At 46.7% G+C, this 57,671-nt stretch carries 38 protein-coding genes, 1 tRNA gene and 3 pseudogenes (1 of these 42 only partly in view); 6 read left to right on the top strand and 36 right to left on the bottom strand.

Features of this window, described 5'->3' with window-relative positions; all coding sequences use genetic code 11:
- On the top strand, nt 1-1,177 hold the end of the coding sequence (locus BQ5453_RS04795; RefSeq protein ID WP_083361125.1) for a glycosyl hydrolase family 95 catalytic domain-containing protein. Its footprint begins 4,505 nt before the window's first position; only the last 1,177 of its 5,682 coding nucleotides appear in the window; the start codon falls outside the window, past its left edge; it ends in the stop codon at nt 1,175-1,177.
- A 2,329-nt stretch (nt 1,178-3,506) separates the two neighbouring features.
- Here BQ5453_RS04795 and BQ5453_RS14530 read toward each other — a convergent pair.
- From BQ5453_RS14530 to BQ5453_RS04735, 13 genes and pseudogenes are all read right to left on the bottom strand, one after another.
- Nucleotides 3,507-3,734: a helix-turn-helix domain-containing protein gene (locus BQ5453_RS14530; RefSeq protein WP_262503122.1), complete on the bottom strand. Its 228-nt coding sequence runs from the start codon at nt 3,732-3,734 to the stop codon at nt 3,507-3,509.
- A gap of 68 nt (nt 3,735-3,802) precedes the next feature.
- Complete coding sequence (locus tag BQ5453_RS13920) at nt 3,803-4,633, bottom strand: hypothetical protein (protein WP_235860033.1); 831 nt, start codon at nt 4,631-4,633, stop codon at nt 3,803-3,805.
- 7 nt (nt 4,634-4,640) lie between these two features.
- The gene (locus tag BQ5453_RS04780; RefSeq protein ID WP_235860032.1) at nt 4,641-4,904 is read right to left on the bottom strand and encodes a hypothetical protein; all 264 of its coding nucleotides are present in this window, start codon (nt 4,902-4,904) and stop codon (nt 4,641-4,643) included.
- Nucleotides 4,901-5,116, bottom strand: coding sequence for a helix-turn-helix transcriptional regulator (locus BQ5453_RS04775; protein ID WP_022251786.1), 216 nt, complete (start codon nt 5,114-5,116; stop codon nt 4,901-4,903). Before BQ5453_RS04775 ends, BQ5453_RS04780 begins: the two co-directional genes overlap by 4 nt.
- A gap of 224 nt (nt 5,117-5,340) precedes the next feature.
- Nucleotides 5,341-6,351 (bottom strand): annotated as a pseudogene (locus BQ5453_RS04770) (DNA methylase); the annotation flags it as partial.
- Between the two features lie 103 nt (nt 6,352-6,454).
- Entirely contained in the window at nt 6,455-8,140 is a 1,686-nt protein-coding gene (ltrA, locus tag BQ5453_RS04765) for a group II intron reverse transcriptase/maturase (protein ID WP_049702337.1), read from the bottom strand.
- Between the two features lie 677 nt (nt 8,141-8,817).
- Nucleotides 8,818-12,603 (bottom strand): annotated as a pseudogene (locus tag BQ5453_RS13710) (DNA methylase); the annotation flags it as partial.
- 65 nt (nt 12,604-12,668) lie between these two features.
- Nucleotides 12,669-13,569: pseudogene (locus tag BQ5453_RS14750) on the bottom strand (N-6 DNA methylase); the annotation flags it as partial.
- The gene (locus BQ5453_RS04755; protein ID WP_071122345.1) at nt 13,556-14,005 is read right to left on the bottom strand and encodes a DUF1896 family protein; all 450 of its coding nucleotides are present in this window, start codon (nt 14,003-14,005) and stop codon (nt 13,556-13,558) included. The gene BQ5453_RS04755 and the pseudogene BQ5453_RS14750, both read right to left, overlap by 14 nt.
- Before the next feature lie 179 nt (nt 14,006-14,184).
- A complete protein-coding gene (locus BQ5453_RS04750) occupies nt 14,185-16,341 on the bottom strand; it encodes a type IA DNA topoisomerase (RefSeq protein ID WP_071122419.1) in 2,157 nt (718 codons plus the stop codon).
- A 98-nt stretch (nt 16,342-16,439) separates the two neighbouring features.
- A complete protein-coding gene (locus tag BQ5453_RS04745) occupies nt 16,440-18,098 on the bottom strand; it encodes a DUF3945 domain-containing protein (RefSeq protein WP_071122344.1) in 1,659 nt (552 codons plus the stop codon).
- A gap of 31 nt (nt 18,099-18,129) precedes the next feature.
- Nucleotides 18,130-18,408 (bottom strand): helix-turn-helix domain-containing protein, encoded by a 279-nt coding sequence (locus BQ5453_RS04740; RefSeq protein ID WP_081978971.1) that lies wholly within the window; start codon nt 18,406-18,408, stop codon nt 18,130-18,132.
- A gap of 77 nt (nt 18,409-18,485) precedes the next feature.
- Nucleotides 18,486-18,785 (bottom strand): helix-turn-helix domain-containing protein, encoded by a 300-nt coding sequence (locus BQ5453_RS04735; RefSeq protein WP_071122343.1) that lies wholly within the window; start codon nt 18,783-18,785, stop codon nt 18,486-18,488.
- Between the two features lie 241 nt (nt 18,786-19,026).
- On the opposite strand from BQ5453_RS04735, the gene BQ5453_RS04730 reads away from it, so the two are divergent.
- Nucleotides 19,027-19,314, top strand: coding sequence for a helix-turn-helix domain-containing protein (locus tag BQ5453_RS04730; protein ID WP_071122342.1), 288 nt, complete (start codon nt 19,027-19,029; stop codon nt 19,312-19,314).
- 93 nt (nt 19,315-19,407) lie between these two features.
- A complete protein-coding gene (locus tag BQ5453_RS04725) occupies nt 19,408-19,743 on the top strand; it encodes a helix-turn-helix domain-containing protein (protein ID WP_071122341.1) in 336 nt (111 codons plus the stop codon).
- A 103-nt stretch (nt 19,744-19,846) separates the two neighbouring features.
- On the opposite strand, the gene BQ5453_RS04720 is transcribed toward BQ5453_RS04725, so the two are convergent.
- Together BQ5453_RS04720 and BQ5453_RS04715 are read right to left on the bottom strand one after the other, a co-directional pair.
- A complete protein-coding gene (locus BQ5453_RS04720) occupies nt 19,847-20,230 on the bottom strand; it encodes a virulence RhuM family protein (protein ID WP_235860030.1) in 384 nt (127 codons plus the stop codon).
- A gap of 8 nt (nt 20,231-20,238) precedes the next feature.
- A complete protein-coding gene (locus BQ5453_RS04715) occupies nt 20,239-21,510 on the bottom strand; it encodes a site-specific integrase (RefSeq protein WP_071122339.1) in 1,272 nt (423 codons plus the stop codon).
- A gap of 558 nt (nt 21,511-22,068) precedes the next feature.
- On the opposite strand from BQ5453_RS04715, the gene BQ5453_RS04710 reads away from it, so the two are divergent.
- Nucleotides 22,069-23,811 carry a DUF262 domain-containing protein gene (locus tag BQ5453_RS04710; protein ID WP_071122338.1) on the top strand — a complete coding sequence of 581 codons (1,743 nt, stop codon included), beginning with the start codon at nt 22,069-22,071 and terminating at the stop codon, nt 23,809-23,811.
- Complete coding sequence (locus tag BQ5453_RS04705) at nt 23,808-26,078, top strand: DUF262 domain-containing protein (protein WP_071122337.1); 2,271 nt, start codon at nt 23,808-23,810, stop codon at nt 26,076-26,078. Before BQ5453_RS04710 ends, BQ5453_RS04705 begins: the two co-directional genes overlap by 4 nt.
- Nucleotides 26,079-26,163: 85 nt before the next feature.
- Here BQ5453_RS04705 and BQ5453_RS04700 read toward each other — a convergent pair whose 3' ends face one another.
- From BQ5453_RS04700 to leuS, 21 genes are all read right to left on the bottom strand, one after another.
- Nucleotides 26,164-26,550, bottom strand: a complete 387-nt coding sequence (locus BQ5453_RS04700; protein WP_071122336.1) for a hypothetical protein — start codon at nt 26,548-26,550, stop codon at nt 26,164-26,166.
- A 556-nt stretch (nt 26,551-27,106) separates the two neighbouring features.
- On the bottom strand, nt 27,107-27,862 hold the full coding sequence (locus BQ5453_RS14525; RefSeq protein WP_235860029.1) for an ATP-binding protein: 756 nt from the start codon (nt 27,860-27,862) through the stop codon (nt 27,107-27,109).
- Between the two features lie 65 nt (nt 27,863-27,927).
- On the bottom strand, nt 27,928-28,593 hold the full coding sequence (locus BQ5453_RS14520) for an AlbA family DNA-binding domain-containing protein (protein ID WP_235860028.1): 666 nt from the start codon (nt 28,591-28,593) through the stop codon (nt 27,928-27,930).
- Nucleotides 28,574-29,146: a Cap15 family cyclic dinucleotide receptor domain-containing protein gene (locus tag BQ5453_RS04690; RefSeq protein WP_071122335.1), complete on the bottom strand. Its 573-nt coding sequence runs from the start codon at nt 29,144-29,146 to the stop codon at nt 28,574-28,576. Before BQ5453_RS04690 ends, BQ5453_RS14520 begins: the two co-directional genes overlap by 20 nt.
- A 1-nt stretch (nt 29,147) precedes the next feature.
- Nucleotides 29,148-30,053 carry a nucleotidyltransferase domain-containing protein gene (locus BQ5453_RS04685; protein ID WP_071122334.1) on the bottom strand — a complete coding sequence of 302 codons (906 nt, stop codon included), beginning with the start codon at nt 30,051-30,053 and terminating at the stop codon, nt 29,148-29,150.
- Nucleotides 30,054-30,064: 11 nt separating this feature from the next.
- Nucleotides 30,065-32,221, bottom strand: a complete 2,157-nt coding sequence (locus BQ5453_RS04680; RefSeq protein ID WP_071122333.1) for an LlaJI family restriction endonuclease — start codon at nt 32,219-32,221, stop codon at nt 30,065-30,067.
- Entirely contained in the window at nt 32,221-34,245 is a 2,025-nt protein-coding gene (locus BQ5453_RS04675) for an AAA family ATPase (protein ID WP_071122332.1), read from the bottom strand. The genes BQ5453_RS04680 and BQ5453_RS04675 overlap by 1 nt, the downstream gene beginning before the upstream one ends.
- A 2-nt stretch (nt 34,246-34,247) precedes the next feature.
- Nucleotides 34,248-35,309, bottom strand: a complete 1,062-nt coding sequence (locus tag BQ5453_RS04670) for a protein NO VEIN domain-containing protein (protein ID WP_071122331.1) — start codon at nt 35,307-35,309, stop codon at nt 34,248-34,250.
- A gap of 2 nt (nt 35,310-35,311) precedes the next feature.
- Nucleotides 35,312-36,391, bottom strand: coding sequence for a DNA cytosine methyltransferase (locus BQ5453_RS04665; protein ID WP_071122330.1), 1,080 nt, complete (start codon nt 36,389-36,391; stop codon nt 35,312-35,314).
- Nucleotides 36,388-37,515 carry a DNA cytosine methyltransferase gene (locus BQ5453_RS04660; RefSeq protein WP_071122329.1) on the bottom strand — a complete coding sequence of 376 codons (1,128 nt, stop codon included), beginning with the start codon at nt 37,513-37,515 and terminating at the stop codon, nt 36,388-36,390. Before BQ5453_RS04660 ends, BQ5453_RS04665 begins: the two co-directional genes overlap by 4 nt.
- A 164-nt stretch (nt 37,516-37,679) precedes the next feature.
- Nucleotides 37,680-37,913, bottom strand: coding sequence for a helix-turn-helix transcriptional regulator (locus BQ5453_RS04655; RefSeq protein WP_071122328.1), 234 nt, complete (start codon nt 37,911-37,913; stop codon nt 37,680-37,682).
- A 348-nt stretch (nt 37,914-38,261) separates the two neighbouring features.
- Nucleotides 38,262-38,346: transfer RNA gene (locus BQ5453_RS04650), tRNA-Leu, on the bottom strand.
- A 342-nt stretch (nt 38,347-38,688) separates the two neighbouring features.
- The gene (locus BQ5453_RS04645) at nt 38,689-42,807 is read right to left on the bottom strand and encodes a glycosyl hydrolase family 95 catalytic domain-containing protein (RefSeq protein ID WP_071122327.1); all 4,119 of its coding nucleotides are present in this window, start codon (nt 42,805-42,807) and stop codon (nt 38,689-38,691) included.
- A gap of 1,113 nt (nt 42,808-43,920) precedes the next feature.
- Nucleotides 43,921-45,144 carry a peptidase T gene (pepT, locus tag BQ5453_RS04640; RefSeq protein WP_071122326.1) on the bottom strand — a complete coding sequence of 408 codons (1,224 nt, stop codon included), beginning with the start codon at nt 45,142-45,144 and terminating at the stop codon, nt 43,921-43,923.
- A gap of 9 nt (nt 45,145-45,153) precedes the next feature.
- Nucleotides 45,154-46,497 carry a Trk system potassium transporter TrkA gene (trkA, locus tag BQ5453_RS04635; RefSeq protein WP_071122325.1) on the bottom strand — a complete coding sequence of 448 codons (1,344 nt, stop codon included), beginning with the start codon at nt 46,495-46,497 and terminating at the stop codon, nt 45,154-45,156.
- Between the two features lie 118 nt (nt 46,498-46,615).
- Nucleotides 46,616-48,892, bottom strand: a complete 2,277-nt coding sequence (locus BQ5453_RS04630; protein WP_071122324.1) for a cation:proton antiporter — start codon at nt 48,890-48,892, stop codon at nt 46,616-46,618.
- Nucleotides 48,893-49,085: 193 nt separating this feature from the next.
- Nucleotides 49,086-51,527, bottom strand: coding sequence for a type IX secretion system anionic LPS delivery protein PorZ (porZ, locus tag BQ5453_RS04625; RefSeq protein ID WP_071122323.1), 2,442 nt, complete (start codon nt 51,525-51,527; stop codon nt 49,086-49,088).
- A gap of 129 nt (nt 51,528-51,656) precedes the next feature.
- Complete coding sequence (locus BQ5453_RS04620) at nt 51,657-52,247, bottom strand: non-canonical purine NTP diphosphatase (protein WP_071122418.1); 591 nt, start codon at nt 52,245-52,247, stop codon at nt 51,657-51,659.
- A gap of 203 nt (nt 52,248-52,450) precedes the next feature.
- Nucleotides 52,451-52,702: a hypothetical protein gene (locus BQ5453_RS04615; protein ID WP_071122322.1), complete on the bottom strand. Its 252-nt coding sequence runs from the start codon at nt 52,700-52,702 to the stop codon at nt 52,451-52,453.
- Between the two features lie 6 nt (nt 52,703-52,708).
- A complete protein-coding gene (locus BQ5453_RS04610) occupies nt 52,709-53,665 on the bottom strand; it encodes a YitT family protein (RefSeq protein WP_071122321.1) in 957 nt (318 codons plus the stop codon).
- Between the two features lie 244 nt (nt 53,666-53,909).
- Nucleotides 53,910-56,750, bottom strand: coding sequence for a leucine--tRNA ligase (leuS, locus tag BQ5453_RS04605; protein WP_071122320.1), 2,841 nt, complete (start codon nt 56,748-56,750; stop codon nt 53,910-53,912).
- Nucleotides 56,751-57,277: 527 nt separating this feature from the next.
- On the opposite strand from leuS, the gene BQ5453_RS04600 reads away from it, so the two are divergent.
- Nucleotides 57,278-57,655, top strand: a complete 378-nt coding sequence (locus tag BQ5453_RS04600; RefSeq protein ID WP_143033257.1) for an ISAon1 family transposase N-terminal region protein — start codon at nt 57,278-57,280, stop codon at nt 57,653-57,655.
- The last annotated feature ends 16 nt before the right edge of the window (nt 57,656-57,671 follow it).

The following is a 57,671-nucleotide window of genomic DNA, read 5'->3' as shown; positions in this document are numbered from 1 at the left end:
AGCTGCCATAGCCGATGCCCCCACGGCCACTTCGCATTATATGACGGTGGTGGCAGAGCAAAAGGTGGTTGATTTGTACAACACCCTGCCCAATGTGCCCGAACTCTGTGCCAGCGAATTGGCACAATGGGAGGCATCGCGCTTCGACCTCACACTGTCTGACGGCGCTTATAAAGCGTATGTTGACAAAGCCAGGCAGTATGCCGACAACACCTATTTTACACTGACCAACTGCAACACGGGCAACGCGCTCAGAGTGCTCGCTGCCGGCAGTGCCGCAACTGCCAATGTGGCAGTCAACGCCAAGCTCTCTACCGCCTCAGCTCTTTGGAAGTTTGTGGCCGACGCCACAGCCTTCAAACTCTATAATGTCAACACCAAGTTGTATCTCGGTGCATTAAAGTCGCAGGCCGACAATGCCACTACCGACATGGCCGACCAGGCTCAAGGTGCCTTGTACACCATAAGCAAGCTTACCGATGGCAGTGTCAAAGGTTATGTGCTCTGTGACGAGAGCGGTGCTCAGATTAATTTGGAGGACGATGGCCGCGTGGTTGCTTCAACCGCCCAAACGCGCAATGCCGATGCTGCAACGTGGGCTGTAGAACCAGCCACCTCATTCGAGCTGAAGCTCAACGTGGTTAATGACAAATCATACGCTACGGCCTACCTCCCCTTTGGCGTAAGTGCCGTAAGTGGTGCCAAGGCATACACAGCGGGCATTCCCGAAAATGGTCAAACCCTCATGAGCGAGGTTCAGAACTTTGCTGCTGAAACCGGTGTGCTCTTTGTAAGCAACGATGCCTTGGCAAAGGCGCTGCTGACCATTGGTCAGGGCGAAACTCAGACAAGTGCCTTGACGGGTACGCTGATGCCCAAAGACATTGCAGGCAAGCAGACCAACTATTTGGTGTTTGGCCGAAACAATGCTGACTTGAGCGAAGTAGGTTTCTTCGAACCCACAGTTGCCACTATCCCTGCAAACCGTGCTTTCTTTGACGAAGCCTATGGCTCAGCCATCGCCCTTAACTTTGGCCAGGTAACAGCGGTCGATAAGGTAACAGGCAGTCATGCTGTTGTCAACACGCCTGTTTACGACCTCGCAGGTCGTCGCGTGATGAACCCCGTAAAGGGTGGTCTTTACATTCATAATGGTAAGAAGTTAGTAATTAAATAACTCATCTGCAAGTTAATTGCACGTACAACAAATGAAACGACAATATACAACACCCAAGAGCATCTCGGTTTGCTACCTTGAACCCTTGTAACCCCTTTGCGAATCACCCAGATTCAATACTGGGCATTCTAACAAGACCGAAGATGTATTTAGTAACGACAAAGTGTGGAGCGACAGCAATTGGAGTTCCGACGAAGATTAAAACGACCTCTGTACACGTTTTCGCCTCCTTTGCTTTATAAAGGAGCACTTGTGCAAATGTAATAGACAGGCTGACGCCGTAGCGCTGCAAATAGTGGCGCTATGGCGTCAGCTTTTATGTTAATAAGCAGACGTCTGCACAATAATCTCAACCTCTAATGGGGGCGACGCGTCTCGCGTCGGAAAAATGCAATGTCCATATACTAAACAACACTAATTACACGCCAGTCAGTGAGCCTTTGCCTTAATGCCCGACGCGGGACGCGTCGCCCCCATTAGAGTTAGCGTTTCGTGCTTGCGTTCATTCGCTTGGCTACATCTCAAAAACAGATATTAGCACTCGCGCAACCCACCCGAAAGGTTATATTGCAAATTGCCTGCATCTTGCACTTTTTGCCTGCACTGCACTGATTATCAATTTATTACGGAGTGTAGGTAACCTCATTTTTTGCCTACACACTGCCTGCACTACCTGCACTTTTTGCTTGCACTACCTGCACTTTTTGCCTGCACTACCTACACTTTTTGCCTGCACTACCTACACTTTTTGCCTGCACTACCTGCACTTGCCTGCACACCGTCTGCACTTATCTACATTTGCTTGCACTCTCTTCATTATACACGTCTGCACCTGTTTGCATGATGGGGCATACCATTCACACTTTTCGGCATAAGGGGAGCGATTTTTGGATTAGAGCAACCGAAACGACTACCTCCCGTAATTGTTTAACCGTCCGCGTGCGGACGTTGCGTCATGCTGCGTGATAGCAGAACGGCGGAAGCGTTGGTGTGCAGATAAGTGCAGAGAAAAGTGCAGGCAGCGTGTAGGTAAAAAATTATGCTACCTACACACCGTAACAGACTGAAAATCAGTGCATTGCAGGCAAAAAGTGCAAGGTGCAAGCAAATAGTGCAATTAAAGAAATATGGGTAAGACGTGGCGCAGAATATGGTTGTGTATACATTGGTTGTACGGTAAAACTATTATGATATTACAGCACACGGATCGCACGGATCGCACTGATTTTTTGCTGCGTGCTTTAGCCACACGGAGATGACGGAGTTTACGGATACAGTGAGCATTGCATGCTCACCTCGCTACTTGCTCGTTGTTAGCCTATTGTTTGTTAGTGGGCCTTATTGCATAATCTGTGCTCACGTATTTCACTACGAGCACGTTGCGGGCAAATAGCGAGGTGAGCATGCAATGCTCACGGTATCCGTAAACTCCGTCATCTCCGTGTGGCTAAATCACGCAGCAAAAAAATCCGTGTTATCGGTGTGATCCGTGAGCCATAATAATATCAGAATAGTTTTGCCGTACAGCACATATTATGTAAACAAATATCACCTCTGCTCACTTGCTTGTCAGGCGTTAGCACCCGGCAGTTGGCACACGCGCTACGGCATCAGCTCATTTGCGTATCTGTGCTGTTTCGGTCCAACTTTCCTTCCTGCAAGGAAAGATTTCGCCAAACTTTCCGTCCCAGAAGGAAAGTTTGTCCGATATTTTCCTTCTGAGACGGAAAGTTGCTATATTTGCACAAACATAAATACCTGTTGGTGGAATTCTTGGTTAACAGGTTAACTTGTCAATTTGTTTACTAATTCCACCAACGTGAAAGCCTTACAATAACAAGGGCGTGCAGTAGAGTGATTGCACGCCCTTGCTATGTAATTAAGTGCGCCATTACTACAAAAAGCGGTAATCGTAAGCGCATTAACATACTTTTACCCCCCCCCCAAAAATGGGTATTCCGCAAAACGTGTGTATATTTGCGTTATAAATAGTGTATGTATCTGCGCATCAGTGCATTTCGAAATGCACACAAATATTAGATAGGACAGATAGGACAATACAGTATGACGCAGAATGGTTGTATATTTGTCCAAGAGTTTAAGAACCTTATGCAAGTTAACACTTAGCTCGACTATCGGATTCAGCTTGGGCTTTCTCCGTCCTTTCATGGCACAAAAATAGTGTTTTTCATGTAAAAAAGGAGGCGCATTCCCCTGTCAATGTGTCTACTTCCTATGTTTTAGGTGTCTACTTCGTAGGAAGTAGACACCCATTTTAACGATTTATTCCCTTTTATTATGCGTTTTTCTGGTATTTATTGAAAAATGGTTAATCCTGTTTTTCATCATCTGGGGCTGCATTTGCAACTTGTTCTTCTCGCCATTCGGTAGGCGTACAACCTTCCTTTGACTTGAATATCCTGTACAGATAGGTACGGGCAGAGAAGCCACATTCGGCAGAAATAATGTCATTACTATAGTCTGGAAATTCAAACATCATCTTCTTTGCCGCATTGAAACGTATATCACCAAGCCATATTCTGAATGTAGTTTTCAGTTACTGGTCGAAGAATACAGATAACTCATCCTTGGAGATACAAAGTGTGCGAGAAAGCGTCAACATGTTTACATTACAATCCTTATAGCCCAAATCCATACACCATTGGTCAAGACTGTTTTGGATAAAGTTTCTGCGCTCCTCAGACAATTGATGTAAAGTTTTTTCTCTCTGCTTCGTTGATTTTCCTCTTCTTTATCCAATAGCTCTTCTGTTGGAATATAACTGCTGCCGAGAGCGATAAACGTAAGGTTGAAGAACAGCAAGGCAAGCAATACGGCTGGACCTACTATATATAATAAGGTAGTAGAAAAGATGGCAACTGGCATAGCGAGAACTGCGAGCCATAGAATGATTACACTTGCACGCGAATATTTCACGTAAGGCAACAAATCAGTTGCCGCCATTGTCTCCAACATATTTTTACGCCTAATCATCTCCTGAATAATCATGTATATGCAATAGAAAACACTTACGCAAAACAGAGTCAGCATCAGATAAAGCCCTCCTCTGATATACAGGCTATGATGGAGATTGATACCCACGCAAAAGACCACAATGATGGCAGCATAAATACCACTGCACATCAGTATCATCTTTCTGAGGTTAGCACGGGTGGTTTCTATGTTGTAGATTCCTATGGAGATAAGCGAGAAGCAGGGGGTATAGAGGAGGATGTTGATGACCGCCCCCAGATTATCGTGCATAGCACGGAACCCGAAAGTCATCTGCAGCACATATTGTATCGCCAGTCCTATCAGGGCAGCAACGATCATCCATCGAGAACGCTCATACCGCTTGTTCTCCCATCTTACATGCAGATGAGAGAGTGCTACGATGAAGGCATTGATGAGCATGAATATGAAGCATGCAAACTGAAATAGAAATAATGAATCCATACGCTTCTTATCTTTTGTTTACTTTCTTGTATTTTTGATTACTTGCTGTAGGATTATCTGGATTAGTCATCTGCAAATATCCTGCTGCAACAAGGGAGGTGATGTATTTGGCTATATTGTCATTATTCATAAACGTGACATTAACATCTTCATCAAGTGCACGAGTGATACCGCTACCCACACCGGTGTAATATTTGTCGAGAATGCGTTCCTTGAACTGCACCCCCGACACCTCGCCAGCCTTTATCTGTTTCAATATATCGTCCATCATTCTTTGATACATTCTTTGTTCAACAAATCGTTTACATCCACTTTCAGCAAATCAGAAATCCGTATTAAGGTTTCCAAGTCTGGTTGGCAAGTATTGGTGCACCATTTAGAAATGGTTGCTTGGTCTTTACCCAACATTTCTGCCAACCACTTGTTTGAGCGCTTGGTTACTGCCAACATTATCTTCAATCTGTTTACATCTTTCTTTGCCATACATTATTATAAAATAAGTGAATACGCTTGCAAAAGTACGAAAATTATTCTAAATATCGCTGTGATATTTCCAAAAAGTTTGTTTCAAAGGCTATTTATTGAAGATTTCGCCATTTTTAGATAAAAACAGGGGTATCTTATTATGATAAAAACATCAAGATACCCCTATATATAATAAGGTGTCATAACCGACAGAAGGAGCGTGCTTGTTTTCCAACTATGCTTTGTTCTGTTTCTATATTCTTTGTTTCGTGTTTTTCAGCAGTATCTTGCTCCTGTGGTGGTGCCAATTCTAACTGTATTTTCCTGTCCAACGCCGCCAGTTCCGCTTTCAGATCTTTCAGTTCTTCCTCTTTCTTCCAAGTTTTGCCAGCTATCTCTTCCAGTTGCGGTATCTCTTTCTCCAAAGCCTTGCATCTTGAATCATACTGCTCAATGTAGCTTGGTATCTTCTGTAAGGCATTCAGAAAGTTGTTTGCCGCTGCTATCGGGTCCGACTTGGCGACATGTCCGTTGTTGTACTGATACTTGTAATGGCCCTCAACAACAAAGCGGTTATCAACGAAGGGAAGACCGCTCTCAAAGCTTGTCTCGCTCACAACCTTGATAGGGATACCATAAATTGCACCTATTTCCTTGTATTCCCCATCTGTCCTTTCCGTTTTTGCCATCCTTTGAAGCTGTTTGCCTATCACTTCCAGATTATTGGACTCGAGACCGTTAAGGGTGATGAGATTGAGTATATTCCCGTCCTTGTCCTTCTTTGCCAGACTCATAAACTTGTCATAGTCCGCTGTCATGCCTTTGAGTATAGTCCGATTGCCGTCCAGCTCTTCTGACTTTGATTTCAGTTTCAGTTCCGAGTCACGCCTGCCCCTGTTAAACGATTTGCGCTCACCCTCCAAGGATGCAATCTTCTTCTCCAGCTTCGCCTTGTCAAGCAAGTCGGTATTTCCGGAGAGAATAGCCATATACTCGGAAAAATTCATGCCCGATTTCTCGTCCATCGCTCCCTCGTCAATGGTTCTCGCTCCCAACGCACCGCTTTTCAACTGTGAAATGAATGTCTGCTTACAGTGCAGGAGGTTGAACTTGTAAGAGTCAAGTGATTTTTCCACCGCATAGATGATAATGTCCACCTTATTGTCAGCGTATAACTTAGCTATCTCGTTGCCAGCACGAACTCCACGACCATTGCGTTGTTCAAGATCTGATGGACGATCGGGTAGGTCAAGGGCATTGCTGCCCTCTTCCCCCCTAAGAACCGTACATGAGAGTTTCCCCTCATACGGCTCAAGCTTTTCTAAGCCTCTGTTTGTATGCAGAGACCGGCTCAAACTACTTCTTGTTTCCATTTGATTTGCGGGATAATTTAAAACATTCATCATGAACCAACAGATTGCATTTCTTTCCGTTTTGAACGGTTGGCATGACATTCCATGCCTTGTGCGTATCAATAGGCTCACCGCATATAGGACATTTGCGTCCTTGCTTTTCCCATAGGTACAGCAGTGACTTGCGTCCTTTTAGCGTAACAAGCATTTTCGACTTCTTTCTTTTATAGAAGTACAGACGACAGTCTGCATCAAACGGGTTCATGTCTCCTTTAATCTGCGTGTATTGCAGGAATGGAAACGATGAAGTCAGAGACAATAATGTCAATTGGTCTTCCTTTCCGTTTGGTTTCTTGAATTTTGAAGCGAAAGTCCATTTGTTCCCTCGAATGTCATGCCAATATCGGTCTTTTATCCACCGTTTCCCTTTCTTGGAATGACGGCGTTTTGCCCATTGCCATAGTGAGAGGAATATCTGATGGTCGATTCTGTGAAATGAATCACGTGTCGCTCCATGCTGATAATAACCTCCCCATCCTCGGATTTTAGAGTTCAACATTCTGATTAACGACTCCTGTCTGCAACCCTTGTTCTCCTTAATTACCTTACGGATATTCTCCATAAAGCGTTTCTCGGATTTCTTTGTCGGCTTGGTCAATATGTCCTTGCCGTATTTGCGGATATTAAAGCCAAGAAAATCAAAACCGTCATGCACGTTGGTTATCACCGTCTTTTCCTCTGATAAGGTCAGACCTCTTTCAGACATAAATTCAGCAACCAATGGCTTGATTTCATTTTCAAGAGTTTCCTTGTTCTCGCAAGTGATGATAAAATCATCCGCATAACGTACAAGGTTCACCATTGGTGAATACAACTTACCATTAACATGATGGCGCTTATATCTATCTGCAAGAGCTTTCTGCAATCCGTCCAAAGTCATATTGGCAAGTGTCGGAGAAATTATACCACCTTGCGGTGTTCCTTCCTCGGTCGGGAACATTTGCTTGTTGAAAACATAGCCACATTTCAACCATTTTCGGAGTATTGCCTTATCCATTGGGATATTGGCAAGTAACCACTCATGGCTGATATGGTCAAAACACCCTTTTATGTCACCCTCCAAAATCCATTCGGGAGAATATCCCTTTCGGAGAATGTTATGACATTGCTGTATTGCATCCATACAGCAGCGTTCCTTGCGGAAACCGTATGAACGAGTATCAGCTGTAGTTTCTGATACAGGCTCCAATGCCATAAGATAGAGTGCTTGCATGGCTCTGTCTTTCATTGTCGGTATTCCCAACGGTCGCAGTTTGCCGTTGCTCTTCTTGATATGAACTCTTCTCAGCGGCATTGGCTGGTAGCCTCTGCGTTTGAGTTGGGTTATTGCTTGCATTTTAGCTTTAGGGGTATCCCATATTTCTTTGTCAACCCCAGGAGTACAACCACCCCCGTTAGAAGTAACCCTCTTTACGGCTAAGGCTTTTGCGTAAAAAGAGTGGGTAAGCGTCCATTGCAAGGCTTTCACCTTGTTATGTCTGCCTTCCTTCTGAGCCTTTACAATACGAGCTTGAAGCTTCTTAACAGCTTGCTCCGCCTTAGTCCAGTCTATTCTGTCCCAATTTGATTGCAGGTTGTCAGTCGGCGCACACGATTGGTCGAGGAGATTTTCTTTGATTTTATCGTTCATTTGCATTCCTACTTTAAAAAGTTCTAAAAGTTTATTGTAAAGAATTACCATTTGGCTAATGTTGGGTATTTGCCTCCCAAACATTACCACAGAAGTCTGCCCACTTTCGTGGTAGGTTGATGTTGTCCCTTGTCAACTCGTGATAAGTGGCTCAAACCCTATCCGTCCCATTACAGAACGGCATTCGCTTTCTCTGTTATCTTATACCTGCACATCATTCAGCATCCATTACTTTCAGCTTACCTGTCTTTTGTCTGACAGGAGATGTACAGGCTTACCATGTTCCACATAGATAACTAACGGATAGGTTAGGTCCTGTCTCATCCTCCGACGGTCTTTACATCCGTGTAATCCTACCATGGAGAGGATTATCTGACCGCATCCCATTTTGGGTAGAGTGTATCAGTATCTTGCACTCTTTTACGACATTACGAAGTTTACTAACAGTTCGCTTACGCTAACCATACTATCCAGCCTCGCCACTCTACGGTATGATACTAACCATACTTGACTTCCCCTCACGGTTCTGTCTTGTCTTGTGAAAGCGTACTTTGTCCCGACCGCTTAATACAACATTAAGGTGCATCGGTCGGTAGGCTACCGCTGACGGAACAGCGGGTTAAAACTGATACTTAAAGTATCATTCCAACAATTATCTATGCGACTTCATGTCGCACCCACGGTGTGTCCAAATGATGAATAGCAACACACCTTTTTTGTGCATTTACGCCTGTACCTAACATAGATGTGGAGCCGAACAATACTCGTACCGAACCCTCGTTCATGGCTGCTATCACCGCCTTTCTTGCCCTCTCGTTCTTGCACTCCTGAATGAAGCGGATTTCAGACGACGGTATGCCGTAATCCTCTATCAGCTTACGCTTGATTTCAGAATACACGTTCCATTCGCCCGGTCGATATGTTCCCAAGTCTGAGAACACGAACTGCGTGCCCTTATGACCGTCGTAACGGTGATAGTAGTCGGCTATCATCTTGGCACAATGGCTCGCCTTGTTGTCGGGATGGTCCTCACAAGTCGGGTCTATCATGCGCATGTCGAGAGCCATCTTTCGGGCATAGTCCGTGGCTATGAGCATCTTTGCCTTCTCTTCCGTTTCTGACAGTGGCAGTCTGCCGAGGATGGTGGCATCACCCGTCTTGGCAAACTCCATCAGCTTTTGGATGAAGTCCTCCTGCTCGGGTGTCGGTGGTATGTTATGAAGAATCTCGTTCTTCTGTGGTCTGTCCACACCAACTGCCTCCGCCGTGCGATAGTCGGTTATCTCGTTGTAGAAAGCAGCAAGCTCCGGTACCTTGATGAAGTATCGGAAACGTTCCTTCTGTACGATGTTGTTGGTGACGTTAAACTCGAAGTCGGTAGTTTTCTTGGCGAAGATTGCCGCCCACGCATCGAAACAGCGGATGTCCTGAAGCTCCAGTTCCTTGGGGCGCAGGTACTTGAAGAGCAGATACAACTCAGTCAGTGAGTTACTGATGGTTGTTCCCGACAGGAATGTCGCTCCAAGATCTCTGCCTGTCCGCTCCTGTATGGTACGGATAGCAAAGAGCATGTTGAGTGCCTTCTGGCTTCCCTCGCTGTTGCCAAGTCCTGCCACACGGTCGTGACGGGTGTTGAACATGAGGTTCTTGAACTGGTGGCTCTCGTCCACAAACAAGTGGTCGATGCCCATCATGCGGAAATCCACTACATCATCGGTGCGCTGCTCGATGCTGTAGGCTATCTTCTGCAACTTCACCTCCAGATTCTGCTTCCGCTTTTCCAAGCCTTTGAGCATTCCCCTCGACACGTCTTTGCCCTGCGTACGTATCACCTCCAAGTTTTCCTCCACGGTATCAAGCTCCGCCTGCAGTATCTGCCGTTGGAGTTCTGGCGATTGCGGTATCTTCCCGAACTGGTCATGCGACATGATTACACAGTCATAGTCGTTGTTCTTGATGTTGTTGAAGAAACTGACACGGTTCTTGGTGGAAAAGTCCTTCTCCGAGGCATAGAGTATCCTCGCATGGGGATAAGCTGTCTGATAGGTGGCGGCTATCTCCGCCACATTGGCTTTTAGTCCGATAATCATCGGCTTGTGAGCCATACCGAGGCGTTTCATCTCATGCGCAGCCATGCACATGATGAGGGTTTTGCCAGTACCGACCTCGTGATCACATATCCCGCCGCCGTTCTGCAAAAGCATCCATACACAGTCCTTCTGACTTGGGTACACACTCTTGACACCATACTTTCCGCCAAGGGCTTTCAAGTCCAAGCCGGGGAAGGTCTGGTGAGAACCGTCATACTTCGGACGCACGAAGCAGTTAAACTTCCGGTTGTACATTGTGGTCAAGCGTTCCTTAAAAGAGTCAGACTGCTCCTCCAGCCATTCAGTGAACCCGTTGCGGATTTCGTCAATCTTGGCATTGGCGAGCTGTATGCCCTCGCTGTCACGCACCTTGATGTCGTTGCCGTGTTCATCCTCACCGATGCTCTTCATCATGTCGGGACAGGTGTTGTGCAGGGCATGTTTCAGAAGACTCATGCCGTCATAGTGGCGGTAATATCCCTTCACCATATACTCATCCGTGATGGCCATGGTCTTCATACTGCATTTTGCCGAATATTCGTCCATGCTGTCGGAATAGACGATGCTGACCTGTGTATTGAATAGGTGGCTCATGTAAGCGGAATACACACCTGTAGGTATCCAACGCTCACCGAAGTTGAAGTCCAGGTCCTCAAAGGCTATCGGTTCGGGAATGCTTGCCTTCAAGGCTTCCAACGACTCCCTCACGATTGCATGGTCTGGATTTTCCTTCAGCCATTCTTCTATACGCTCCGCTTTCTCTATGACATTGCCAGCAATGAAGCGGTCGGCTATCTCGTAGCCGTCTATGAGCGGATTGTAATAGATGCGCCCTTTAAGCGCTTCCGTCAGTTCCGGTTCCGGCATATCCGATAATTCTGTCATATACGGCAAGTCGATACGGCCGAACTTGTTGAGTGAGGCGGTGAGCGCTTCCTCTGGAGAATCCACATGACTGACCTCGTCAAGCGAAAAAGAGACCGGGTGGTCGAAGATGTCTGACTTTGTGAACTGTCCGTTTTCTACCCGTTCCAACGACAGCATGTCGCGCCCTGAGGCATCCATGAGGATGAACTTCACGTTCTGCTTGGCATTGAGGTTGCCGAAGCGGATGAAGAAAGCGTCATAATAGACATTCAGACTCTCACGCATCTGCTTGTTTTCCGTCTGTTCTTCCGCTTCATAGGTGTAAAGTTTCTGATAGGCATCACGGAGGGCGATATACAAGACTGCCTTTTCTTTCTGCTCCATATTCAGATCCAACGGCATGAAGGTAGCACCATACTTGGTAAGGTCTTTCAATACACCGACGTTTCTGGCAGAGTCGAGCACCATAGAACCCTCACGATGAAAACAATCCAGTTTCTCATCAAATGGACGGGGCTTCATAGCATCCTCTTTCTTCTTTGCCAGCTCTTCTCGCTTTCTTTCTTGCTCTTTTTGTTGTTCCCGCTCATGATCTGTTTCTTTCAATGTGTTCTGAGTCTTGGAATCTTCTTTTGCCTCATTCCCTTTCGACTGCTCATGCCCGATTTGAACTTTAAGAACTTCTATCGGCTCCATCGGCGGCTTGAACTTCGGATCAAGCGTATCTTCAACGCCCAAAGCCTTGAGTTGTTCCTGACGGTGCAGTTCCGCCTTTTGGCGCAGCAGCACCCTGTCTTCGGGAGCCATGGTCATCATCATCTCGTAAAAGCCGTTGATTGGCGGATTCTCTTCCCAAGAGATGCTTGCGTATGGCTCATCCCCAGACAGGATTGGTTTTGTCTCCTGTGCTGTTTCCTGCTCTTTTGCATCTGTCAACGAAGGCTTTTCTTCTTTTTCCACAGGCTTTGTCACAACTTCAAAAGTCGGATTTACGCTTTTTACCAACGGACTTGCTCTCTTCCTTGACACTTTCTTGGCGGCAGCACCCACTGTTACCTCTGCTTTCTTCTTCGTAGAATGGACAATCAGACGTTTTTCTTCTTCCATTCCCCAAAGGTCAAACAGAGTCATTTGGACTGGCGGTTGCTGATGATTGAACTTTTGGGATAGCTCTGCATCATCAGTAGGCTTTTCCTGCTTTTGCAAGGATACTACCGTAGCGTTCTGCTTTTCCTCAATGGAAGGCTTTATCTTCTCTGTTTTTTCTATCTTTTCTGTTTCTTTAACCTCCTTAACTTCCTCTGCCTTTGTTTCCTCTATCCCCAAGTATCGGTTCAAATTGAGGTTCTTCTTAAAGTCTTCATGGAGCATCTTTCGCAAATCCTCTGCAATGCCTTCCACACCATCCTCATGCGTGTATATCATTGCAGGCTTGCCGAACGGGTCAGTATCCAACTTTGCTGTTGTATGGATAATGCGTTCCGGATGCTCCAGAAAGTAGTTGTTTGTCGGAATGCGGTTCTCGTCATTATAGACAGTATCAAGCAGGTTGTCGTCTCCTCGCAGCGACTCCTTTTGGGTATTTTTCTGCAGAATGATGAGGTCACTGCCCACTTCCGTATTGGCATTTTCCGTGAACAGGTTGTTGGGAAGACGAATCGCTGACACGAGATCAGCATGATAGAGCATCATAAAACGCGCGGCACTGTTATTTTTGGCATTCAATACGCCTTGTGAGGTGATGAAGGCAACCAACCCACCATCCCTTACCGTATCAAGAGCCTTGACAAAGAAGTAGTTGTGTATGCGTCTGGTGACAAGTGCCCTCATGCCTTTCATGGCTGTATAAGACGGATCAAATACGGCAACATCGCCAAAGGGAATATTTGAGATGGCGAGGTCGAAGTAGTCATTGAAAGGCTTTTCTATCTTCTCGAATCCCTCTATGCGCACTTTCTGCTCCGGGTGCAGATGGCGGAGTATCTTTCCCGTAAGCAGGTCTTTTTCAAATGCCATAATGTCTGCCTTGGAATTGTTATCCAAGACGGAATCGACAAAGGCACCGATGCCTGCCGAGGGTTCAAGCACCTTTTCGGGGATAATCTGATGCTCTTTCAACACATCCGCCAGAGCCTCCGTAACGGCTGACGGCGTGTAGAATGCCGTGAGGACAGACTGTTTCAGACTGTCCATCAACTGTTTGTACTCGCTTTCATTCTTGCTGTTTTCACGGATAAGTCTATGCAGCTCCACTGTTGGAGCAAACAATTCAAGGTCTGACTTTGCCCAATGGACGGCATCCGCCAGTTCCCTGGCAGGGTTCAGGATGCACTTCAATCCACCGAATCCGCAGTAACGCTCCAGAAGGAGACGCTCACGGGCAGTCGGCGTGCGCTGTTCCCTGTCAAGGATGAATGCTGTCTCTATCGCCTTGATGTTGTCGTTCAGCCGTTGTTTTCTATTGTACGCCATTTGACTCTATGAAAAGGGCTACGGCTCCAGTCAACTCTGTATAGAGCTGGTCGTAGTCCGGTGACTGGGCAAAATCGTCATCGGTGAGGTCGTAAATGGAATACACGTTGTCAACCAGAGACAGGAGGTTCTTGACAAACGCTTCCTGGTCTTCTACTGCTACCTCCAGGGGAAACTCACGGTCAACTACATCGTACAGGATGCTGTACTTGGAAAAGCGGAGACCTTTCAGCAATGCTGACATGGCAAGCTCTTGTGCCGCATCGGCAAAGAGGGCATCACGCCGTGCCTGCTCATATACTTCTGCGGCATGGTCAGCACGTTCGCGGATAAAGTCCGCATCGTTGGCTTGTGGAAAACGGTTCTCTCTGAGGTGGTTCAAGAGGTACAGTCCGTAATAGGACAGTTCTGTCTGTGCCTGTTTCTTTCTGTTCATTTGTCTGTTGAATGGATTAAGTGGTGAATAATAAACCGTGGATGGCGGTTGATGTTTGTTGAAAGCAAGAAAAAGGCACTCGGTATCCCTCCGAGTGCCGCCACTTAATCCACAGTAAATAAAAGCATCCTGAATCAAGACACCATTTATGAACCATGTTTCGGTGGCAAAGATACAAACTATTTCTTGTATCTCTTCACATTTCCTCGCTTTTCTGCTGTTTTGCGCTCTGCAAAGACGAATTTCGTGTTGAAATTCTCGTCAAAGGCTATGGCTGCGGAGAAAGGTTTGCCTTGCTTACTGATAAAACCATTGAGCGTTCTGGTCTTGCCCTTGGTAAGCAAGTCGGTGATGTCGGCATCAGTGAGCAACTTTCCTGCTACCTGCTTGAACACTGGCATACCGCACTCCTTGTTGCTGCATCTTACTACCTTTCCGAAGAACTGCATGGTACCTTGCTTGCATTTAGGACACTGGCAGCCGGAATCCTTGTGGCTGAAAAGTCTGTCACAACCTAACAGCTCCGCAGTGATTTCACGGGTATAACCTTCGATACTATGGGTGAACCCGTCTGCACTTGCTTCACCTCGTTCAATCTTGGCAAGTTCCGCCTCCCATTTGCCCGTCATCTCCACATTGGCAATCGCCATGTTCTTCACCACGGAATGCAGGGCGAGTCCTTTTTCCGTCGGCACAAGTTTCTTCTGCTGGCGCACCATATACTCTCGTTTGAGCAAGGTCTCGATGATGGCGGCACGTGTGGCAGGTGTGCCAATACCGCTGTCCTTCATTGCCTGGCGCATCGTATCATCTTCTATCTCTTTGCCTGCGGTCTCCATTGCTGCAAGCAATGTGGATTCCGTATGCAATGGCTTCGGTTTGGTCTTGCCCTCCGTGATGGTGCAGCCAGAAAGAGTGATATGCTGTCCTTCTTGCCAGTTGGGAATGAATTGCTCCTTGACCTCATTGTCTGTTGCGTCTGCATCCTTGTCCTGCCTTTTGTTCTTTTCCTTGAGCGACAACGCTCGCCAGCCAGTCTGTCGGATGATGGAGCCACTGATGCCAAATTCGACTTCATGATCCACTTGCGCCGATACGGATGTGATGTCCTTGATGCAGTCTGCCGAGAACGCTTCAATCATCCGGCACAATATCATGTCATAAACGATCTTCTCGTCCTTGAAAAGACCAATGGCTGCATTTTCTGTGATGAGCAGGGCATGGTGATCGGTCACCTTGGCGGCATTCACGCTGTTCTTGCAGTAGTCCTCACTGCCAGGCAAGAGTTTCACTTTTTCTCCATATTCCGAATGATTCTCCAGATTCTTGAAGAGTTTGGGAAGGGTGGCAAATACATCATCCGAAATATAGCGGCTTGATGTTCTTGGATAGGTGATGAACTTTGCCTCGTAGAGTTTCTGGGCGATGGAGAGTGTATGCTCTGCCGTGAAGCCATGCTGGGAATTGGCTTCTTTCTGCAAGGTGGTGAGGTCGTAAAGGAGCGGTGCCTTCTCCACCTTTCGCCTGGTTGCGATCTTTGTGATGATGACAGAACCTGTTTCTTTCACCTTATTATATATATCGGTTGCGGTAGCTTTGTCTGTCCAGCGGTTGACTGATGTGAACTTCAGTATATTGCCACTGTCTGCATCAACCACACCGAAGTGTACCTGCCAGAACGGTTTCGACTCGAAACGCTTGTGTTCCCAATAGCGTTCGCACACCATGCCAAGGGTCGGGGTCTGCACACGACCTACGGAATAGGTGCCACGTCCTGCAGCTATCGTCAGGGCTTGTGTGCCGTTGATGCCGACGAGCCAGTCTGCCTCACTTCGTGCCTTGGCTGCATGATAGAGATTGTCATACTCCTTGCCGTCCGTGAGGTTCTGAAGTCCCTCACGGATGGCGGTGTCCGTAAGCGAACTGATCCAGAGACGGTCGAAAGGCTTCCTGCAACCGAGATACGCATAGAGGTATCGGAAAATCAACTCTCCCTCACGTCCGGCATCGGTTGCTACGATAATGCGCTCACTGCTGTCAAACAGCTTGCCGATAATTTTAATCTGGGCAAGCACACCTGCATCTGGTTTGTAGCCGTTCTCAGTCTTGACTTGTCGGGGAACAAGAACGAACGGGTCGGGAATCACAGGCAGATTCTCTGCATGGAATCCCTTCATGCCGTAGGTTTCCGGCATGGCAGGCTGCACTAAATGTCCGAATGCCCATGTCACATAATAGCCATTGCCCTGCATATAGCCTTCCTCACGCTTGTCAGCTCCTACAATGTGGGCGATTTCCTTGGCTACACTTGGTTTCTCTGCGATGATTGTCTTCATTGTCTGTTGTTTTTGTGACATCCGCAACCATGGGATAGACGGTCGCAGATGTCGGTTGTTATGATGGATGATTAACTCTGTGGATCAAGTGGCGGCAACTACATCTTCACGCTTCTTGCCTTTCTCTTTGGCTTCTGTTCCTCGGCGTTCTGTTCCTTCTGCTGCTTTTCGTTCTTTGGCGCAGACTGTCCCGGACTCAGCGGCTCCTTGGTGTGCTTGGTCGCCTCATGGGTCTTGCCCTGCTCGTTGACGGCGACTTGTACCTTGTTCTCATTGGTCGGAATCTGTTCCTTTGCCTGCTTTAGGTCGGGGTTGTTGCGGTAGGAACGTGGCTGCATCTTGTTGAAGTCGAACTTCACATAAGCGGTATAGGTACCGCTGCCGTTCTTGTTGGGCACTTCCTTGATCTCGATGGTCTTGCCTGCCACATAGTCGTCCTTCTGCTGCTCGGTCAGTTCCTTCTTGAAATAGGTGTTGAGTCGGCGGATGGTCCCGTCCTCATTGAGCCAGTGGTTGGGATCTTGCTGCTTCTTCTGACCGCCCGCATCACCTTCTGCCTTCTGCTCCTGCTTGTCAGCGGTCTGCTTCTTGTCTCCATTCTGTTTCTGACCTTGCGCCTGTCTTGTGCTGCCAGGCACGAACTCCACGCCACGCTGTTCCACATTCACCTGCAGCAGCGGTGTGAACTTGCGCCCGTTGGCAAGTTCAATCTCCTTGCGAAGCGGAATACCTGAGTAGAGCACTCTCTTGTCGTCCTTGGTAATAGGTGTCTTGCCGATGGTATCGGGTATGCGCACCTTGTTGGTAGGGATGTCAACAATCTCATTGGTGAGACGGTCGATACTGATGAAATGAGGACGCAGCTCACCTGTATTCTTGTCGGGGAAATCCACAACCTTTCCGAGGTTGCCGTTCTGCAACAGATTCTTCTTGTCCTCTGGAGTGAAGGTATAGCCTTTGTAAGCTACATCGAGTTTAGGCTCGTTGCGCACGAAATGCGGCACGAGTTGCAACTGGTCGTTATCGTCCTTGCGGAATGACAGACGGGCCTGTATCTCTATCTGTTCACCGCCGAAGGTCGGCTTCACAATCACAAGCCCCGTCTTGCCGTAGTTGAGCAGGGCTTTCATATCCTTCTCATTCATACTGTTGAAGTCTATGCCATATTTGGCACCAAGTTCCTGCAGGTTCACATCGTTACCACTAATGAGGTTCTGCTTTACACCCGGAGCGGTCTGTGCCTGCTGTTCGGTTGCGGTCTGTTCTGGTTTCTGTTCCATGTCGTTCTCTTTTTCGTTGGTTTGTTCAGATGATACATTCTCCTTTTCTGTGTTAGCCTGCGTTTTGGACGCATCGTCCGATGATGCGGTTTCTTTCGCCTGACCTTCCGATTGCTTTGCCTCTTTCTCATAATTGGAGGTGTCAACCTTGTGGGCGGAAAGAATCTCCTTGTTAGCCTCCGGATCTTTCAGCAACTCCTTCATCACGCCAAGCAGGTTTTCCACCTGGTCTGCCGCTATGCGGTAGAATCCGAATCGGCTTGGCTCCTTGCACTGGCGGAAGAAGTTTCTAAAGAAACTGTCCATCAAGTCACTGTTGCGGTCAAAACGCAGGAAGTCGGACGTGTTCTCCGCCTTGGCTGGTGCTCGCTTCGGTGTGCCGTCTCTGCTGAGTCCGGCGACGACGCTGATCTCGCCCGTCTTCTCGTCACGGACTACCAGCACGTCCTGTTCATCACTCTTTTTCTTTTGTACCATAATTGTAAATTTTTAATGGTGAATACTGTTGTTATTTGAATTTCTGATGAATGCGAGTCAAGTAATGCTCCACATTCTCTTTCTTGAATTCTTTGACATTATTCTCTACAAACTGCATCACATCCTCTTCCGTGTAGTATGTTTTCTGCCCCAAACGCTTGTAGGGAAGCACTCCCAGACTGCGATAGCGTTGAAGGGAACGAGGGGAGATTTGAAATAAGAGGCAGAGGTCTTGGTTGTCGAGCAATTTTTCATTGATGGCAGAACTTCCTTTTTGCTCCGTCTCTCGTTCGTGTCTCAACATCAGCATGTCGTAGATGCCGTCTATCTTTTTGTGTAGGTCATGGAGATATAACTCCAGTTTTCTCAATGTTCCATCTTCCATGCTCATGTTTCCTTTGTTATTGTTCGTTCCTCAACCATTCTTTCTATGGCTTCAACTTGGTATCGGCATTGATTGCCAATTTTAATAAAATCAATGCGGTTCTCCGAGCGCATTCGCTGCAAGGTGCGCTTGCTCACACCAAGCATCTTAGCTGCATCGTCATTGGTCAACATCGGCTTCAATCCCTTACCAGTCAAGTTCTCTTGAAATGCCATTTTTGCCAATCGCGCGTACTGGACTATTTCTGTCAACTGTTCTGTCAGCTTTTTGAAGGCTGCACTTTCCATTGTTATTACTTCCATTCTAATTCCGTTTGAAATGTTCTATAATTCGTTGTTTTGATTTCTCGGCGGCAAAATTAACCATTTGCGAAATACCCGTTTAACAACTCATTAATGACCCACGTATAATTTTCTTGATTTTTCTTGCCAAGCGGTCGGCAAACCCCAGAAAAGCACTGCCACAGTTATTCATTTTCATTGTTTTTCAACATGCACACATTAACTTTGCACCCGAATTTGTTGAACCAATAAAACAGAGAATATGGAAGTAGTAACAATGGAAAAGAAGGCATTCGACTTGATGATGGCAAGATACGATGCCTTGGTAAAGAAAGTTGAGTTGCTGAAGCATAAGGCTAACGGCAAGCGTCTGAACAAATGGCTTACAGGTCATGAGGTCTGCCAGCAACTTCGCATCAGCCAGCGCACCTTACAAAAACTTCGTGACCGCCGTTTCTTGGGTCATACCCAGATAGGTCGCCAATTCTATTACTGCCCCGAAGAGGTCAAAGCCATTGTTCCGCTTATTGCCAGAATCAAATCGGTATAGCGTAAAGCCAAACTCGCCCAAGGCAAAGCCGAAAACTTCACCCTGGGCGAGCCAACACATTTTATATTCACCACTTAATCCAAATTGTAAACAATGAACATGAACCAACTTCTTACGCATGAGAGCAAGTCGATAGACACCGCCATGCAATCCTTGAAGAAAGCCACCAACTGGCTATCTTCATTCATCGAGTCCTACAGCCCACCTTTGGACGGGGAGCGATACCTCACCGACAAGGAACTCTCCGAGCTCCTGAAGCTTAGTCGCCGTACCTTGCAGGAATATCGCAAACAAGGCATCTTGCCCTACATTATATTATGTGGCAAAACCCTCTATCCGGAATCCGAGATACAAGCACTCCTCACTGGTAATTACCGCAAGCCGATAATCGACGGCACTGTTTCACAAGGGGAGGATACTGCTTCATAATAGCGAAACAAAAATAGCGTACAGGGTACAACGACAAAAATCGTTCCCCCTGTACGCTATTATATTATAAAGGTGTAGGAATCTTATTAAAAGATGAGAGATTCTAACTTGCACCTCTTGGTGTCGTTCCGTTCATCACAATAATCATCGGATGCTCGTGTTTTACTTGCTCTGCTTGGCAATCCTTGCGGTTCACAACCTTACTGATAAACCATTGTCTGAACAACAAGGCTTGGTATGTGTCCATTTGAAGTGCTATGGCGATAATCACTTCCATATCATAGACATGCGCAGAATATCCATTTTCAAGTTTGATGTATTGAGAATGCTGGAAATCTTTCAGCACACTTTGTTTCCAAATGCGCTTGATGGTATTCTTCACTGCTGTCCCTGTTACATTCAACAGTTCGGCAATCTCCCAAACTGTCATCCACACCTCACCATGATGTGGGGCGTAGATGACCATATCTTCTTGTATTGTTATCACTTGTCGTTTCATACTCTGCCATTTATAGTGTTAGTATTATCGTTGCAAACATTTCCAAACGTGAATTCCTCAATGTTATTAATTTGCTGAGACAACTTTTCCACGTCTTTGCTCAATTTTTCTTTGGTAATCTTGGCATACACCTGGGTTGTCTTTATGTTCTTGTGACCAAGCATTGAACTCACGGTTTCTATTGGAACTCCGTTGGAGAGGCAAACCGAGGTTGCGAACGAATGACGGGCCACGTGCCAGGACAGCGGCTTGGTGATACCACATTTTTTGCCCAGTCTTTTGAGCGAATCCATACAACTTTGGTAGTTGGGTACTGGAAACACCCTGCCGTCTTCACACAATCCACGGTATTTTTCCATAATTTGCTTGGGATAGTCAAGCAACTTGATGTTGGCTTCCGTTCCTGTCTTCTGTCGATGGATAACGATCCATTCACCTTCATCGAAAAATTCCTTGATGTTCTCTTCCTTCAAGTTGTACAGATCAATGAAAGCGAGACCTGTAAAACAACAGAACAGGAACAAGTCACGCACCATGCTCATCTTCTTTCTTGTGATAGGTGTCTCCATCAACAGATGAATCTCTTCTTTGCTCAGAAACTCTCTTGTGGTCTCTTCTTCCTTGTACTCATATCGTCTGAATGGGTCTTTTACGAGCCATTCATTATCTATGGCACGGAATACCATTGCACGGAGATTGCGGACAAACACCATCGCAGAGTTTATCTTCAAGTGCTTGTCGGTTCTGAGAAAAGTCTCGTAGTCTGTGATAAAAGGCAGCGATAACTCTTTTAGAGCAATATCCTTCACATGGTAATGCGTCTGCAAGAACTCGCCCACATAGGCACACCCGATTCTATACTTCGTGTATGTACTCAAAGCCTTCATGCCAGCCTTATATTGCTTTTCCATTTCATCACGGCTTTGAGAATAGACTTTCATCAGTGTATGGCAACGATACTCCAAGCCAAGAAAGGCGTTCTTCACCTTGTCGGCAGTGACGAAGTTGTCCCTGTCCATAATCTCCTGATAATGCTTACTGATACTCACACGCATCTTGTCCAATTTGCGGTTCACTTCCAAGGCCTGCATACTCTTACCTATCATGCGTCCGCCCTTGGTGTCCCACAAATCTGGATTGGCAGTTGTCTTGCAACTGAACTGCGCCTGTGTTCCGTCCACTGTGATACGTCCCATAACTGGAACTGTACCATCTTTCTTTACTACCTGTCTTTTGAGGTAGAAGATAATTGAAAATGTACTCTTCATAACGTCATTCTTTTTTGCGTTCAAAATTAATACATGAAGAGTCTTTTCTTGCTACGCATTTCACGGCAGAACACGGCAAAATTGGTTCGTAACCAAAAAACTTACGTTACTCATCAGTAACTCACTATAAATCAGAGTATTCAAAATCAATTCGTAACCTTCCTTATTCTTCCGAACCTCAACATTCCCCATTTGGGGTATAGGTTACGGATAGGTAACGTTCCTCTGTCTCAACTTGTCGTATTCCCGTCTTCGTCTGTCCTCGCCACTTTTAACACAAATGAGGAAAGTAACTGATAACCAGTAAACTTTCCTCATTCTTCTCTCAAACACTTTTTATATGTACTTTCAAGATCCGAAACTTTGAGCACTTAAATTTTTTACTTGTTTTTTTATAATTCTGAGCACAAAGTACTATTATATATGCGTTGGCGAAATTAGTAAACAAGTTGACAAGTTTACAGGTAAGTTTGCATAGCCTTTTCAGACATTCCGCCATTCTGCTTATTATGTTAAAGTGCCTGCCTGAATACAATAACTACAAATAAATAACATGACATGGAAAACTACGTAATATTAGAAGCCAAGCCTATCAAAGACATACGCGGCACATTCCACATTCCTGCCTATCAGCGCGGATACAGATGGGAACGGACGCAAGTTAAAACGCTCCTCAACGACCTCTATCAGTGCATGGAGGCAAACGGACAGGAAAAAGATTATTGTTTGCAGCCCGTTGTGGTGCAGAAAAAAGGCGAGTTGCAGTACGACCTGATTGATGGGCAGCAACGACTCACTACCATTTACATTCTGCTGCGTTATGTCGAGCAGAACTTCTTCAAATTCGTTAAACCCGAATTTAGTTTTGAGTATGAAACAAGGAAGAAGACGCAAGCCTTTCTTGATAATATGGACCCGCAGCTGGCCCAAACTAATATAGATTTTTTCCACATCTATCAGGCATATACTACCATTAAGGACTGGCTGGAGGAGACTTTTCCTGATGACACGTACAGCCAGAGTTCTGCTCTGTACAAACTCTGTAACTACGTCAACGAAAGTGTAAAGGTGATATGGTACGAAGTGGGTGCTGAGGCCGACCCCATAGCGCTCTTTACGCGATTGAATATAGGCAAAATACAGCTGACCAATGCCGAACTGATACGTGCGCTCTTCCTTTCGGATACGCCCAATGGCATGGAGAACCGCAGAAAGTACGAAATTGCTATTCAATGGGACGACATCGAGAAACAATTACGTGATGACGATGGTGCCTTTTGGGCTTTTATCACGCGTAAGCGTGCAGAGGATTATCCTACCAGAATAGACATCTTGTTCGACCTCATGTGTCACAAGCAAGATGCAGAGAAGGACCCCCTCTTCACATTCTTCAAAATGGAGAAGCGCTTGAAACATTCAGACAGGGACAGCGTGTGGCAAGAGGTAATCAACGGGTTCTTGCAGCTGAAAGAGTGGTACAAGGACAATGTGTACTACCACAAGATTGGCTATCTGATAGCTTCGGGCAGTAATACAATGGCCGATTTGTTTGACGAGGCACGTGGCAAACGCAAGAGCGAGTTTAAGGATCGGTTAGACGAGTTGATTGCAGAATCCATTACATGGCGCACAAACGACAAAGACAGTTATTGGGATTTAGACTACCACAAGGATTATAACCGGATATGCCGCATACTCCTGCTATTTAATGTACAATCTATTATATCGTATTGCGTGCGACAGCGTTTCCCCTTTAATGAATATAATAACGAGGAATGGAGCATAGAGCACATTCATGCACAGAACTCTGAGGGACTGAAAACTGTAGATCTTCAGCTGGAGTGGCTGGAGTGGCATTTGCCATCATTGAAAGCTATTCATCGTGACGAGCCCGACAACGAGCTTGTTAGAGACGTGGAAAAAGTCATTGATGGTATAAGACAAAGTGGCCGCTTTATACGATCTGACTTCGATGACATCTTCCGCCGCGTGGTAAACGATCTGTCTGATACTACCGATACGGATTATATCAATACACTCCCCAACCTGGCCCTGCTCTCTTGTGGCCATAACACCTGTTTGAGCAACTCCACATTCGATGTAAAGCGCAATTTGATTATCAAAATGGACAAAAGGGGCGAGTTCATACCTTACTGCACCAAGATGACTTTCTTGAAATATTATGAAAACTCGTCTGATGTACAAGTGCATTTTTGGGGGCAGAAGGACAGAGAGGCTTATTTGCAAGCCATACAGCACGTGATAGCACCCTATTATGATCTTATAAAATTTAACGCATGATGAACACTATAGATTCTAAGAAATATACATTTATCGACCTGTTTCGTGGCACAGAGGGTGGGGGCGAGGCTTTGAATGGTATAGAAATTCCACTCATTCAACGCGATTATGCCCAGGGACGTGATATGTCTAAGGTAAATTACATTCGCACACGTTTTGTTGGCGCGCTGAAAAAGGCACTCATAAATAATGAACCTATCACGCTCGATTTCGTTTATGGCGAAATTGACAATAACCGCACGCTCATTCCGCTCGACGGACAGCAGCGGTTGACAACCCTCTTCCTGCTACACTGGTACATTGCCCGTCGTGAGGGTGTGAGCGAGGACAAGCTGGCCTTCCTTACCAAATTCTCTTACGCCACACGCTACAGTGCACGCGAATTTTGCAAGCGCCTGGTGTCGCCCGACTACCAGCCCGATTTCAACCGCGACAGACTTTCAGACGAAATCACAGACCAAAGCTGGATGCCGCTTGACTGGGAAAACGATCCCACCATCAGCGCCATGCTGAGAATGATTGACTACATACATGTTATGTTCAATAACTCTTGTAACAATCTTTGGTCCTGTCTTGAGAATGGGTGCATCTCCTTCTATTTCCTTCCTATCAAGCAACTCGGTGCCACCGACGATCTTTACATCAAAATGAACTCAAGAGGCAAACCCCTTACCGAGTTTGAGAATGTTAAGGCTGAGTGGGAAGCAAGTATCAGGGCCATCAGTCCAAGCATTATGCCGCAGCAAGATGCTGAGCAGTTACAACACCGGATAGAGCAGAAGATGGACCTTGACTGGACAGATTTGCTGTGGCCCTACCGTAATGGGCAAACCGGCTCTTCGGCCGACGATGTGGTGGACGACAAATTCATACGCTACTTACGTTTCCTTACAGACATCATTTATTATAAAGACGAAGAGTTGAAAAAGAACTCTTCAGATATACTGTCTATTGTCGAGGACCTATTCAGGGACTCTGAAAAGGCTCCCGAACATTTAGAGTTCATTGAGCGGGGTTTCGACTGCTGGTTGCATGTCGACATAGAGCATCTGTTCAATACCTACCTCACCACCACCCCGACGGCATCAGACCCGCAAAAATGTGTAGTGGCAGCCCCCGTCAACGTGTTTGCCCAGGCTTGTTACACGTATGGCGACATGAATGGCCGCACCCGTCTGTTCCCTATTGGGCGCAGTGTCATGCTTTATGCCTTCCTTTATTATTTGCAACACAAGGAGACGATAAGCGACACACAGTTTGCACGCCGCATTCGCATCATCACCAATTTGATAAAGCAGTCGGAATACGAATTGCGCGAAGACAATATGCCCAACCTGCTCTGCCAGACGGAATATATCCTCACCCATGGCGATGTTGAAGAAGGTTATCTGAGCTTCAATGCCAACCAGCTTGCCGAGGAGCACGAAAAGGCTGCATGGCTGCAAACGCACGCCGACAAGGCCGACACGTTATGCCGATTGGAGAACCACCCATTGCTGCAAGGCGCCATTCGCGTGATAGGGCTCGACCACATCGATTTCACTGATCGCTTTTACTCGTTGTTTGCCTGCGACCATTCGCTTGTCAACCGCGCCCTCCTCAGCATAGGCGATTACGCTTTGCTCGTTAATAACCGTTTTCAGATAGGCTCGGGCTCGGCCGATTTCGACTCGTCGTGGAGAGCCATCTTTAGCACCAGCCAGCAAGGCATCGCGCCTAAGAGGGACATTCTCCTGGCATTGCTCTCTCAGAGCCAGCATTTCACCAACGATATGCTACAGTCTGTCATTGACCGCTATTTACGCGAGACGCGTGAGTACGATTGGCGTCACTATCTTGTAAAGTACGACGCCATGCGTCCCGAGCGCTACGGCATGTACTTCTGGGAGGAGGATTCACAACACGAGAAACGGGGCTACTCCATACTTATGATGTGGACCGAAAAGAGCATTAGCGGCCGCAACTACAACATCTTCTTAAAGGCTCTCAACGACCGGCTCCTGTGCGATTTCCCCGATCTTGGTATCAGTCTTGGCGAGTATGCTTATTCAGGTGATGGCAGCGTGTTGAAGTTGACTTTTGCTGATAAATATCTTTACTTCACAGACGACAAACTATATATTTGTCATCAAACTCCGGACGAGCAAGGCCACACATCTGAAACCATCGACATGGAGAAGCCTATTCCTCAAACCGAACAGGGCATCGACCTGGAGGACAGAGTGGAACTGGCTTACGAGGTTGTAAAGTCGTTGATGAATAAATAGTCTCTGCTTCTATTATACGAAAAGGCCGAGTCTGAACATTGTGATGTTCAAACTCGGCCTTGATGTTTCTCAGACGGGTGTCGTGTTAGAAGTAGAACGTCAAAGAGATATTGGCGCCAATATTCTTTGTGCCGAACTCAAATGCGCTCGACGAGGGCTCTTTCACATCAACATACTCCTCAACCTGCTGTGTGTGTACATTGTAACCCTCATACTTTGTGCTGTGGTCACCTTTGTAGGCGTAAAGAGCAGAAAGATTCATTTCAGCTCCGAGAGAGATAGAACGTGACACAAAATACTCTATGCCGATAGCTCCCCACACACCAAAGTTATGATACATGGTTTTGTCGGCATTATCCGAAGTTTTGCGGGCATACGGAATGGCTGAAGATACGTACTGAGAAGTACCCTGGAAGCCTGTTGTAGGAACTTGGTTGAGTTCGGTAATTTGGTTACCGTATTTATAGGTCATACTTTCCGTTTCAAAGGCCCAAACCAGTATATTTCACAAATCACCAAGGAATCGGGCTAATTTTGTTTCAAAACTTTGTATTTATCGCATTTCTTATAACGGACACATGTATTGGGGCAAAACTAAAGAATATTTAGAATGTCTTTGCAACACATAGTGTTCAAGTGCCGTATTCAAATACTGCGACACGTTGTCGCAGTATTTGAACACGGCATAATTGCTCCTTCCTATTGAAAGTGTATTATCCTTGTTATTTGTTGTAATTTTGTCAGTCTATATTCTCTTTCTGGAGAAGGCCTCTTTCAATCTTTACTTTTTGCCTTTTCAAGCACCGCCCACACACCAGCGTTGTCTTTTCCTTTGTGCCTTACAGCCTGCTTTTTACATCATTGTAAATATTCTTCCTTAGTTTTGTACGAATAATCAAATTGATACTTGCTCAAACAAAGGTAATAGATAGAATTCTGAACCGAAATCCAGATCTTTTTTGCCAATGCTTACCAAAGGATACTCAACAACATTTGAGTCGTAGTATAATGTTTGCTCCTACAACCCATTATTTTGAAATAACAATCCAATGCCCTGTTTTAAGACTGCCGACACGCTCCAAATAACCAGTCTTTTTAAGAAATGCTATTTCACGCTTGGCAGTGGCATCTGACAATCCTGTTTTCTCGCAAAGCCTTTCTCTGCTTAGTTTCTTTTCTTCTGAGAACATCCGCAAAATCATTTTCTGTCTCTCGGTCAAGTTTATTGGGTCATTTATTGGGCCATTCGATGAACTATATGAAACATCGTTTTGAATATGTAATGTCAATTTTACTTGCATAAGTTCTGGCTGTTCCAATAACTCTGGCTTTATCCAATGCTTTTCATTCCGTGCGTTTAGAATGAGTGGAAAACCCGAGCCAAGGTTCTCGCCATAGCCTATCATGCGGAACATATTCTGCATACGCTGATTACGTGCCTTTGACTCGCTACCTTTGTAAATCTGCTCAATAGGCAGTTTCAGAAGTCCTGGATTGGTCAGAACAAAACAATCGTCATACTTTTCAACTTTCAGCACTCCATTCACCATAAAATCGGAATGAATAACCATATTTGTAACGGCTTCACGCACAGCTTTGGCTTGAAGCGTATCGTCTTTGCGCACTACACCGTCCATACTGAAAGGGTGAGGCAAATCACGTGTCAGTTTCGGAATGACCATGCGAATAAAGTTGAACAGGTTGTTTTCCCAAGTCCCATCGTATGTCAATCGGTCGCTATAGCGTTGGTCGCCTATCAAATTGGATTTATCAATGTAGTCCATTCGCAGATTGTCGAAACGCTCACGGACGGACAATCCTTTGCCAAACATTAAAAGTCCAGCCCTAGTCAGTCCTTCTTTTCCTGTCCTGTCCTTCGGTCTCGTGTATAACCTCCAAAGTTCGTTAGAAACTCCTTATGTTCTGCCGAGTTCCATTGATGCTCTGGATGCAAGTTCTGAAACATCTGACGGAAGCGTTCCAATGTTGGAATATCGATGTCGTCCATTGTGTAGTATTCCAGCAACAATCCGTCATTGCCAGCTTCATTGGCATCACGGAGCATCATCTTCAACTCTTGCTCCGTACAATGATAGTCGCCTTCATGGTTGCGTTTGAAAGTTCCTCTTGACAGATTGTTGTTGATATAGACAGGACGGACTGTATAATCGGCACGAGGCACGTTGATGGCAATAATCTTCTTGCCGTCAATATCTATCGTCTGAATGTCATCGTCGTACAGAAGATTGATATTCACTTTCTCACGACTATTTACAGTATTCCACAAGTCCTTGCGGATTTTGTCTGCATCCTCAACACCAACGATTTCAAACCGCTTGGTATTGTCTTGCTCGTCCATATGCTCTACCACACCCAACAGAATGGTTCCGCCGTATGTGTTGGCAAAAGCGGAATAAGTGTCCCAAAGTGAATTTGGCACACCTTTCGTGGCTTTCTTACATTCGAGCGTTACGCGCTCACCTTCAGATAAAAGTTTATGTATATCTTGCACCATGTTTATTTATCTTTGTTAATTCTATTGTACCTGTAGTTTTTCTGTCCGTCCAATAATTACCTTCCATAAAATTTCCTTTTTCATTGAAATTCAAAACGGCAGCTCCATAATGGATTGAACTATGATGGCGTTCGGTAGCTTTGGGATTATTTTGATATGTATATATAATTTGTCGTATCCCTTTGTCCTCGTCAATATTGAATGAAAAACTATTACTAATACTATGACTTTCATCTGTATACATCTTGAGATATGGATGAAACAGACTATGTTTTATTTCAACACGCAGTTTTATAGTCATATCGTCCTCGTATGTACTTTTTAATTCACCTTGCCAAATACCACCAAGATATGGAAAAGGAAGAAGTTTAATAAATGGACTTTTCTTCCATAACCATTTTGAATAAACAAAGAAAACAAAGACGAAGATAGAAACCGTCTTGGAAATATCACCAAATAATGAGCTATGAAACAGCTTGCTTATGATTAAATAAGAGGCTATTATAATAATTACAGAAGCCCATATGAATCCTTTTGTATTTATTCTTATCATTTTAATACTCTAAAAAAATCCACAACTTTGTCATAAATTCATGAACATCGGATCTGTCCCATTTATGTTTAATCATAAGGTACAGAAATTCTGAGTTTTCTAAGAACTGATACCAATCATAACAATCTTCTCTTGTCTTATTCCAAAAGTAACGGATTACATCCTGTAAGATTGAATTCCAATCATATATGCTTGTTGCTAAAGCATTGTTTGGATAATTGTACATAAGGCATTCTATCAGAAATGATGTGATATTAATATTTTTATAAAAACCAGAATCCGCCATCTTAATATTGATATTTTTTAAAATACGCACCAATCTTTTATATCGTTTTTGGGTATTTGTATTCTTATTAATGCCATTATTTTTGTGTTGTTTGGGATAATTAATCACTTCTTCCCCATCATCAGACCAGAGTTTAACTCCTCTATAAAAATTATATGGGTCGTTATTTTCTCCTATATACGTTCTATGTTCCCATGTCGGAACAACATCTATTTCTGTCCGATAGGTGTTTTCTTGAATGTGAATACATTTGTTTTTTCTTATAACATTGTTCCTTCCGAAATAAGCAACAAGCATCCTTTCAATATCATTTTTGAATTCAGAGTAAGAATATTGAACATTACCACTGAAACCATAATCATCTTTAGTCTTACCCTTTGGAAGTTCGTAATAATAGGCTGCAGTATAGCAAACGTTAATGTCAACGTCGCTGTTATTACGAACATTTGTATTATTTGCGTAAGACCCTTGACCAAAAATTTCATATTTGTCAGATAGTATAATGTCGCTATTGCCAAGAGCACGTTTTACGGCTTCTATAGCTCGTTCAAGTTTTGTCTCTTCAGTTTCACTTGCGGGTTGCGCAAACAAGCATAGTTGTTCATGTGTATACTTTGCCATAATTGCTAATCTTAATTTTTAATATCGTTTTTGTTTGAATATTGTGCATCATATCTCGTATTAGGAGTATATGCCTTCTTCGAAGAATGTATCTCAGATGAATCCATTTCATAGGATGTATCAATATCAACCACGACATACATTTCCGTTGTGCTGACATTCTTGTATATTCCAACAGGCAAGTCGTCCACGGACTTTATGAGTTGAACGCTCTTCACACGGAAAAGGTGCTGACCGATATCCTTACGAGTATGGAACAATACATATCCAATGGATTGTAAGTTCTCGGCAATTTCTATGCCGTCTCTTGTGTATTTGATACCAACTGCAAGTTTTCCTGTTGGTAGGAACTTTAGTTTCTTTCCTTCGTAGTTTTCCATCATTACCATCAATACACCATTCTTTGTTGTGGCAGTGATAGGTGAATAGCCCTCAGATATTGGTTTTTGAAGGACTTGATTGGGCTGCTCACCAAGTTTGCAATCTGCTACAAAGAAATATTTCTTCAATACACTTAGCAGTTGTTCATTCTCCGCCTTGTTTGCATCTGTTGTTGTGTCTAATGCTAAAGAATAGACTTTTTCGTCCGTAAATGGAGTATAGACCTTGCCAAGCAACTCTTTGAAATGTGTCTTGATGTATTCTTCTCCATTTACATCGGGATGTGCCTTCATTGCATAGAAGTCGTAATCCTTTTGTAGCCATTCTTGTATTTCTGTGCGAAAACGCTCACGAATGTTATGCTTCCATTGCGTCTTTTGATCCGTGTTATTTCTTGCATAGAGCGACAGGACAAAAAGAAAGTTTACATCATAATGGAACAGAAGCAAGGTGTCGCGGTCAAACAAGCGGTTGTTGAATTGTATTTGTTTGTGACGGTTCTTCTTGCGATCTGTTTTTTCGATACCATCATTCGTATAGTCAAAACTTTCGTCCATTTTTGCTGACACGAAGAAGTTCGGAATGATATTATATCCTTCCGTCACATCATCACGAATACGAATGCCCGACTCCGTTGTATTACCATTATTGAAAATGTCAAGATTCCATTGAATGACATTTCTTGCGTAGGTGTATTGCTTGTAGATGGATTCAGAGCCGAGTTCATGCCCCATCTTGTAATACTTGCTGTCACCTATATAATAGGTCTGCTTGTTCTCGCTTTCAATCAAACTTTTGGCTGTAAATAAGTGGTCAACGATTTTTCCATCCTCTTGCTTTTTCTCCATACCATCTGGCAATGGATTATCACCAATCAGTTCGTCTATGATAGCCTCGAACACAATATAGAAATTCTTGACCAACAGGTATTCTTTCTGCTCTGTCGTGATGAACACTTGCCTTGCTTCATCAAAGAAGGCATAGCACAATTGCCACAGTTGTAGTGCTTTGTCAGAGAAATATTTGTACTTAATTTGGCGCAAACGAGTTTTGCCGAAACCATTCAAGTACGTCTCAAACTTCTTTCCCGTTATCAACTGAAACTGGCAACAGATTTCTTTTGGAAAGCCATAAGTCTCACCTATATAATTCAAAATTGAGAAGAAGATAACGAGCAGTTCTTCATCAAAGTTGATTTGTCGTTTTTTGTTAACAGGATTCAAGTATATAGGTCGTCCATCTTGCACAATGGCTGCTTGCGTTCCGATGGTTCGAGTCCAATTGATTTTATTCAAGCCACTATGTAAGTTCTTCACAATGAAAAAGAAGAAACTTTGGTTGTTACGATTGAATTGTAACAACGACAGAAGAATATCAAGATAAGTATTGCTCAATCTGCGCTGCCCATTACCAACTTGGGCTATTTGCGAATGATATACAATATCGGTATCGTTGCGTTTGTCGTTCTTGTAAACCACAATGGCACGATAAATCCAAACTGCAAACTTGTAGAGAAAATTTCTCTCAACAGCGTCAAGAGGATTGTTCTCATCCAAGTTAGCTATGCTTTCTGGCTTATATTTTCCAAATACAAGTTCTTGCCCCACCACATCTTTGAGCAATACCTTGGGAAGGATAAAGACACAATCCTTCAGTAGAGTATTATAGAAATACCCCACATAGTGAACGGACACCTTACCCTCAACATTCTCCAAAGCATCAATGCCATAGAGAATGTTCTTTATATTGGCAACGTTGTATGGATATTCTTCTATCAGTATGCGCATTACTTTATGATTTTCTTAATAGTAATACCCCAATTTTTCTCATTTACTAATTTCATGAGAATATCTGCTTTACCATTGCTGCCGTATCCATTACGAGCAACATAAATAGGTATTCCATAACAATCTACAGCATCAGAACGCTTACTGTTATCTGTACGTGAATCAAATTGTTCCTTAGTCTCTATGAAATGAGGCACAATACTGCCTAATGAAGTCCATTTTTCATAAACCTCTTGGGCTGTAATGTCTGGATTTAACTTAATATATTCTTTTATACATTCTATAGCCAATTTATTTTTGGCACATTCTGCGCCATCATTTACAGTAAACTTGTCATAGTTTCTGCTGTTTGATTCTGGTGTATTACCGTCCTCATCTTCTATTTCACTTTCCTCTTTAGAGATTTCTATTGGTATGAGCCCAAGGTTTTTAAAGAATAAAGCAACCTTCTCTTCTACTACTTTTGAATTCTTCCCTTCTGAGGTATAGAATTTATCGAAAGATAACTTGCTACCATCCTCATCATTGAAAATAGCATCACCAAACTCATAGTCCTTAAACACATCGTTCCACAGATAAAAGATAACCTTACCGACAAATGTCTTTGCCGATATAACACCATCTTGTGCTTTGCAGAAGAAATAGCCGAGTTTCTTATCCTCAAAATTGGTTGTGGAACCAATTTTCTCGTTTATCTTTTCAAGGAACTGCCACCAATCATATTTGCTTCCATCAACTTCTATAATCCAGTCCTTTTCTGCATTAGATATAGGCATATAAGTCCAATCCCAGCGACGTTTGAAAGCAGAGTCTATTGGGAACAAACTCTGGTCGCTTGTGTTCATGGTAGCCCATATGTAAAGGTTGTTAGGCAATAGTAGAATATCGCCATTCAACACTTGTGATACAATATCCTTGCCTTCATACATGGCATTAATTTTGTCTTTTTGCGCAATAGCCAATCCTGCAAATGCTTTTTGAAGTTGTCGCTTCATATCAGCATCTGCTTTTATAGGATAATCAGAAAAACCATAATCATTACGGTCGAGAAGTTGGAACAGGTCGCCAAAGATTTGAGCACAGTTACCTCTGTTGATTTCTTCTATGACAAGGTACTGTTTATCGTCCTTGTCGAATTTTTTCCAAGCATTGACGTATGCTTGCAGAAATGATTGTGCCACAAACTCATAGACAATTTGCTCCTTATGTAATGTTGTCGCACCAATTTTCATTGGTTGTCCGAGTTCATCACAAATAGGTAGTAATGCCGTTGTTGGTTTGTATGCCCCAACAAAAGTTGAGTAGTCAGTGTCTGGATGGAAAGTTGTACGAATTACATCCGACTCCTTTGTTTCCTCCTTAATTGTATGCGACTTTCCTGTACCAGGTGCACCATAAAAGATTTGCTGCAAAGACAAAGAAGGTTTAGCCATCACTTCTTTTTCTTCCAATCCATCTTCCTTTCCATCATTATATGGTGTATTTACATTTGTAATCTCGATGTCAAAAATACCATCATTAGCCTTTTTGATATGTAATTCAGAATAACCACCTGCAAAGTAATTACGTATGGTAAATTTTCCTTTGCACTCGTTACCTTTGCTATCTGTATAAATTACATCCTTCAACAAGCCATTAAAGTAGAAACGAGTATCTATCTTCCCATTTTTTTGAGGCACATCCTTACGAGCATTCCACTCTTGGGTAATTGTCTCTACTGATTTTCCGTCTTCAACAAACAAAGCATCAAGTAAAGCCAGTTGATTGACGACAAACTCCTTGGTATATGGAATCACACAATGTACAGATGATTGGTCAAATTTTCTTGGCAAGATAGAGGCAATAAACAATATCGCTTTTGCAAGATTCTCCTTGTGGTATCTTACAGTTATATGCTCGCCATTACTCTCAAAGAGTTGGTAATGCTCATTGTCTAAGAATAAGTCTGTATTCTTGGCATCGCCAGCTCCCAATGGTCGATAACTGGCATTAGTATCATTGATATGTTTTACAATTTCGTCCATAATTACAATATAATTTGCGGTTGAATGTTTACAAAACAGTCATTAGGTCTTACTCCAATCTTTATGGATTGAAGTATCGTCTGAACCTTTTCCATTTTGGAAGAAAGGTCAGCTATGTCAGCATTGACAGAAGAAACATAACTCATACAGTTCGTACATACCCGGAGCTTTTTCTGAGCATTGTCCATATCGAACACCCTGTAAACTGAATATTTCTTATCTTCCTTCAAGCCGTGAACAAAACCGATTTCCTCATCGCTATAATAGAGATACTGGTTGAAGTCAAACCGAGTCGATTTCACGTCAATAAAGTTTTCTGCTTCCAATCCTTCGTTTATTATGAAGTCGAACGGCATACCAGACTCCATATTGGCATTCATCCATCTGTAATTACTTATCGTATGAGCTAACTTTTGTCTTTCCAAATATTGTTCAATAATTTGCTCTCCACTGTAACCTATTTGCTTGAAAAGTTTGTTTGCCTTTTCAATATCTTGTTTCTTATACTTTTTAATTTGTTTACCTGTCTGCGAAGCAACTTCTATTTCTTCCTGTAACTTCACGGAAACTCCATTCACTTTCTTTTCCAAGAAGTCTATAGCAAGCGAAAAAGAAGCACTATTCTCATCATAGACCTTGTTCTGAGTTGGGAAAATGTTAGAAGCATGTTGGAAATCTTCCGAGTCACTTGATATTAGCCAAAAGACTAATTCCTCACTTTGCAAGCCAAACCACACTAGATACCACTCACAAGTTGGTTTCAAGGAAGCGAATTCACGAATCTGATTTACAATCGTATGTTCGTTTCTTGCCCCCGACTTAATATTGGGAGCTTCCATCTTGCCAGTACTACGGTTTATCTTTCCATAGTCACAATTCAGAATTTCACAATAGTCGTCATAAATCAATATGGCAGTTTTCTCCACATGATTATCTGGCAAGAAATCCAAGACGTGCTGATAAAGTCCAATATGGGTTTGATGCCCAGACTCCTTCAAACCAAGGTCGTTAGGACTTAATTTCTTGAAACCAATTTTCTTTTCTGAGTGAACTTCAAAAAACATAGCTATTCGTGAATTATATGATTTGTTATAAGGTAATGCAAAACAGCATAAATCGTATTTACACTGACTGCATTACCAGCTTGCTTGTATAGCGAGCCATCTGCAACCCCCGCATTTCGGCCGTTGATGGCAAAGTTTGCTGGGAAGCCTTGCAACATGAAAGCCTCTTCCGGTGTCAACTTACGGATAGGCAACTGTGCCAATTGTTCCTTGGTCATCGTTTTGACAGGATTGATAGCACCATGTGACTCTATGAAGTCTTGACTATAATAGTTGTCTTGACAAGCACGGTGCATCTTGTGCATCGTTGCGGTCAAAGGCCGAGCTATACTCATATTGATGTCTGACTTCGACTTAAAGTTGGCAGAACCATCAGCTAACAGGGTTGGTTTGATTTTCTCCGAAAGAAAATACTTTTTATCAACCTCCAAACTCAATATGTCGTTGACGCTTTGATAATGGTATGTGCCCAAATCTTGATATACTTGATCAAACAAGACTGCAATATTGTCGCAAGTAAATTGCACTTCAAAATCTGCAGGGACAGGTTCTGTCGTCGCAAAAATCAACAGTCTGTTACGAGTTTGTGGCAAATGGAACTGTGCAGTATTAAATATGTCAGTAAAGACTTGATACCCTAATGCCTCCAACTCTTGTTTGATACGTGCAAATGTTCTTCCCTTATCATGTGACCTAAGGTTTTTCACATTTTCAAGAAGCACATATCTTGGCATCTTTGCAGCAAGGATATCAATGATATGAAAAAACATTTGCCCACGATCCTCATTGAAACCAGCTTGCTTTCCCATCATGCTGAAAGTTTGGCAGGGAAAACCGCCAGTCACCAAATCAAATTGAGGCAAATTGTCCATGTTGTTTTTATTGCTAGTAAATTCCACTATATCCCCCATAGCCAACTCGCCATCAACCTCAGGGTGGTAATTGGCACAATAAGTTTTCACGGCCTTGGCATCTATCTCTGAGTAGCCAATGCAATGAAAATCCATGATGTGGTCTTGCGTAAGCAAATCCATTGCTCTTCTAAAACCACCTATGCCAGCAAATAATTCTAAATGTCTCATCTTATAAATTTCATGATGCCATCGCCTATGGCTTTGGCAAGTTTTACAGGAACGGCATTTCCTACTTGTGCATACCACATATTTTGAGAGCCCGTTATCACATAATCATCGGGGAACGTCTGAATGCGTGCAGCCTCACGAGGACTTAATCCTCTTGCATCCCAAGGGTGGATGTACATATTGCAATCAAACTTCATATGAGAAGTTATCGTCTTGCAGATTTGCGTCTCATCCAATTTGAAGTATTTATCCTTGAATATATCATTTCTCCTTTTATATGGCATGATGTCTGCAATAGACTCATGCAAGGAGTTTGCGCCTTGTGGTAATCTACGATAGATTTCTATGTCTCGCTCATTATTATAACGATTCTTATGATTGTAGAGCTTTGTAATCTCCTTGTCACCATTGATAAATTTATAGAAGTCATTCTTGATGTACGAGAAATCGCATTCTGTAAAGCCAGACTCTGCACATTCTACTCCCTTTGAACCTTTTTCTTTCTTCGCGACTAAATGAGGAAGCCCTTCAAGAGCATCTTTCAGCACGAAAGGCTTGCGTTTATGCTTGTATATTTCTTTGAATATCAACTTTGGCTCTACCCCAACTCTATTGCCTATCATTATGAAACGTTCTCTATTTTGTGGTACACCATAATCTTGTGCCTTCAAAAGTGCATAATCATATTGGTACTCGCCGCCAAGATATTCCTCAAAATTCTGTTTGATTTCTTCTATTTTGTTCATCATCCCTTTTACATTCTCCATAATAAAGAACTTAGGACGAGTATTTTTCAAGAATATCAAGTATTGTTTATATAAAGCATTACGAGGATCATCCAATATTCGTTGACGATTAGCCATAGAGAAACCTTGACAAGGAGGTCCACCACATACCAATGTTATATCTGATAGCATATCCTTGTATCCTTCAAGATGTAGGTTGAGTTCCGCAATATCTCCCACAAAATAGTGGTCATCACTCAAATCATGGTTGAATTTATAGGTATTGCAAAACTGTTCCACGATTTCATTAACGAACCATGGAGTAAATCCAGCCTGTTGCAACCCCAAACTCAGACCGCCGCATCCAGCAAATAAATCTACAAACTTATATTGTTTCATTGTTATTTTTCAGCCCAATCCTTTAAATTATCTCTCACCACCTATAAAAGTTGATTTAATCAGCAACTTCTTTTTGCGAGAAGTTTGCCGAGAGTGTTGAAATAACCTCATCAAGTTTATTTCTATGCTCAAAGAGTAAATCTTTCTTATTTTGTTCCATCTTATTATCTATTCGTATCATCCTTGGCTGCTATATTCTCTATTGGCCAAAACAAATCCTGTATATCTACATTCAAATATTTGGCTATCTCCACCAATGTTTCGACATTCGGTTGTATGGTGTTGGTACACCATTTTGAAACAGTGGCAGGATCTTTACCCAATTGTTCAGCGAGCCATTTGTTGGTTCGTTTCTTTTCAGCCAGGACGACCTTTAGTCTGTTTATATCTTTACTCATATTTGCGTATAATTGTTTGGATTTGCAAAAGTACGTACTTTCTGTTATAATAACGAATAAAGGTGTTGAATTATTATGTAAGATAGTGATTTTTGTGCCCAATAGATGATATATACATCAATTTATAGAATATGAGAGCTAATCTACCTGACTATAGCTTGTCATTTGGTGACTCATAAAATTGGCGATGTCAAGTGAAATGCAATGAAATCATGAGAAATACGGATGAAAACAACATGAACTTTGCCAACCACAACAAATTAGCGACGAATTATGTTGGCAAAATGTTGGCAATTTTATAAAAACAAAAATCCTAACTGCTTATATTCAAGCAGTTAGGATTTCTTATGGTGCGCCTGATAGGACTCGAACCTACACGTTGTGAAACACCAGATCCTAAGTCTGGCGCGTCTACCAATTTCGCCACAGGCGCGCTATTGTAGTGCAAAGATACAAACTGACAGGCAATGGACAAAGCATTTGCTACAGAAATGTAGAAAAGCTTGACTTGCACAGAGACTTAAATAGAGAATTGCACAGAGAATTAGACAGGGACGTGGACAGCGAATTGAATAGAGATTTGGACAGGGAATTGGACCGTGTCAGTGTAGCGTCAGACGTCAAGTGTAAACATAACGAAAGCGTTCCGAAAGTGTCGGGCTTGTGCCGGACGCATTCGGAACGCTTTTGATGTGTATTTAGTTGTGTGGCTTGTCAGCAGTCAATATGTGTGCGGTGCTTGATGGGCGCCACACTCATGCAGATGGCGCGTGACTTAGAACACAACCTTCTGACCATTGATAATGTAAACACCCTTTTCGGCTTTGTTTACACGACGGCCACTGAGGTCGTAGATGGTTTTGATGGTGCTGACAGGCACATTCACCACCTTGTTCACACCAGTGGGCAGACCGGCGCTGAGGTCGATGTCGAGAGTGGCGTTGGCAGAGATGTCGAAAGTAGCCACCTTGTTGTCATAACGTACTGACACCTGACGGTCAACGTCCTGGTTGTTGGTGATGCGCACTGCGGTGGCCTTGCCCTCGCTCCATTCCTCGTCAACTGTGTAGTTGCCTTGGGCCTTGAGGCCCTTCACACTACCATTCTTCCATGAAGAAGGCAGGGCGGGAAGGATTGTGATGACATCGTCGTAGCTCTGGAGCAACATTTCGGCCACACCGCTGGTGCAACCATAGTTGCCGTCGATCTGGAAGGGTGAGTGTGCGTCGAATAGGTTGTAGTAGCAACCACCCTGACCGCCCATGGCGATTGTGTAAGACGTTGAGTGACGGAGCGCGCGCTGCAAGTTGTAGTGAGCCTTGTCACCATCAAGACAACGAGCGTAGGTGTTTGTCTGCCAGCCCATTGACCAGCCGGTCACGTCGCCCTTACGGGCAATCATGCCGTTGTAAGCTGCCTGGAACTGCTTCACGCTGTCAGCGTCTGTGGCAAATGCGCTTACCTGGTTGAAGGGGTAGAGGCACATGAGGTGTGAGAGGTGACGGTGATCGGGATCTGAAAGGGGAAGGTTCTTCCACTCTGAGATGCAGGGCTTGGCCTCTGACCAATTTACACCGCCGGGATTGTAGTTCTCAATCCACACACCCTTGTCAAAGTTGTTGTAAAGGTCTTCGAGCTCAGCCATCTGAGCTGCAGTAACGGGTGATTCGCTACCGAGTTCGGCATAGCCTTCGAACAAGTCCTTCAAGCCCTGATAAGCTGTTTGCTGGGCAAAGGCTGTGATTTGGTTCCATTCACCGTGTTCGGGGCTCCATTCGCCTGTAATTACATACTGGCCATCGGTATTCTTTGTAGCGATGCTCTTGGTAAAGAGGGCATTCTGGTACATTACGGGAAGTGCCTTCTTAAGGAAGTCGCGGTCGAGCGTGTACTTGTAGTAGCGCCACAGGTGGTCGCAATACCAGGCACCGAGTGCCTTCATGTTGCTGTTTTCCCAGGTTGAAGTGCCACCGAAGATGTTGTTCTCAACAGCTATCGTCCAGCCCTTGGCACCACTCTTGACCTTCTGTGCCAAAGCTACCCAGGGAGAATTGGGAGCCGAAGCCAGGTCGATGATGTTGTAGAGGAAGGGCAGGTGCATCTCGCTGAGGTTGGTGGGGTCAGCGGGCCAGTAGTTCATCTGTACGTTGATGTCGGCGTGGATATCGCAGTGCCAGAAGTCGGTGTTCGAGCGGTCGTTCCAGATACCCTGCAAGTTGCTGGGGGCGTGGATTGAACCGTCGAGGTTGGCTGCTACCGTCATGTAACGGCCATACTGGAAGTAGAGGCTCTCGAGGTAGTAAGCATCGGCAGTGCTCTTGTTGGCAGCGGCGGCATTGTAATATGTGAGGAGTCCCTCAGTAGTCTTGTCTGTGCAAGCCTCGGCAATGTTGAGGTCGGCACGGTTCATGTAGCCGCTGAACTTGGCCACGTGGTCATTGAGCAAGGTAGTGTAGTCCTTTGCAGTAGCTGCAGTGAGGCGGCCCTGCACGGTGGCGGCAATGTCGTCGGCAGTGGCACCGCTCTTGCAGCCGGCCTTAGTGGCATCAAAGTCGGTGGCGGCAGCGAGGAACACGTTCACCCATTCTGCGCCAGACACGTGAATGCCCTCATTGTCGGTTGTGATGGTTGCGCCATCGCTGGCGAGTACCTTGTAGGCAGCATTGTACGACACGAGGGTCATCTTGCCGCTGAAGGTTGCACCACCATTGGCGTAAGTCACACTGCCGGCACCAATCTGGTTGTCGGGCATGAAAGTCACCTTCAGGTTGAGCTTGTCGGTACCCTTGGCCTCGTAGTGTGCCACGAGCACCTTGTCGGTGGCTGAAGTGAAGTAGCGGCGGCTGTAAGTGGTGGCATCGTCGCTGCTCTTGTAGTTTACACCACCCACACCATTGATGATGTCGAGGTAGCGCACATAGTCCTTCACAGGCTTGGTGTCGTCGGCAAATGAGAATGCCTTGCTCATGTCGGTCACCATTACAGAACCGAAGTTCTGGTACCAGCCGCGCGAGTTGTTCTCGCCACCGCCATTGCCTGTGCCGCCCTGCCAGAGGGTCTTTTCGTTGAACTGGAGTTCGTCCTTGAAGATGCCGCCGCGTATTGTGGCGCCAAGCTGGCCGTTGCCCAAGGGGAGGGCGTATTCCATCCAGGTGTCGCTCACACCGGTCTTGGCCACGGGCACATTGTACCACAGGGCATACTTGCTGATGTCGGTAGGACGTGTGCCGGGCTGTACAGTGTTGTACTCGGCATAGAGAATGTCGTCAGAGGGCTGTACTTCGGCGAATGTGAAGTTTGAACCTGCGTCACCGCCGTCACCGGCTGCAGTACTGTTCCAAAGACCGAGGTTGTCGCCGCGCTTGTTCCAGTAGTTGTGGGCAGAGCCAGCCAACTTAACCTGGCTTACACCGCTGCCGTCGAGCTTGATAGAACCGTCAAAGTAAGTGGTATAAGTGGCATCGTAGTTTGTGAGGGCCGGGCTCTGCAGGGTGGCGCGGGCATCACCCTCGCTGCCATTGCTGGCGAGCACCTTGCCTGCATTCTTGGCATTGATGAAGCGGTAAGTGCCGTCAGCCATCTTCACCACGTGCCAGCAATAATTGAGACCGGCTACTGAAGAGCCTTTCAACACTACATTGTTGTCCTCAGCGTTAAGATAGCCACCCGAGGCCACCTTGACAGTGTAGTACTTGTTGTAAGCGGCAAGCACATCGGTTGCATCTTCCAAACGGAATTTTGAGGCTTCGGCAGCTGTTTCCCAACGTACCACACCGTTCCAGTTAACCATGTGCAAGGCATTGCGGTTGGCTTCTCCGCCTTCAACATAGATGTTGCAATAACCGTTTTTGCCGGCATAAGCCACGGTGTAAACTTGTGCAGACGCCTTGTCGGCCACGAGGGGGACGCATACGTCATTCTTAGCAGGAATTGCACCTATATACATGCCCGACTCGGCATTCTTTATATAATAGGTGTTGTCCTTGTCGGCCTTTTCAAATACCCAGGCGTGGTTGGCCTGCCAACCGCTCTCATCAGAGCCGAGCACATTGCTGCCGTTCTTCACCTGTGCACTCATGTACATCTTGCTGTGCAGCAAGTTGCCGATGAAGAGTGTCTTGCCGTTGAGGTCGGTGCCAAGCACGCCTTCGGCAGAGTTCAAGCCATCGATTGTGGTCTGCAAATTGGCAATGGCGGTTTCGAGTTCTTCTTTAATGGTGGGAGCCGTAGTGGGCAAGCCATTTATAGTGCTTGAGACGTCATGATAGAAAAACTTTATTCCATTGGCAATCTTAAGTTGTTCTACACAGCCTGCATACTTAATTTGAAGCATCTCTGTCGTTTGCATCGGCGACTCAATGTCTGTAGCCTCGTCAAGTGTGGCCTCCACAATCGCCAGGCAGTTACCATCATCGGCAGTAGCCCAGCTGTTAACTACGCAGCCAGACGCTTCACCGCCACTTGCTTGCATATTGATGGTGTTTGAACCGAGCTTTAACGCCCAAGGATAGTTGGCATTGCCCGTAGCTGCAATTGACAGCTCTGTGTTGGGTGTGCTTTCGTAATTGCCGTTCGACGACACGAATTTTTTGGCACCCACGCTGTAAAGGAAGTGCTTGCCGCCTACGGTGTAGATGGCAAACTGCTGCGCGGCGGCTGTGGCGCTGGCAGTACCGGCGTCCTTGACGCCAGAACCTGCGCTACCAGCCAACTTGTCCGTATAGTTTGCACTATACAGCAGATAGCCACGCACACTCTTGATGTTGTAAACTTTGCTATTGCTCAAATTGCTGAGGTTGGTCACTACGTCACCGGCTTCGGCAAAGGCAGCCTGTGGCGGGACGCCCATCAGCAGGGCGAACAACGCAAACAAGAAAAGTGAAAATCTTTTCATAGAGTTTGTTGTGATTGGTAATTATTAGATTGATTTGTATATTGTTTTGCTGTGTGTTGCAATAATGCAAAATACATGCAGCAAAAGTACAACAAAATCAGTGGTTTTGCAAACTTTATATGCTGAAAAAGCACTTTTGGGCGGTTATGATAATTCTTCTGAGCATTCGGATTATTGTTTGCTTAAATAGGAACAGGTGCAATGCTTGCCTTGAAAAACAGATTTCATTGTTCGCGCAACCCACCCGAAAAGTTACATTGCAAATTACTTGCATCTTGCACTTCTTGCCTGCACTGCGCTGATTATCAGTCTATTACGTAGTGTAGGTAACCTCGTTTTTTGCCTATACGCTGTTTGCACTACCTGCACTTATTTGCACGCTGTTTACACTTATTTGCACGGTGTTTGCCCCTTATTATACACGTCAGTATCTGTTTGCATGATTGGTTATGCCACTTACACTTTTTGGCATAGGGGGAGCGATTTTTGGGTAAGAGCAACCGAAACGACTGCCTCCCGTTATTGTATCACCGCCCTTGCGCTGACATGGCGTCATGCTGCTGTGGCTGCAGAGCGGTGGTAGTGTTTACGTGTAGGCAAGTGCAGATAAGTGCAGGCGGAAAACGATGTTACCTACACTCTGTAACGAATTGATAATCAATGCAGTGCATGCAAAAAGTGTAGGGTGTAGGCAAATTGCATGATTAACGAAATATGGGTGTGATGTGGTGGAGCACTAAACGCTATCACTAAACGCAAGCATTAAACGCTATCACTAAACGCTACCACTAAACGCAAGCACTAATGGGGGCGACGCGTCCCGCGTCGGGCATTAAGGCAAAGGCTCACAGATAGGCGTGTAATTAGTGCTGTCTGTGAGCCTTTATTGGGTGTTTGAACATGACATTTTCCCGACGCGGGACGCGTCGCCCCCATTAGTGGTAGCGTTTCCTGTCAGATTTACAGGTTAAGACACAATTAGGGGCGGGCCTGTGAGATTACTCTCGACCAGCCCGCCCCTAATTACGTTTTAATAGTATTTATGTATTTGTGACGCTGGACGGATAGACGTGACAAAGGGACGTGCATCAATTCGTCAAGACCAGCACGTTACTACATTTGTGCCGTCAGTTCGACAATCTTCACCACCAGTTCTGACGCCTTCTGCATAGAGGGGATAGGCAAGAACTCGTGAGGCCCGTGGAAGTTGAGCCCGCCGGCAAAGATGTTGGGACAGGGCAAACCCATAAATGAGAGTTGTGCGCCATCGGTGCCACCACGAATGGCACGCACCCTTGAGGGTATGTGGCATGCTTTCATGGCGTCGAGCACAATGTTTACCACATGGGGCACGGGTTCAATTTTTTCGCGCATGTTGTAATATTGGTCGTTGATGGTGACAGTCACCGTGCCTTGGCCATAGCGCTCGTTGAGCCACTCGGCAGCCTTTTGCACAAAAGCTTTGCGCTGCTCGAAGCGCTGGCGGTCGTGGTCGCGTATGATGTAGCTGAGAGTGGCGTGCTCCACATTGCCCTCAATGCCAAGCAGGTGGTAAAAGCCCTCATACTCCACAGTCTGTTCGGGCGTTTCGGTCACGGGCATTTCGGCCGCAAATTCGGCGGCCACACGTGCGGCATTGATCATTTTGCCCTTGGCATAGCCCGGGTGTACGCTCACACCACGCACCTCAACCTTTGCGCTGGCAGCATTAAAGTTTTCGTATTCAAGTTCGCCCAGTTCGCCACCGTCCATGGTGTAGCCCCATGCGCAGTCGAACTTTTTCACATCAAACTTGTGGGCGCCAAGCCCAATTTCCTCGTCGGGGTTGAACCCCACGCGCACACGTCCGTGCTTGATTTCGGGGTGATTGATAAGGTAGTCCATGGCCTGTACAATCTCGGCTATGCCGGCCTTGTCGTCGGCACCGAGCAGGGTGTGGCCGTCGGTAACGATGATGTCCTGCCCTACATGGTCGAGCAATTCGGGAAATTTGGCGGGCGAGGTTACGATGCCGGCCTCGGCATCGAGCACAATGTCGTTGCCATCGTAGGCCTTGACAATGCGGGGCTTGATGTTAGCCCCCGAGCAATCGGGACTGGTGTCCATGTGCGAAATAAAGCCAATGGTGGGCACCTCCTTGTCGGTGTTGGCAGGCAGAGTGGCATACACATAACCATTCTCGTCCATCTCGACATCGGTCATGCCAATGCCCTTGAGTTCGTCGCGCAGATATTCAGCCAGTTTAAGTTGCTTGGCTGTGCTTGGCGTGGTGTCAGCGTCCTCGGCACTTTGGGTGTCGAAGCTGACGTAGTTCAGAAATCTTTCTACTATATCCATAGTGGTCTGTTATTTGAAGTATTTTTCGAGTTTCTTGATGCCACCGCTCAGGCAGAAGGCCACCACGGTGTCGCCGGGTTTGATGAGCGTTGAGCCATTGATAAGTTCGCCATGTCCGGCTCGCACCAGGCCGCCAAGGGTGACGCTCGACGGCAGTTCGAGGTCCTTGACCGGTTTGCGGGTGATTTTGGCCTCGGCCGACACACTGAACTCTGCCACATCGGCATTGGCCACGGTCAAACTCTTGACCGACGTGATGTCGGCTTTGAGCATCATTTGGTAGATGTGGCTGGCGGCAAAGGTCTTTTTGTTGATGATGGTACCAATGTCAAGGCTTTCGGCCATGCCTATATAGTCGGTGTTTTCGACCATGGCCACCGTTTTGCGCACACCGAGGCGTTTGGCAGCCAAGCAGGCCAGAATGTTGGTTTCGGAGTTCTCGGTCAGCGCGCAGAAGGCTTGTGCCTTGCGTATGCCTTCCTCCTCGAGCAAAGACAGGTCGCGTCCGTCGCCGTGTATGATCATGGCATGCCGGTTGGTCACCACCTCGTTGAGGCGTTGGGCACGGTGCGCATCAGCTTCAATTATTTTGGCGTGCATATAGTCGGGCATGGCGTTGGCCAGATGCACGGCTGTGCTGCCACCGCCCATGATGAACACGTTTGACACATCGGGGTACTCCTCCTTGCCGGCAATGTCGCGTATGTAGTTGACGTACTTCGGCGTGGTCATGAAGTAAACCACATCAAGTGCGCGCAAGCAGTCGCCGCCATGGGGTATGACGGTGTCGTCGCCACGTTTAACCGCCACAATGTGATAGGGCGATTCGGGGCCGCAAAGGTTTTTGAGCGGTTGGTCAAGTATCTGCGCATTGGAGCGCACCTTTACGCCGAGCAGAATGAGGGCACCGTCCTGCACTTCCCACCATTGGCGTATCCAGCTGCGCTTGATGTTGTGCAATATTTCCTGTCCAGCCAGCATTTCGGGGTAGATGATGGAGCCGATGCCCACCGTTTTGAAAAACTCGCGGTGCTGCGGTAGAGTGTACTCAAAGTTGTCCACTCGCGCCACCGTCTTTTTAGCACCAAGTTTTGAGGCCAGCATACAGGCAGTCATGTTATGTGCCTCATCGGGGGTGACGCCAATAAAGAGGTCGGCATTTCCCACCTCAGCCTCTTGCAGTGCCGATATGGACGATGGGGGAAGCGGCAGGGTGAGTATGTCGAGGTTGGACGAGATGTCCTCCAGCTTTTCGGGCGACTCGTCCATGAGTGTGATGTCGTGGTTTTCACGCGACAGGAGCTTGGCCAGGTGTGTGCCCACGGCGCCGGCTCCGGCTATGATTATTTTCATTGTTCCTTAAGTGGGTGTTCAAAATTATATTGTACAGTCAGTAGGTGTCATTATTACATTGAAAGCTCGCTCCCGAGGCGCAGATGTCTCCTTCAATGTATAAATAATTCAGAACCAGCTACTTAGAATTTTGTGCTGTCTTTGGCGGCATCATGTTGTGCAACAGAGTGTGCAGCGAGTCGTCCTCGCCCACAACCCAAATGGCATCGTGGCGCACAATGACGCGTTCGGCTGTGGCGGGTTCGATATTGCCATCGGCGTCTTCAAAACCTACTGCCATGCAGTGATACTCTGAGCGTATGCCGCTGTCGCGTAGCGCGGTACCTATGAGCGGACTGCCCTCGCGTACGAGCAGGCGGCGCAGCAATAATTTGCTTGCGGTTTGCGGCAGCACAGCCAGTTCGTGGTTCATGCGCTGCTGAAAAAGCTGCAAACTTTCGTCACTGCCAATGGCCTCGATGCGGTCGCCCGGAAATATCATGGTGTCGCCATCGGGCACATTGATGCGGTGGCTGCCACGCACAATGGCAGCTATCATCACCCCGTCGTGGTGGCTGAACCCAAGGTGGCGCAGGTGGCACCCGCCCCAAGCGGAGTCTTCGGGCACCTCGAGTTCGGCAATGTGAATGTTGCGGCTGTTAAGCCGGCCGGCATAACCGGGCTCGCCTGCCGTATTGGTTTGCGCCATCACCTCGCGCGAGCGCAAATTCTGCAAGAACACGCGCTCCATTTTGATGCTGACCCACTTGACGTGGCGTGAAACGATGATGAGCGCTACTATCAGCACCGAGGCGAGTGTGTTCCATACCCACCAGAAGGGTGACAGAAAGTTGATGACATAATATATGGCTGCCGTGGCCAGTGCATATCGCACACCAAATGTAACCCACAGCCCGACATGGTTCATGCGGCTGCGGCGGCGCAACTGTTTCCATTCGTCAGAATGATTTTTGCGCATGACGATGGCGCGCAAAAAGGGCGAAGCCACTAACACTGTGAGCAGGCCGCACGCCACATTGCCCGGCCAATGGCCTAATGCGCCGCGGCACAAGGGTAGCAACACAGTGAAGGATATGAGTATGACGGCTACACTGAGGGTAAGGTAGGCCCCCACCTGGCTGACCAGAGCCATGAGCAGGCGTTTCCACACACCATCGGTGGCTGCAACAGCAGATTGGCCCCCGGCATGTGTGCCGCGTTCCATCAAGCGGTGCATCACATTTTGCGGCACCACACGTTCAAGCAGACGGCATGCAGGCTGAGCGGCCCTTATCATGTAGGGGGTGAAGAAAGTTGTGATAATGCTGACAGCTACCACTACGGGGTAAAGGAAGTCGCTTGTCACGCCGAGCGATATGCCAAGCGAGGCTATAATAAAGGCGAACTCACCGATTTGTGCCAACGAGAAACCGCCTTGCACCGCGATGCGCAGGGGTTGGCCCGAAAGCAAGAAGCTGGTGGTGCCAAACACGGCCTGCCCCACAATGATGGCGATGCACAGCACCACTATGGGCAGCCAATAGGCGACCAGCACAGCGGGGTCGACCAACATGCCCACCGACACAAAGAATATGGCTCCAAAGAGGTCCTTGACGGGTGACACCACGCGCTCAATCTTTTCGGCCTCTACCGTCTCGGCCAAGATGCTTCCCATCATAAAGGCCCCGAAGGCCGAACTGTAACCGACCTTGCCGGCTATGACGACTAACAGAAAGCAGAGTCCGATGCTCACCACAAGGAGTGTCTCCTTGTTCAAGAACCGGTGGGTGCGGCGCAAAAATATGGGTATGATGTACACGCCCACCACGAACCATAGTATGAGGAAGAAGCCAAGTTTGAAAAGGCTGCCTACGAGTTCCATACCCTGAAACTGGCGCGACACGGCTAATGCGCTGAGCACTACCATGAGCAATATGCCGAGTATGTCCTCTAAGATGAGTACGGAGAGCACCTCGCCCGCAAACTTTTGCTGCCGCAGCCCGAGGTCGTCAAAGGCTTTGTAAATGATGGTGGTGCTGGACATGGCAAGCATGCCGCCAAGGAACAGACTGTTCATGCTGCCCCAGCCAAACAGGTGCCCTACCATGTTGCCCACACTCATCATGCAGAACATGACACTGCAAGCGGCTATGACGGGGCCGATGCCCATCTTGACTATTTTTTTGAACGAAAACTCGAGGCCGAGCGTAAACATCAAGAATATGACGCCTATGTCGGCCCATGTGTGTATGCTGCTCATATCGCTCACGCTGGGGGTATAAGGCATGTGTGGCCCTGCTAAAAAGCCAGCCACAATATAGCCTAACACCAATGGTTGCTTGAGACGCTTGAACACCAGCGTCACGAGGCTTGCCGAGATGAGTATGAGCGCAAGGTCGGATATAAACGATTCCATACGGGTTGACGAGTTTACAAGTTGAAAAGTTGACAAGTTTACGGGTTGACAAGTTCATAAGTTGACGGGTTTACGGGTAAGTATGCAGTACTCTACTTGTTATGTCAAAGTCAGACTGGTAAGGATCTTAAAAGCTTGACAAACTTACCCGTTAACCCGTCAACTTGTTAACCCGTCAACTTGTTTGCTAACATCACATCACCACCACCTTGGTGGCCACACTTGTTTTGCCATCGGCTGTAGCCACCATGATGTAGTACACACCGGGAGCTACGCGCTGGCCCGTGTTTTGTTGCGACAAGTCCCATTGCCATGAGCCGCCCACGCTGTTGCCACGGGCTACTAACTGTTGCGCACTGCTCAGCACTTTAACCTCAGCATTCTCTGTCAGGCCGGTGATGGTAAGGTCGCCGCTGTATTCAGGACGCACGGGGTTGGGATATGCTTTGATGTTGTTTTTGTGCAAAGAGGGCTGTGCCTCTGTCACGCCGGTGTCGTAGGCACAAAGTCCATCTTCGGTGGCAATGTACAGTTTGCCAGTTTTAGAGTCGAGGGCCATGTCGTTGACCACATTCGATATCAATGGCGAATCGTCCGCCGTGCAATGGCCAAGCACCTCGGTGCCGTCCTCGTTGACGAGGTAGATGCCAGCCCCCACGGTGCCAATCCACTTGCGGTTGCCGCCGTCCACCACGATGGCCGACACATTGGCGCCATTGAGCAGGTAGTCGGCATAGTTGGTGCCATCGTTGCGCGGCACTTTGGGCTGTACGGCATAGCAGCGGTTGTCTGAGAACCACGCATCGGGGTCATCTATCATATACACGCCCGTGGTGCAGCCAAACCAAATGCGGCCATTCTGGTCCTCGGCAATGGTTTTCACCTCGCGAATGTCGCAAGGCGCGTTGTCTTCGTTATACACTGTATGGCGGAAAGCCGAGCGGTCGTCGGACGTGCTGTTGATGGTGCCGCTAAAGTCGAAAGCCCCCAATCCACTGGTCTGCGAGCTGGTGGTCAGACGCACACTCACCCAGGCCCAGCCACGCGAGTCGAACAATATCTTTTCGGCACGTTTGTGTCCGTCCAGTGCCTCACATGGCACCGGTTGCCAGTCGCCGCCACGTGTCTGTACGGCCAACAGGGTGTGCGAACGGTTGTTGCACACCCAATAGTTGCCTTCGCTGTCGAAAGTGCCACCTCCCACAAGTACACGACCATTCTTGGTTGCCTCATTCGATGTGGCACTGGCCAACACGTCGTTGGTGGTACTGCAGTTATAGATGTTGGCAATTTTGCCGTCCTTGTAGTCGAGCACACCTGCGCCATAACTTACTGCGCGCACATGGGTGGCGTCAGCCGGGTCGACGTCAATATTTATCATCGACATATAATATGGTGCACGGTTGTGCACTTCCTTCAGCCTGGCTGTCACATTGTCCTCGTCCATGTCGCTCCATGTCTGCCCGTCATAATAACCCAAAAAGCCCTCGCAGCCCTCGGTGCCGAACAAGCCTCCCGACACATACAAACCGCCGTCCACCACTTTTAGGTCGTAACTTTCCTTGTGGCGCGGTCCGAAGTCGCCTACCTTGCCCGCAGCGGCAGGCAGTTCCACGGTACTTCCTTTTTCAGAGGCTGGCAGGTTGTAGGCATTCAGTCCGTCGTACTGTTCGGCAAAGTAGAGCGTGCCGCCAGCGGTGCGTGTGATGCTCGGCACCGTGCGCCCATTGGGGGTGGTTACATTGAGTACCACCTTGTCGGTAGCATAGTCGGTGTCGACAAGCACGGCCACATGCAACGGACTGATAAACTGCACATATTTGCCATTGGCCGAACCGGCCAATACATGCTCGATACTTGATATTTTGGTACAGCTCGGTGTGCCGTCGGCAGCCTCCTGCATCAAATATATGCCGCCGGTTTCCATGATATACACACCGGCCTGACTGCCCACAAAGCCGCCCACCACGTGTTCGGTAAGCACGGGTTTCCATTGGTTGGGGTCGTCGTAGTTGTAGGGGTTGCCAGCCGTCATGCTACCGCATACCACCTGGTTGCTCCTGGCGGCATACACCCGTCCGTTTACCACTATGGCGTCGATCACATCGGAGCCTATCTGGTAATAGCCCTGTATGGTACGGTCTTTCAAGTTGACCACAATCACGCCCTTGTTGGCCACAATGCAAGCCCAGTCGCCATACACATTCATGCGGCTTGTTGTCACCTGGTCGTCAATGTAGTTCTTTATCTGCGGTATGTTGAACACACTGAAACGCCCCGTCGCCCCATCGCCCTTGTCGGGATAGATGAGGTCGACGCTGTTGTCGTCGTACAAGGCCACAATACACTTTTGGCTGTCGGACCACCCTATGCTGCTAATGCCCTTGCGCACCAGGCCGCACGACAGTTTGTCTATTTCGTAACTGCTCTGCGTTTCGGCATCGTAAGCCAGCAAATTGCCGTTGAACAGGGTGTACACCACATTGCCCACAGCAAGGGTTTGGGTGGCATTGTGGTACGACAGATAGTAACTCCAGCGCGATGCCGACTGCAAGTCGTTGCTTGCCGCAACGGGCATGGCTGCCGGTGCGGCTGACAACATGGCTGCCAATAATATGAGACGTGATATTTTCATATAACTTAATAGTCTGTATTGCAAAAAAAGTCAGAGAGAAAGCCCGAGAGAAAACCACACCAAGCGCTCTCAGTCCATCAGACTGAAACACAGGGTGCTTGTCGCTCTCCTCAACTTTCTCTCTGCTATTTAACGATTCAAAAAGTCAACAAGTTTGGCCACGGCGCGCGCACGGTGTGATATGCGGTTTTTCACCTCCACGCCCAGTTCGGCAAAGGTTTTACCCATGCCCTCTGGCATGAACACGGGGTCGTAGCCAAAACCTTCGGTACCGCGCTTTTCGGTAGCTATTTCGCCACGTACCACGCCCTCGAACACGTGCTCCTCGCCATTCTGTATCAAAGCTATGGCTGTGCGGAACTGTGCCGTGCGGTCGTCGGCATTTGACAAGGCTGCCAGCAGTTTGGCAGTGTTAGCCTCGGGGTCGTGGCGGTCGGGATAGGCATAACGTGCCGTGTGCACACCTGGTGCACCGCCCAGAGCCGTCACTTCCAGCCCAGTGTCATCGGCAAAGCAGTCGTAGCCATAACGTTCCTTCACCCAACGCGCCTTGATAAGGGCATTGCCCTCAAGCGTGTCGGCTGTTTCGGGTATGTCGTCGTGGCAGTTGATGTCTGCCAGCGACAGTATGTTGAGCTTGTCGCCAAAGATGGCACGTATCTCAGACAATTTATGCGCATTGTTGGTGGCAAACACCAACGAGGCTGTTTGTTGTTGCATGATGTGCGATATTACGATATTAAGCAGACAGCCATACATGATGCTGCCTCGTTCTTATTTTGTCTACTTTCAAGGCATAGCCAAACTGTCAACCTGTCGGCATTAGAGCTCTTTCAGCCATTTTTTGCCACTCCGCGTATTAAGCCACAGGGTGAAGATGGCCAAGGCTACTAACGTGACAGCGAAAGATATAATCAAACCGTTCATTTGTGCTTTATGATTTTATTTCCTAAATAGATGAACCAAAATGTTAGAATGACGCCCAACACCGAAGCAGCATACTGCTTTAACGATGCACCTTCTGCACCAAACAACACCATCATATTTCCAACCACCATGACGGCAAAACTGGTCTTGCCCAAATCGTGAAGGGTTTTACCCAGAACTTCTCGCGCAGTACTCTCACGTTCCTCCCTTTTCTGTTGTTCTCTCTGGTTGTTTGCAAAATTTCCCATGCTCCCTTATTCCTTATCGCCCTGAGGTTTGGCCTTTACCTTGATGCGGTCAAAGCCCTCGCCAAATACGCCGATTACCTTCGACTGCGAAACAAAGGCATTGGGGTCTATGCTCTGAATGATGCGGAAAATATTTGTACTCTCACGTTTTTTGGCCAATACTACAAGCACTTTGCGCTCTTCCTTGGTATACCAGCCCTGACCGTCGAGCACCGTCACACCGCGGTGTGTGGCACTAATGGCCGCTGCAATGTCGTCGTATTTACGCGAGAATATTAAGAACTGAACCGACTGGCGGCCCCGGTCAACCACATAGTCGAGCATGAGGTTGACAATGATGAGCGTGCAGTAGCCGTAGAGCAACTTGTCCACATCGCCATCGGGCAGGAAGAAAGCAGTGGTGATGATAATGATGTCGCAAAGCATCATCATCTGTCCCAGCGTCACGTCCTTGTACTTGTTGATAATAGAGGCTATGATGTCGGTGCCGCCGGTTGAGCCGTTGTGCAGGAATACAAAACCTATGCCCACGCCCTCAATGGCTGCACCCAATATGCACGACATGAAGGCATTGCCTTGCACTACCTGTGGCAGATGGCTGCGCGGGTTGATGTCGGGAAACATGTCGGGGTGCGTCTGACCAAGATGAATCATGATTTCTTGCACAATGCCCAACAAGAAGGTGAGCATGAACACAGCGTAGATGGTTTTAAGGCAAAAACGCCAACCCAACACCTTGACGGCCACGCACAACAACAGGATATTGACAGCAAAAAAGGTGTATTGCACGGGGAACTCCGTGGCATAGAATATCACTGCTGCCGCACCGGCCAAACCACCTGTGGTAATTTCGTAAGGCAGTTGGAAACAAGTGAACCCCATGGCATACATTATCAAGCCAATGGTGATGATTACGTAGTCGCGAATGTCCTGCGCAATCGTCGTTTTGAATTTGGTAACCAATGTTGTAAAAGGTATTTTAAGTAGGTGTTCAAAATTAGTTGATATGAATTGGTGCAGTATTTCGTTCAGAAACATAGGTTGAAGAGGGAGCGTAGCGGGCTACGTGACCGATGAAACCTATGTTTATGGGCGAAAGAGTGCGCCAAGGCATATCGACTAATTCTGAACATGATTATATAAACTAATTTTGAATACCTACTTATCATGCGCCGGCAGCATGCCGCCGGCGCATGAGTTGAGGGTGTTACTTCACTACAATGTTTACAATGCGACCGGGCACCACAATCACCTTCACCACTTGTTTGCCTTCGAGGTGCTTTTGAGCCTGCTCTGATGTCAGGGCTGCCTCTTGAATGGCCTCTTTGGTGGCGTCGGCAGGGAAGTCGAGCGTGAAGCGTGTCTTGCCATTGAATGAGATAGAGAGGGTTTGAGTGTCCTCCTTCAAATACTGCTCGTCATACTTGGGCCACTCGGCATCGCACACCGTGGTGGTGTGGCCAAGGGTGTGCCACAGTTCCTCAGCAATGTGGGGGGCAAACGGGGCAAGGAGTGCCACCACCTGCTCGAGCACGGCACGGCTGGTGCACTTTTGCTGGGCCAGTTCGCCCACGGCTATCATAAAGGCGGGGATAGACGTGTTGTATGAGAACACCTCAATGTCCTCGCTCACCTTTTTGATGAGTTTGTGCAGTGTTTTCAGATTCTCCTTGGTAGGTTCGGCATCGGTCACCGCCCATTCGCCATTCTTGGGATAGAAGAGGTTCCAAGTCTTGCGCAAGAAACGGAAACAGCCGTCAATGCCGTTTGAGTCCCAAGGCTTGCTTTGGTTGATGGGGCCAAGGAACATTTCGTAAAGACGCAGGGTGTCGGCACCATACTTCTCTACAATCATGTCGGGGTTGACCACATTGTACATCGACTTCGACATCTTTTCAATAGCCCAACCGCACACATATTTGCCATCTTCGAGCACAAACTCTGCTGTGGCATATTCGGGACGCCACTGCTTGAAGGCTTCCACATCGAGCACATCGTTGTGCACAATGTTCACGTCCACGTGTATTGGCGTGGTGTCGTACTGGTCCTTCAGTCCAAGGCTTACAAAGGTGTTGGTGTCCTTTATGCGGTACACAAAGTTGGAGCGGCCCTGTATCATGCCCTGGTTAACAAGCTTTTGGAATGGCTCGTCCTTGCACGACACACCAAGGTCGAAGAGGAACTTGTCCCAGAAACGGCTGTAAATCAAGTGTCCCGTAGCGTGTTCCGAACCACCGATATACAGGTCCACATTCTGCCAATATTCATCAGCCTGCTTGCCCACGAGTGCCGTATCGTTGGCGGGGTCCATATAGCGCAGGTAGTAAGCCGACGAACCGGCAAAGCCTGGCATGGTAGAGAGTTCGAGGGGGAACACCGTCTTATTGTCAATGCGGCTGTTGTCGGTCACACAGTTGGCCTCAGTGTCCCAAGCCCAACGGGTGGCGTTGCCAAGGGGCGGTTCACCAGTTTCGGTAGGTAAGAATTTGGTTACCTCGGGCAATTCGAGCGGCAGACACGCCTCGGGCACCATCTGCGGCATACCATCCTTATAATATACGGGGAATGGTTCGCCCCAATAGCGCTGACGCGAGAAGATGGCGTCGCGCAAACGGAAGTTCACCTTAACGCGACCCAAGTTATTTTCGGTTACAAACTTCTTAGTGGCAGCAATAGCCTCCTTCACGCTCAAACCATTGAGTGTGAAGCCATTAAGCGTTTGCTTGCCATCGGCAGGCGAGTTCATCACGGTGCCTTCCTTGGCGTCAAAGCTCTCTTCGCTCACATCGGCACCCTCAATAAGCGGTACGATGGGCAAATCAAAGTGGCGTGCAAAGGCATAGTCGCGCGAGTCATGGGCAGGCACGGCCATAATGGCACCTGTGCCATAGCCAGCCAGCACATAGTCGCTCACCCACACAGGTATTTCGTCGCCCGTAAAGGGGTTGATGGCATAAGCGCCCGTAAACACACCCGTCACACGGCGGTCGGCAATGCGCTCACGCTCTGTACGCTTTTTGGTAGCATCAAGATAGGCATTCACCTCAGCCTTTTGCGCTTCGGTGGTGAGTTGCTGCACGAGTTCGCTCTCAGGAGCCAGCACCATGAAGGTTACGCCAAAAATAGTGTCGGCACGTGTGGTAAAGATCGTGAACTTCACATCGCTGTCCTTCACCGAGAATTGCATTTCGGTACCCTCGCTACGACCAATCCAGTTGCGTTGTGTCTCCTTGAGCGAGTCTGTCCAGTCTATTTTATCAAGGCCATCGAGCAGGCGCTGTGCGTATGCCGACACACGCAGGCACCACTGCTTCATTTTCTTCTGCACCACAGGGTAGCCGCCGCGTTCGCTCACGCCGTCCACCACCTCGTCGTTGGCCAGCACGGTGCCGAGTTTCGGACACCAGTTCACCATTGTTTCGCCGAGATAAGCAATGCGGTAGTTCATCAGCACCTGTTGCTTCTCCACCTCGCTCATCTGCTTCCATTCGTCGGCAGTAAAGTGCAGTTCCTCGCTCTGTGCCAGGTGTGCGGTGCAGGCGCTGCCCTCAGTTTCAAACTTCTTGATAAGTTTGCTTATAGGCTGTGCCTTTTCGCACTTTTTGCAGTAGAAGTGGTTAAACATCTGCTCAAAGGCCCACTGTGTCCAGTGGTAGTATTTAGGGTCACAGGTACGCACCTCGCGGTCCCAGTCAAACGAGAAACCTATTTTGTCCAGCTGTTCGCGATAGCGTTTGATGTTTGTCTCGGTTGTTACAGCCGGGTGTTGTCCTGTTTGAATGGCATATTGTTCAGCAGGCAGACCATAGGCATCATACCCCATGGGGTTAAGCACATTGTAGCCACATTGGCGCTTATAGCGTGCATAAATGTCTGATGCGATGTAACCCAGAGGGTGACCTACGTGAAGGCCGGCGCCTGAAGGATAGGGAAACATATTGAGCACATAAAACTTATTTTTTTGCTCATCTATCTCCACATGATATGTCTTTTCAGCGGCCCAAGTCTTCTGCCACTTCTGTTCAATGTCTCTGAAATTATATTCCATCTTTATTCTTTGTAGTATTATTGATGCAAAGTTAGTGCAAGGTGAGCGAAGTGCAAAATGAAAGTTTCAAAACTTTCATTTTCAATTCCGAACCGCAGCCTAACTTGACGAATGAAGAGTTAGTGCAAACCGAATGCAGAACAAAGTGAAAAACATGATTTTTTCACTTTGCTCTGCTGAGGTGCAGCCTAACTTGAGCAAAGCAAAAGTTAGTGCAAGGTGAGCGAAGTGCAAAATGAAAGTTTCAAAACTTTCATTTTCAATTCCGAACCGCAGCCTAACTTGACGGAAGAAAAGTTAGTGCAAACCGAATGCAGAACAAAGTGAAAAACATGATTTTTTCACTTTGCTCTGCTGAGGTGCAATGTGATGGCGCAGAAAAGTAATGAAGTTAGGATATAGTGGGCGCACCCGACAAACCCTGTGGAGGGCTGTGCAGATGCTAACCCAAAAACTGAGTTGCCAAACGATACATGATTGCCCAAAAGTAGTACCTTTGCACTATGAATCAGAATGGCAATAAAAATATGTATGAGGGCCTCGCCTCATATTTCCTCCCCGAAGGAGTTCTTAAATATTTCGAGGTGACAGACTTTGCAACACAGCGTACTCTGGACAAGGATGTTCTTTACACAACAGAGCTTCACATCTATCTGGATGAGCGCGACAATCGCACACCAGACATGAAGGATTCCGTGAGCAATGGTTTTGGGGAAGAATCATGTTTACTTGACTATCCAGCCCGAGACAAGAAGGCGGTACTTCACATACGAAGAAGGCGTTGGACAATGCCGGATGGCACAACAAGAAGTGTTGACCTTGACAAGGAGTTTGAACTGAAGCATAAGGGCACTCGATACGCGAAGGACTTCGCGCTTTTTTTAAAGAGGGCGAATGGACTCTGAGACGATAACCGCTCGT

Source organism: Prevotellamassilia timonensis (assembly GCF_900106785.1).
GTDB lineage: Bacteria > Bacteroidota > Bacteroidia > Bacteroidales > Bacteroidaceae > Alloprevotella > Alloprevotella timonensis.
This window is presented reverse-complemented; position numbering and strand designations above follow the sequence as displayed.

Bases quoted from the DNA above. Each gene is read 5' to 3' on its own strand.
- BQ5453_RS13920 (WP_235860033.1), bottom strand. From the start codon at position 4,633: ATGGATTCATTATTTCTATTTCAGTTTGCATGCTTCATATTCATGCTC.
- BQ5453_RS04780 (WP_235860032.1), bottom strand. From the start codon at position 4,904: ATGATGGACGATATATTGAAACAGATAAAGGCTGGCGAGGTGTCGGGG.
- BQ5453_RS04775 (WP_022251786.1), bottom strand. From the start codon at position 5,116: ATGGCAAAGAAAGATGTAAACAGATTGAAGATAATGTTGGCAGTAACC.
- ltrA (WP_049702337.1), bottom strand. From the start codon at position 8,140: ATGAACGATAAAATCAAAGAAAATCTCCTCGACCAATCGTGTGCGCCG.
- BQ5453_RS04755 (WP_071122345.1), bottom strand. From the start codon at position 14,005: ATGAACAGAAAGAAACAGGCACAGACAGAACTGTCCTATTACGGACTG.
- BQ5453_RS04750 (WP_071122419.1), bottom strand. From the start codon at position 16,341: ATGAAGACAATCATCGCAGAGAAACCAAGTGTAGCCAAGGAAATCGCC.
- BQ5453_RS04745 (WP_071122344.1), bottom strand. From the start codon at position 18,098: ATGGTACAAAAGAAAAAGAGTGATGAACAGGACGTGCTGGTAGTCCGT.
- BQ5453_RS04740 (WP_081978971.1), bottom strand. From the start codon at position 18,408: ATGCTGATGTTGAGACACGAACGAGAGACGGAGCAAAAAGGAAGTTCT.
- BQ5453_RS04735 (WP_071122343.1), bottom strand. From the start codon at position 18,785: ATGGAAGTAATAACAATGGAAAGTGCAGCCTTCAAAAAGCTGACAGAA.
- BQ5453_RS04730 (WP_071122342.1), top strand. From the start codon at position 19,027: ATGGAAGTAGTAACAATGGAAAAGAAGGCATTCGACTTGATGATGGCA.
- BQ5453_RS04725 (WP_071122341.1), top strand. From the start codon at position 19,408: ATGAACATGAACCAACTTCTTACGCATGAGAGCAAGTCGATAGACACC.
- BQ5453_RS04715 (WP_071122339.1), bottom strand. From the start codon at position 21,510: ATGAAGAGTACATTTTCAATTATCTTCTACCTCAAAAGACAGGTAGTA.
- BQ5453_RS04710 (WP_071122338.1), top strand. From the start codon at position 22,069: ATGGAAAACTACGTAATATTAGAAGCCAAGCCTATCAAAGACATACGC.
- BQ5453_RS04705 (WP_071122337.1), top strand. From the start codon at position 23,808: ATGATGAACACTATAGATTCTAAGAAATATACATTTATCGACCTGTTT.
- BQ5453_RS04700 (WP_071122336.1), bottom strand. From the start codon at position 26,550: ATGACCTATAAATACGGTAACCAAATTACCGAACTCAACCAAGTTCCT.
- BQ5453_RS14525 (WP_235860029.1), bottom strand. From the start codon at position 27,862: ATGGACTACATTGATAAATCCAATTTGATAGGCGACCAACGCTATAGC.
- BQ5453_RS14520 (WP_235860028.1), bottom strand. From the start codon at position 28,593: ATGGTGCAAGATATACATAAACTTTTATCTGAAGGTGAGCGCGTAACG.
- BQ5453_RS04690 (WP_071122335.1), bottom strand. From the start codon at position 29,146: ATGATAAGAATAAATACAAAAGGATTCATATGGGCTTCTGTAATTATT.
- BQ5453_RS04685 (WP_071122334.1), bottom strand. From the start codon at position 30,053: ATGGCAAAGTATACACATGAACAACTATGCTTGTTTGCGCAACCCGCA.
- BQ5453_RS04680 (WP_071122333.1), bottom strand. From the start codon at position 32,221: ATGCGCATACTGATAGAAGAATATCCATACAACGTTGCCAATATAAAG.
- BQ5453_RS04675 (WP_071122332.1), bottom strand. From the start codon at position 34,245: ATGGACGAAATTGTAAAACATATCAATGATACTAATGCCAGTTATCGA.
- BQ5453_RS04670 (WP_071122331.1), bottom strand. From the start codon at position 35,309: ATGTTTTTTGAAGTTCACTCAGAAAAGAAAATTGGTTTCAAGAAATTA.
- BQ5453_RS04665 (WP_071122330.1), bottom strand. From the start codon at position 36,391: ATGAGACATTTAGAATTATTTGCTGGCATAGGTGGTTTTAGAAGAGCA.
- BQ5453_RS04660 (WP_071122329.1), bottom strand. From the start codon at position 37,515: ATGAAACAATATAAGTTTGTAGATTTATTTGCTGGATGCGGCGGTCTG.
- BQ5453_RS04655 (WP_071122328.1), bottom strand. From the start codon at position 37,913: ATGAGTAAAGATATAAACAGACTAAAGGTCGTCCTGGCTGAAAAGAAA.
- BQ5453_RS04645 (WP_071122327.1), bottom strand. From the start codon at position 42,807: ATGAAAAGATTTTCACTTTTCTTGTTTGCGTTGTTCGCCCTGCTGATG.
- pepT (WP_071122326.1), bottom strand. From the start codon at position 45,144: ATGGATATAGTAGAAAGATTTCTGAACTACGTCAGCTTCGACACCCAA.
- trkA (WP_071122325.1), bottom strand. From the start codon at position 46,497: ATGAAAATAATCATAGCCGGAGCCGGCGCCGTGGGCACACACCTGGCC.
- BQ5453_RS04630 (WP_071122324.1), bottom strand. From the start codon at position 48,892: ATGGAATCGTTTATATCCGACCTTGCGCTCATACTCATCTCGGCAAGC.
- porZ (WP_071122323.1), bottom strand. From the start codon at position 51,527: ATGAAAATATCACGTCTCATATTATTGGCAGCCATGTTGTCAGCCGCA.
- BQ5453_RS04620 (WP_071122418.1), bottom strand. From the start codon at position 52,247: ATGCAACAACAAACAGCCTCGTTGGTGTTTGCCACCAACAATGCGCAT.
- BQ5453_RS04615 (WP_071122322.1), bottom strand. From the start codon at position 52,702: ATGGGAAATTTTGCAAACAACCAGAGAGAACAACAGAAAAGGGAGGAA.
- leuS (WP_071122320.1), bottom strand. From the start codon at position 56,750: ATGGAATATAATTTCAGAGACATTGAACAGAAGTGGCAGAAGACTTGG.
- BQ5453_RS04600 (WP_143033257.1), top strand. From the start codon at position 57,278: ATGTATGAGGGCCTCGCCTCATATTTCCTCCCCGAAGGAGTTCTTAAA.